Here is a 55,138-nt window from a genome sequence, read left to right as displayed (position 1 = left end):
ATTGGGGTGCAGTTCAAACTTGTTCGTTTTCATTTTTTTTATTTCGTTTCTGATCACGATTCATTAATGGGTAAAAGGCGAAACCAATTACAAATAAGCCGATTCCAAGAAGGAATGTTTTTATGTCTGAAGATCCCGTTTTAATCACCCATAGTGCATAGCTAAGGGCAATGAATGCGATAATACCATCCATAATTCGTGAACCCATTTCATTTTTATATGTTTCACCAGTTGCAACGAGTTTTAATTGGAAGATTGGTGAAACAAGGTAAGGGATTAAGTAAGCTAAGGTTGAGACAGTAATAACGAATGTATAGGCCTCAGCAATTGTCCCTGATAATGTTGAGAATAGGAAGACTTGCGACATGATATTTGTCAGTCTTAGTGAATAAATCGGACTTCCTTTTTTGTTTGTTTTTGCAAAGAAGGAAGGAAAGAAACCTTCTTTTGCTGCTTGATACGGTACTTCTGAGCTTAATAAAATCCAGCCTAAGATTGAACCGAATAGGGAAGTAAGGGCAAGCAATGCCATTAATTTTCCGCCGCCATGACCCATCGCAGCATTTAATGCATCAGCTAATGGGCGTTCAGAAGTTTGTAATTTATCAATGTGAAGAACACCCATTGTTAAAATGGTAATTCCTAAATAAATGGCAACTGTTACTAATAAGCCAGCTACAGTTGCATGTTTTACCGTTTTTGGCGATTTCGCACGGTTTGATAAAAGAACAGCTGATTCAATACCGATAAATGCCCAAAGTGTTGTAAGAGCAGCTAAATTCACTTGTGAAAGTAGACCATGTGACACGCCTTCTTTATCAACTATAGGTGTGTACCATTGTCCAAATTTTGAAGCTTCAAATGCAAATAAAGTAACAACAATGAATAGAAGGAATCCAGTCACTTTTGTTGTTGTTGCTAGGAAGTTTAATTTTCCTGCTCCGTTTACACCATTTGTTAAAATCATATGTGTTCCCCATAGTAAGCAAGAACAGATGCAAAATGTAATGAGTTTTCCAACTTCTACATCGAAAGATCCGATTGAAAATAAGATATGTGTATCTTGCATGATAGGGAAGAAGATCGATAAATAACCTGCAAAAGATGTAATAATAGCAACATTACTGGCCCAGTTTGCGACCCAGTAGCCCCAAACTATGCTGAAACCAGCCATTTTTTTTGTTTTTGGTGATGAGAATAACGCATATGCATGACTTTGTGGTCCTGTTGTTAAATCAGGACGACGAATTGCTAAATTACCGAAAACAAGAGCTAGCATTAAAACACCAAACCCTGTTGTTAACCAAGCTAAAGTAACACCGAGAGGGCTTGCTGTTTGTGCTAATGTACTTGGCACCATGAAAATCCCAGCGCCAACCATATTGCCGACAACAAATGCTGTTAGTACCCAAAAGCCCCATTTTTTTTGCTGCATAAAAAATACCTCCAAAGTTAGTATAACCAAGTCAAGCGAGGAGATATGTATGTCTTCCAAAAAGGAAGTAAGGTAAGCTTCGTACAAAACAAAAAAAGCACATGCCATTGTCGCTACGTGCTTTCTATCTTATAGGAAACCCACGACATACCTCTCGATAGCTCTCCACAAACAAATTGTTTGTGACAGTTCTGTATTTATTAAATAACAGACCCAGCAAGAATGCATGGTGGACATTTCTTACTTCGGCAACCATTCCTTTCCCATTTGTTCATCGATGCCACTACATCTCCCAAAATGATACTCTTAATGACTGCAACCTCTACCTCACCGAGATACGAATGAGGATTTATATATTAAATTAACGTCTTTAAGGGTAACAAATGTATTTTTATACGTCAATGGATATAGCAATAATCAGATTATGGTGAACAATTTGTCATTATTAAGAAGATTGTTAAAAGGTGAAAAATAGTACATGAAATTTTATCAGCGCAAATTGAAATATATCGGCGATTCGACAAAGGATATCGACCAACCGACACATAATGACAAAAAATAGGAGCCAATCGGGCTCCTGTTTCTCAAATGAAATATTACACTAAGTTCAATACAGTTACTTTTTCACGTGTCATAGACTCAAGGCTCTTACGAATACCTTGTGCGCCCATACCAGAACCTTTTACACCGATGAATGGGAAGTGGTCAGGACCACGCTCTGTGCGTCCGTTAATTTGAACAGAACCAGTATCGATTTTGTTTGCAATTGCAAATGCTTTGTTAATGTCTTTTGTGAAGACACTTGCTTGCAGACCGAAATCTGATTTGTTTGCAATTTCAATTGCTTGTTCATCAGAAGAAACACGGATGATTGGAAGGATTGGGCCGAATGGCTCTTCCCAAGCAACTTTCATATCTTCTGTTACATTGTCAATTAATGTTGGGTAAATTAGGTTGCGCTCGCGTTTGTTACCGATTACGATTGTTGCACCTTTTTCTACCGCATCGTCAACTAAACCTTGAACGAAATCAGCAGATTTATCGTCGATTAATGGCACGATTGTGCTATCTTGCTCTGGAGAACCAACAGTTAATGCAGCCACTTGTTCTTTTAATAAGCTAATAAGCTCGTCTGCTACATTTTCATGCACAAGCACACGCTTAATTGCTGTACAACGTTGACCAGAGTATGAGAATGCACCGCTTACGATATGATTTGCTGCTTCTTGTAAATCAGCATCTTCGCGAACGATACCAGGATCTTTACCGCCAAGTTCTAATACAAGCGGGATCATAGCAGCTTTTTTCGCTAAGTGAGCACCTGTGTTTGTACCACCTGTGAACGATACCATATTTACGCCAGGATGTTCTACTAAGTAGTCACCAATAACAGAACCGCGTCCAGTCGCTACGTTTACAAGTCCTTTTGGAAGACCTGCTTTATGAAGTGCTTCTATCATTTTAATACCGCTAATTGCGCCTTGTGTTGCTGGCTTAAAGATAACAGCGTTACCCATAATAAGAGCTGGTGCAAGTTTTGCAGCAGATAAGTTTACAGGGTAGTTAAATGGTGCGATTGCTAAAATTACCCCGCGTGGTGCACGTTGAACGATAGCAAGTTTAGATTTAGATCCGCCAGGGAAACTATCACCCATCATGCTTTCGCCATGCATATGTAATGCTTCATCTACAGTGTAACGAATTAAATCAGCTGTACGAACAACTTCTTTTTTCGCATCTTTATAACCTTTACCGACTTCTTTCATTACGATATCGGCAATTTCATCTTGCATATTTACGAGCTCATCAGCCCATTTATATAAATATTTTGCACGATCTTGAAGAGACGCTTCCGCCCATTCTTTTTGAGCTTCTTTTGCTGATGCAATTGCTTCGTCAACTTCTTCGCGAGTAATCGCTTGTACTTGTCCAATTACTTCGTGTAAGTATGGTGATGGAATATCAATTGTTTGCCCTGAAGAGCTTTCTCTCCATTCACCGTTTACATAAAATTTGTACGTATTGCTAGTTATCGTTGTCATGATTTGTCCTCCTAAAATAGCAACTTGTAAGAGTGAGTATATGGTGATTGTAGGGGGGATGAGAATATTTTTCAAACAAAATATTTATAGAAACGATTTCTTATGTGATTTTTATTTTGTATGCCCTTTCTTAAAGGGGTTTACCTTATTTTCAAGTGGAATATAGGATAATCGAGAATGCTATCGATAGATAATTTTTTCGAGTATTGAAAAGGGAGTGTATCTCTTTTATTTTTTTGTGATAAAAGTTTGTTTTGTAAAATAATGAAAAAAACAATTGACAGAAAAGTTAATAAAGTTATAAAATTAAAAATGGAAAATAAAAACAAGGAGGTGTGCGTAATGATTGTAAAGGGAAATATGACTGGCTTAGCTGTATTGCAAGGCATGAAACATTCATATCATTGCGCAACCTGTACGGAAAGATAGTGCTTTTTTGTCTTTGAAAAAGCGTACGTTGCGTATTTCGTAACGTACGCTTTTATGCGTTTTTGCGCATATCGTCAAGCGGCGGTATGCGCTTTTTTGTCTCTATTTTTGGTTGTTTCCATACTTTGTATGGTTTCGATAAAGAAAAATGTGGAAGGTGGAATGTAATGATGAAACAGTACAAATTACAAATTGTAAAAACGGAGCCTTTTGATAGTGGATAACTGAAATAGACTGAAACAACATCACGAAGGGAGAGATTTCATTGTTTTCAGTATTACAAAAGTTAACATGGTTTTTTAAAGAACATTGGAAGAGGTATAGTATCGCGATTGGAGCGCTTTTAATTGTAAATGTAATCGAAGTGATTCCTCCAAAAGTAATCGGTTTAACAATCGATCATATAAAAATAGGATCTTTAACAAGCGGAATCATTATGAACTATATTTGGATTTTATTTATAACGACGATAGGTGGCTATGCACTCACGTATGTATGGCAACACCAGTTGTTTGGCGGGGCATTCGTGCTGGAAAAAACGATGCGTTCAAAATTTATGGGACATTTACTTAAGATGACACCGACCTTTTATCATAAAAATCGTACAGGTGATTTAATGGCGAGAGCGACAAATGATTTAAAGGCGATTTCTATGACAGCAGGGTTTGGCATATTGACGCTCGTTGATTCTAGTTTATATATGCTCACAATTGTTTTTATGATGGGATTTTCAATTAGTTGGCAACTGACGTTTGCAGCGCTTCTGCCTTTGCCTATTATGGCGTATGCGATGAATATATACGGGAAGAAGTTACATGAACGTTTCACGATTGCGCAAGATGCGTTTGGGGATATGAACGATAAAGTACTTGAATCAATTGCGGGTGTACGTGTGATTCGTGCATACGTACAGGAAAAAGCGGATGAAGAAAGGTTCCATCAATTAGGAACAGATGTATATGAAAAAAATATGAAAGTAGCAAAAATTGATGCGCTGTTTCAGCCAACTGTGAAGATGTTAGTTGGTCTTAGCTATTTAATTGGTCTTGTGTACGGGGCATTTTTAGTTTTCCAATCAAAAGTAACGCTTGGGGAACTTGTTTCCTTTAACGTTTACCTTGGAATGATGATTTGGCCAATGTTTGCGATTGGTGAATTAATCAATGTCATGCAGCGAGGAAATGCTTCGCTCGATCGCGTTCATGAAACGTTATCGTATGAGCCAGACGTGAAGAACGTGAAAAAGCCGATGCGTATACATGAACCAGCGTATATCGACTTTGATAAAGTTTCCTTTTCGTATCCGGCTTCACCAAATATGAATTTGAAACATGTTTCTTTTTCATTGAAACAAGGAGAAACGCTTGGCGTTGTGGGGAAAACGGGTAGTGGTAAAACGACCCTTGTTCGTCAACTTCTTCGCCAGTATCCACTTGGAGAAGGAGATATTATAGTGTCGGACGTTACGCTTGGTGAAATTTCAACTGAAAGCGTGCGTGGCTGGATTGGGTATGTACCGCAGGAGCATATTCTATTTTCAAAAACAGCACGCGAAAATATTTTATTTGGTAACAGGGAAGCAAGTCAGGAAGAGCTTGAAAAGGCGATTGAAATTGCCGCATTCAAAAAAGATTTGGAGTTTCTTCCGGAAGGATTAGAGACGCTTGTTGGAGAGAAAGGTGTTTCTTTATCTGGCGGACAAAAACAACGAATTTCAATTGCTCGAGCCGTTATTCAAAATCCAGAAATTTTAATTTTAGATGATTCATTATCGGCTGTGGATGCTAGGACGGAAGCGGCGATTATTGAAAATATACGAAGAGAGAGAAGCGGAAAAACAACAATTATAACAACGCACCGTTTGTCTGCTGTGCAGCATGCTGACTGGATCCTCGTTATGGATAATGGTGAAGTCGTAGAAGAGGGTACACATGATAAGCTTGTTTCTAGTGATGGTTGGTATGCGGAACAGTTTGAAAGACAGCAGGGCGAGAAGGCCGAGGGTGAGGTGAAAATATGAACGTAGGAAAGCGACTATTTATGTACGCGATGAAAGTGAAGGGGACCATTTTTGCGGCACTTGCCATGTTATTCATTTTCGTTATGGCAGAACTTGCAGGTCCATTTGTAGCGAAGATAATGATTGATGATCATATTGTTGGAATCGAAAAACCTTGGTATGAAGCGGAGCAAGGTGAGGATGCCGTACTTTATAACGGCACTTGGTATAAGCGAAGCGACCGTTTTGAACAAGGGGAACATAAAGGAAAAGAAGTTCGTGTTATACAGGTCGGTTTCACATATTATTTTGTACCTAACAAAGTTACATTAGAGGGAACACGTTCTGTAAAGGAAGATATGATCACAATTCAAAGCGGGAAAGCAATGCAAGTGTATAAAGCGAAGAAGTTAACAGGTAAAGAAGTATATTCGTTTTATGAACCAGAGATGAAACGACTACTTTTACTTGGCGGAGGATATTTTGCATTATTGTTAGTTGTATCTTTATTTGCATACGGTAAGCAGTTTTTCTTACAGAAAGCATCGAATAAAATTATTCAAATTATGCGTGAAGATGTCTTTTCGCATATTCAAACCTTGCCGATTCGTTATTTTGACCATTTGCCAGCAGGGAAAATTGTATCGCGTGTAACGAATGATACTGAGGCAATTCGTGAGTTATATGTAACAGTGTTAGCAACATTTGTTTCTAGTTTTATTTACATTATTGGAATTTTTATTGCGTTATTTTTACTTGATATGAAATTAGCACTTCTTTGTTTACTCATCGTCCCAATTTTAATTGTTTGGGCTGTTGTATATCGAAAATATGCATCTGTGTACAATCATAAAATGCGTTCTCGGTTATCAGATATTAATGGAACAGTGAATGAATCTATTCAAGGGATGCCGATTATTCAGGCGTTTCGTCAAGAACGTACAACGAAGAAAGAATTTGAAGAGTTAAATGAAGATTACTTTAAGTATCAAAACAAAATTTTAAATTTAAATGCAGCGACATCTCATAACTTAGTAGGTGTCTTACGGAACATTGCCTTTACGGGAGTTATTTGGTATTTTGGCGGCGCTTCTTTGAGTGCGACGGGTATTGTTTCTTTAGGGGTGCTGTATGCATTTGTCGATTATTTAACAAGGCTCTTCTCGCCAATTACGAATATGGTGAATCAGCTTGCGAATTTAGAACAAGCGCGTGTGGCATCAGAACGTGTATTTGAACTGTTGGATGAAAAGGGAGAAGTAGTTGAAGAGGAACGTATCCCGCGTTTAAATGGAAATGTTCGATTTGATGATGTTTCCTTTTCTTATAACGGGAAGGATGAAGTATTAAAAAACATTTCTTTTGAGGCGAAAAAAGGAGAGACGGTTGCCCTCGTTGGTCATACGGGATCGGGGAAAAGTTCTATTATGAATGTACTTTTCCAGTTTTATGAATTTCAAAAAGGAAAACTTACAATCGATGGGCATGACTTGAAAGAGATGCCAAAGCAGGCACTCCGTGAGCATATGGGGATTGTACTGCAAGATCCATTTTTATTTAGTGGAACAGTTGCATCGAATGTAAGCTTAGAACATCCGAGGATTTCAAAGGCTAAAATTGTAAAAGCACTGCACGATGTAGGGGCAGAGCGATTTGCTAACAATATAGAAGAAGAAATTACGGAAAAAGGAAGTACGTTATCAACCGGGGAGCGCCAACTTATATCTTTCGCGCGTGCGTTAGCATTCGATCCTGCTATTTTAGTGTTAGATGAAGCGACCTCAAGTATTGATACCGAGACTGAAGCGATGATTCAAAAAGCTTTAGAAGTTGTGAAGAAGGGGCGAACAACATTTATTATTGCACATCGTCTTTCAACAATTAAGAGCGCAGATCAAATCATTGTACTTGATCGTGGGACGATTCTTGAAAAGGGATCTCACGATGAATTAATAGAGAAAAAAGGTCGTTATTATGAAATGTACAAAACACAAATGGAAGGAAGTCAAAGTGCTTAACTTTCACGAAATGTTCAGAAAACTTTAAAGCAATGTTTACAAATAGGACCTCTGCCCCCTCTATCCATGTGATATTTTGGAATAAAGGGGGAGATAGGGATGGAAGAGTTATCAGTAACATTTAATATTGCTTTCTTTTTACTATTGTGCGGAATGATGGGATATTGTGTATTAGATTCGTAAAAGAGCTTGCTACTGTAGCAAGCTCTTTTTTATATGGAGAGTTTGTTGTTATTTGTCTGTTAGTCGATATCCTTTGTCGAATCGCCGATATATGTTAAGAATCGGTCGATATATTTGAAAAATCGCTGATATAATTCTGGTTTCCAAAAAGTTACATATGAAAGGTAATTCAAAAGTTTTTTTGTTTTACCTTTTCTTCTATAAATGCTATATTTAAACACGTTACTTATTTTTTGTATGTAATAAATGGTGTTTTGTTTGATTATGAAAAAAAAGGACACACTAATGACGAACATTTTCATTGAAAAATTGTTCAAGATTGCATACAATCAATATAGTTTTTAAATTCCTATCAGAATACTTGGAGGATTACATCATGAAGAAATTATTTTCAGTGCTTGCAGTAGCTACATTAGCGGTTGGTATTGTAGCAGGTTGTGGCAAAGAAGAGAAAAAAGATACAGCTAATCAAGATGCATTACAACAAATTAAAAAAAGCGGTGAAATCGTTGTTGGTACAGAGGGTACATATCCACCGTTTACATTCCACGATGGAAGTGGAAAATTAACTGGATTTGACGTTGAGTTAACTGAAGAAGTTGCAAAACGTTTAGGTGTAAAACCAGTATTTAAAGAAACGCAATGGGACAGCTTACTTGCTGGGCTAGATGCAAAACGTTTCGATATGGTTGCAAATGAAGTTGGGATTCGTGAAGATCGTCAAAAGAAATACGATTTCTCGAAACCATATATTTCTTCTTCAGCAGCACTTGTCGTTGCAAAAGATAAAGATAAGCCAGCTTCATTTACAGATATTAAAGGTATGAAAGCAGCGCAATCTTTAACAAGTAACTATGCGGATATTGCAAAGAAAAATGGTGCGAAAATCGAGGGTGTAGAAGGATTTAGTCAAGCAGTAGAATTACTTAACTCAGGACGCGTTGATTTCACAATCAATGACAAGTTATCAGTATTAAACTATTTACAAACGAAAAAAGATGCAAACATTAAAATTGTAGATACAGAAAAAGAAGCATCACAAAGTGGGTTCTTATTCCGTAAAGGAAGCGATACATTAGTACAAGAAGTAGATAAAGCGTTAGAAGATATGAAAAAAGATGGCACGTATGACAAAATAGCGAAAAAATGGTTTGGTGAAGATGTATCTAAGTAGTGCAATCGCTACAGATCGATTATCTACATGGATAGATATCATGCAAGCATCCTTCATGCCTATGCTGGAGGGTGCTCTTTTCACGACAATTCCATTATCGATTATTACATTTGTAATCGGTATTATATTGGCGATATTTACGGCTTTAGCACGTATTTCAAATAGCCGCATACTGCAATGGATTGCTCGTATCTATGTATCTATTATTCGCGGAACACCACTTCTTGTACAATTATTCATTATTTTTTATGGACTTCCGACTCTCAACATTGAGATTGATCCATATCCAGCAGCTGTTATTGGATTTTCATTAAATGTTGGTGCGTATGCATCTGAAATTATTCGCGCGTCCATTTTATCGATTCCGAAAGGACAATGGGAAGCAGCGTATACAATTGGGATGACGTATCCACAGGCATTAAAACGCATTATTTTACCACAAGCAACGCGTGTATCGATTCCACCGCTTTCTAATACATTTATTAGCTTAGTGAAAGATACTTCATTGGCATCGTTAATTTTAGTAACGGAGATGTTTCGAAAAGCACAGGAAATTGCCGCAAGTAACTATGAATTTTTAATTGTTTATTTTGAAGCAGGTCTTATATATTGGGTGATTTGTTTCTTACTATCTATCGTGCAACAAATATTAGAAAAACGTTCAGAACGTTATACGCTTAAATAATAATCCTTTTATAAAAGGAGTTTTTGTTTTTATGATTTCAATTCAACATTTACAAAAGAGTTTCGGTAATAACACTGTACTAAAGCATATTGATTTATCAGTAGAAAAGGGTGAGGTTGTTGTCATTATTGGACCCTCTGGATCTGGTAAGACAACATTTTTACGTTGCCTGAATGTATTAGAAACACCAAATGCAGGTATTGTCCGCATTGGTGCTAAAGAGCTGGATTTCTCTAAAAAAGTAACGAAGAAAGATATTGTAAATCTTCGTACACAAACAGGTATGGTATTCCAGCATCATAATTTGTTTCCTCACTTAACAGCAATCCAAAATGTAATGGAAGGGCTTGTTACAGTGAAAAAGATAGGGAAAGACGAAGCGAAGAAAAAGGCGACATATTTCCTTGAGAAAGTTGGACTGGGTGACAAAATGGAGTTATATCCATTCCAATTATCTGGTGGCCAGCAACAACGCGTTGGAATTGCTCGTGCGCTTGCGATGGAACCAGAAGTTTTATTATTTGATGAACCAACGTCAGCATTAGACCCAGAACTTGTACAAGAAGTTCTAAAGGTAATGAAGGAACTTGCCAATGAAGGAATGACGATGGTAATTGTAACGCACGAAATGCGCTTTGCTCATCAAATTGCAAATCGCGTTATCTTTATGGATGGCGGTGTTGTTGTAGAACAAGGGGGACCAGAAGAAGTATTTACAAATCCAAAAGAAGAACGGACGAAAAAATTCTTACAAATGTTGCAGTAATAAGAAAGGTCTCAGGGTGAATACCCTGAGACCTTTTTGCCATATATATTTATTTTTGGTATCCGCCAAGGCTTTGCTCAGCCATTGCTACTAAACGTTTTGTAATTTCGCCACCAACAGATCCGTTTGCACGAGCTGTAGAATCTGCTCCTAATTGTACACCAAATTCTTGAGCGATTTCGTATTTCATTTGATCGATTGCTGCTGATGCACCTGGTACTACTAATGGATTTGAAGAATTTTGGTTTGCCATAGGAATATATCCTCCTTAGAGTATAGAAATTTTTTTGGTTGGATTAGCTGGACTTGAACCAGATGATCGCCCCTTTGGCGCCAATCCATCGGTGATGAGGAGTGTATTCATAGTATGGATGTTACGTAGAAAGATATGCGAAATAATAATTTGTAAATTTTGTAAAAACATAAACCGCTGTTATGGATCAATAAAGGTAACCTGCACTCTTTTTGTTTTAACATGGCATGGTGTGAAAAAAGGCCCTGACCGCATCTATGCATGGCTGGATGCTCTCTCCTATCTAAAAAGAAAGTTTTTTAATTTGTATTTTTCTAAAAGAAGGTCACACTAATCATAAAGTGAAACCTCTATGATTGGAGGCGTTGTAATGGCAATATGTCCACTTTGTAATGCATTAGAATCTCAATCATATTCTTGCCGGGTTTGTACGAATGTACTCCAAGATTATGGGAAAGTTGTGGATTATACAGATGCTTATAGCGCATATATGGATCAAGATGTATTAATAGCGGTAGACGGTTTAACAGAGGTGGATTCTCAGCAATGTTGTGTTCATGTTTTCTATTGCGGGACATGCGGGACACAAACTGAATTAGCAGTGAAATTGATATAATGAAAAAACTTCCACCTGTTACATGGTGGAAGTTTGATCTTTCGGTGATTGTTTTTTCGGACGAGAGAGTTGGTCTTTTGTTAAATGGATGGCATATTCGTAAAATAATTGTCTTGTTAGCTCGTTATATTCTTGGAATTGCTTGGATTGAAAGGCAGTTCTGCCAGGTTTGGAATTGGCCTCAAATAGCCAAACGTTCTCATCTTTATCTAACCCTAAATCAAAGCCGATTTCTCCAATATTTCCTTCCATGCGTTGATCTACAGCGGAACTTAGTTGCAAGGCGGCGGCTGTTAATTTATTCGTAATTCGAACACGCTCTGTCGCGTCAGGAAAAATATCTTGAAGTAATTTTACTTCTCCGCCGCTATTTATATGAGTTGTCATGCTGCCTTTTCCAGCGATTTTTGCCACGATGGCACTAACTCTCCAATTGCCGAAGCGATTTTTATTCGTATGAATTCGAAAGTCGACAGGCTGCCCGCCTATACGTAATAGTACAATCCCTTGCTGGACGATAAATGTTTTTAAATCTTGCCCTTGCATAACGTGATTGATCAATGTTTCTAAAGAATGATACTTTCGTAATTTATTTTGCTCCCCTTCACGATAGCGGCAATAATAACAGTTTTCTGCATGAGAATAAAGAAGTTGATAAATGTTTCGTCCAAAACTACCGTGCACGGGTTTCATATAAACGTGTTTGTATGATGATAAGAAATGCTCTATTTGTTCGAAGTTTCGAAATGCTTCTGTTTGAGGCAAGAGAGAAGCGACTGTTTCTTCATTTATAAGAATCTCATGTATATTCCATTTGTTGAAAAATCCTGGATTAAACCATGGAATAGCGTACTTTGTTTGTAATCGTTTTTTTGCCCGGATGATAGGACGATAAGTCTCTGCTTGTCGATTAGGTAATCGGTCGTAAATCACATTTGGGAAAGGAACTGTACATTGCACCCATTTTTCTTCTTTGAAAAAGTATCCCTCAATCGTTTCTTCATCCCAGTTTATATGCTGTGCCCCAAATAAGAAAACAATCGGATGCAAAGAGTCTGGTAGGGTGATCAAGTCCTGAAAACCGATAGAACGATTGCCAATGGGATGGGAAGCGGATTCTGTAAAACCTGTTGTGAAAATCCCGATTAGTGGTCCGAATATAAGTGTTTGGTTTTGAGTGAAAGCATGTATGGCAGTCGAAGGTGGAAGGAAAAGTTCTTGTGCAATTTGCTCGCCTATTATAATTTCTTGCGCATACGTATGCTGAATTTCAATATGTTCACATGTCACATGTCGCAAGCCAAAAGAAAGAGAGGTAAGAGGAAAAGTATTCGAAAATATATAAGGCAATGTTAGCGACCTTGGATGATCAGTAGAAATTTGTAATGTGTAAATATGATCTTTCAATATAGTCGTCACTCCTTTTTCAGTTACGGTGTAAATGGATGAAACCGTAATATACGTAAGAATCTTTTTTAATCTATTATGTAAAAAGAGAAGAGGGAGTTGCTCAATCTTTTTGTATTTCTAATGTGAAATTGCTTCAGAGCGGGTTTATTATATACGGTACAAATCTGCTTCCATATCATTATACTATTGCTTGTATAATGATATTCTATTTTTGGATGATCAATGTTTGGATCCCGCGCTAAAGGCCCGACTGCTCCCTACTGATTAAAGTTTCACTTTATGGTGCGAGTTAAAAACGAAAACTTTTTCTTTTTGGGGGGAAGAGAGAACTGCTCAAGGCTAGGAGCGGTCAGAGCCTTTTCGGTGCCCATACTATGTGAAACCAAAAGGAGAAGGTGAGTGGAGGAGACTTTTTGCTTTCATAGCCGTAACTGGATTAATGAGAAACGAAAGCACCACTAATCGGAGTTTTTAATATGGAATGCAAGATGAATGATTATGTCTTGTCCTTGTAATAAGTTGTAGTAAGATATAGATATATATTTGGAGAAATGGAAGGCTGATATTGAAATGAATATGTGGTTAAATATGTTAACAACGACAGGATTAGGGGCAGTAATTGGAGGATATACAAATCATTTAGCGATAAAAATGTTATTTCGCCCTCATCGTCCTATTTATATTGGGAAGTTTCGTGTACCATTTACACCAGGGTTAATTCCGAAGCGCCGTGATGAACTGGCTGTGCAATTAGGGAAAATGGTTGTGGATCACTTGTTAACGCCTGAAGGGATTGGAAAGAAATTAACAGATGAAACATTTCAACAAGAACTCATCCAATGGGCGCAAGTAGAGATTGATAAAGTTTTGGTTAATGAACAATCATTGCGCGATGTTTTAGAAAAATGGGGCCTGGAGCATGTAGAAGAGAAGACGGTTCAAAAAATTGAAAGCATGATTGTGGAAAAAATTGAGACGTTTTTATCACAATATGATACATATACGTGGGAACAAGCTTTGCCTAGCTCTGTTCATGAAAAAGTAGAGCAAATGATTCCGCAGATCGCAACATTTATTGTAGAAAGAGGAATTAGCTTTTTTGAAAGTGAAGAGGGAAAAGCACGACTTGCTAAAATGATCGATGACTTTTTTGCTTCGCGAGGTACGTTATTAAATATGATCGGTATGTTTTTAGGAAATGTAAGTTTAGTGGATCGCTTGCAGCCAGAAGTGATTAAGTTTTTAAAGCAAGAAGGAACGAAGCAGCTTTTAAGTGATGTGTTGAAAAAAGAGTGGGAAAAGTTAAAGGGTAGAGAAGTAAAGGAATTGGAGTCCTTTATAGAGAAAGACACAGTTGTAAAGTCCATCGTATCAACAATTAAAATAGAAGAAACTGTAAGTGGATTTTTTAATCAATCTGTTCAAAAAGTGTGTGAACCAGTTAGAGAAACGATTGTCCAAACAATGATTCCAAGCGTAGTGAAACAAGCTTTAGCATGGGGAATCAACAATACGGAACAGATTTTGAAAAATTTACGTCTTGCTGAAATTGTACAACAAGAAGTATCGACATTCTCAACAGAACGAATAGAAGACCTTGTACTGTCGATTACGAAAAGTGAACTGAAGATGATTACATATTTAGGAGCGTTATTAGGCGGGACAATTGGATTGATGCAAGGGATATTGTTACTTTTCTTCATGTAATGAACTGAATTGAGAAACCTTTCTTTTTAGAGAGCAGATAGAATCCAGCCATGAAAAGAACAGGAGACATTCACTTATGTTCTCCTGTTCTTGTTGTATAGCGTGGGATGCATGAACGTGTGCTTTTTCATCCTTTCAATTAAGGCTATGAAAGTAAAAGGAGCCCTACTCTCGCTCCTTCATTCTGGTTTCATACGGCATGGAATCCAAAAAGGCCCTGTGACCGCATCTATGTAAGGGCGGATCCTCTCTTCCACCTAAAAGAAAGGTTTTCAAATGTCTTATCCATTTAATAAATAAAGTGAAATTTCTTCACATATAGTGCATAGTTTGTTATTGTAAAAGGGTGCGTATCAAAAGGTATTCAAAGGGCAAGGGCATTAGACCAAGCCCGCTAAAGGAGGAAAAATACAATGACAAAAAACATTCATGATGTTGCATATGAATTACAAAAGGCAATCGCAGAAAATGCAGACTTCCAATCATTAAAAGCTAGTTATGCAGAAGTACAAGGGGATGCAGCGTCAAAACAACTATTTGACCAGTTCCGTACAATGCAATTAGAGTTACAACAAAAAATGATGCAAGGTCAAGAGATTACTGAAGAAGATAATCAAAAAGCACAAGAAGTTGTAGCGCTTATTCAACAAGATCAAAAAATCGTTAAGTTAATGGAAGCAGAGCAACGCTTAAATGTTGTAGTTGGCGATATTAACAAAATTATCATGAAGCCACTTGAAGAATTATATACTGCACACCAAGCTTAATGTGAAAGGCGTTTCCTGAGAGGGAAGCGTCTTTTTTTAGTGAGAACACATTTGTAGTCTATCATGAGACTAAGGTGGAAAATAGGTGATAGGAATGGAGAAATTCACCGGAAATATTATTCGAATATAATAAAATAAATGTAAAGGTTTTCAATATACATTGTCAAAATACTGTCAAATTCATATTATTGGAAAATTGATACATTCGTAATATAATAACTAACAAGAGATATTACACTATATTAATTAACTAAGTGTAATATGTTCTGTAGTTTACATAAAAAGCTTTATTTTACACGATTTTGACATAAAGGGATGATTAGTTTGAGTACAGAGGTAAAAGCGAGCAACGTGAAAACAAAAACAACAAAAGGAGCCGATCTTGTTGTCGATTGTTTGATTCAGCAAGGAGTTACACATGTTTTCGGTATTCCGGGTGCAAAAATTGATTCTGTGTTTGATGTGTTAAAGGAGCGTGGGCCTGAGTTAATCGTTTGTCGCCATGAACAAAACGCAGCCTTTATGGCAGCGGCTGTTGGGAGATTGACAGGAAAACCAGGTGTATGTCTTGTTACATCAGGACCAGGGACATCAAATTTAGCGACAGGTCTTGTGACTGCTACGGCAGAGAGTGATCCCGTTGTTGCTTTAGCGGGTGCAGTGCCGCGTACAGATCGTTTAAAACGTACGCATCAATCTATGGATAATGCTGCACTATTCGAACCAATCACAAAATATAGCGTAGAAGTAGAGCATCCTGATAATGTGCCAGAAGCACTGACAAATGCATTCCGAAGTGCAACTTCTACTCATCCGGGAGCAACGCTTGTGAGCCTTCCGCAAGATGTTATGACTGCTGAAACGTCCGTTTCATCTATTGGCACGCTTTCTCAGCCCCAACTTGGTATCGCTCCCACACATAAAATTACAGCAGTTGTAGAACAAATTAAATCCGCAAAATTACCAGTTATTTTACTTGGTATGAGAGCGAGCACAAATGAAGTAACAAAAGCAGTTCGTGAGTTAATTGCTGATACACAATTGCCTGTTGTTGAAACATATCAAGCAGCTGGAGCAATTTCACGTGAATTAGAAGATCATTTCTTTGGACGCGTTGGATTATTCCGCAATCAACCAGGCGATATTTTATTAGAAGAGGCTGATCTTGTTCTATCTATCGGTTATGACCCAATTGAGTATGATCCGAAGTTTTGGAATAAGTTAGGGGACAGAACGATTATTCATCTTGACGATCATCAAGCTGATATTGACCATGACTATCAACCAAATTGCGAATTAATTGGTGATATTGCATTAACTGTAAATAGCATTGCAGAGCAGTTACCGAAACTGATTTTAACAACGAAATCAGAAGCTATTTTAGATCAATTACGCGCGAAATTAACAGAGCAAGCCGAAGTGCCGAATCGTGATTCACAAGGGCTTACACATCCACTGCAAGTCATTCGTACACTTCGTTCTTTAATTGACGATGAAACAACAGTGGCATGTGACATCGGTTCCCATTACATTTGGATGGCAAGATGTTTCCGCTCATATGAACCACGTCGATTATTATTTAGTAACGGTATGCAGACGTTAGGGGTGGCACTTCCGTGGGCAATCGCAGCGACATTAGTGGAACCAGGTAAAAAAGTTGTTTCTGTTTCTGGAGACGGTGGTTTCTTATTCTCAGCAATGGAACTAGAAACGGCAGTACGTCTTAACGCTCCAATTGTGCATCTTGTTTGGAGAGATGGTACATATGATATGGTTGCCTTCCAACAAATGATGAAATACGGCAGAACATCAGCGACAGAATTTGGCGATGTTGATATTGTAAAATATGCAGAAAGCTTCGGTGCTACTGGACTTCGCGTAAACTCTCCAGAAGAGTTAGAAGATGTTCTGAAAGAAGCAATGAGAGCAGAAGGCCCTGTTATTGTTGATATTCCAATTGATTATCGCGATAACATTAAATTAAGTGAAAAATTACTACCAAACCAATTGAACTAGTGGTAAAGGAGTAGAATAGATATGAGTATTGCACAATTATTAGATATTGATGCGAAAAAGATGAAAACGAATAACGAAGTATATCAAACATCAACAATGCTAGCTTTATTAGATGGTATATATGATGGAATCATCAACTTTGAGAAATTAAAAGAACACGGCGATTTTGGCATCGGTACGTTTGATCAATTAGATGGTGAAATGATCGCTTTTGATGGGGAATTTTATCATTTGCGTTCCGACGGTTCTGCAGAAATGGTAGCACCGGAAGAAACAACACCGTTTGCCACTGTAACATTTTTTGAGAAAGAAATGAGTTATACAATTGATCGTCCAATGAATCGTGAAGAAGTAGAATCTTTATTACATGAATTAATGCCAAGTAAAAACTTGTTTTATGCGATTCGTATGGATGGTACATTCTGTGAAGTAAGAACGAGAACCGTTCCGCGTCAAGCAAGACCATATACACCGCTTGTAGAAGTAACAAAATCACAACCGATTTTTTCTTTCTCTCATACGAAAGGAACGATGACAGGATTTTGGACACCAGATTATGCGCAAGGGATTGGGGTGGCCGGTTTCCATTTACATTATATTGATGATGAACGAAGTGGAGGCGGACATGTTTTTGACTTTGTCGTAGAAAACTGTACGATTCAAATTTGTCAAAAAGCACATTTGCATTTAGCACTTCCAGAAACAGCTGATTTTATGACAGCTGATTTGTCGAGAGAAAACCTTGAAAATGATATTGCGACTGCGGAAGGTGCGGAGTAAAAAAGAAGCCAATTTGGTTTCTTTTTTATTTAGTTTTATTAAACTTTAATATTGATATATGAGATAAAAATTTGATAATCTCCGTCTTTGGAGGTATTTTTAGTTTATACTGTTATTGTTTTAATGTTCTGATGATTGGAAACCTGTTTTAAAGAGCATGATATACAGCTATACTTTCGTAGAATTATATAACAAATCTAATGGGAGGCAATGATTTTTGGACAGGATACCTTTAAAGTTATTTTTTAAATCAATCCTATTTTTTTTCTTATGCGGTATTATTGTTTATTCTATATTTCAGATTATTTTTGTTTGGAGTGTTTCGACAGGATTAGGAAGGGATGATATAGTCGGATTTTCTGATAATAAGTATGTAATCGGTCGTCCACCTGTTAGCTATAATTTATATAAAAAAGATAGTGGGGAAACTATATTAGATAATGTTATTGGTTATAAAAAGGGAAAAACTAAAAGCTATGTTCGGAATGAAATTGAATTTGTAGTGATAAATGAGATAAAGGGTAGCTATGAACTGTATAAAATAGAAAAGGCTTCAGAAAAGGATATAGAACGGTTAAAAGAAATGAAGAAATTAGAATAAAAGAGACTATCTGAAAGGTAAAAATACACACTTGTTATTGTTAGATTTAAAAAATGGTTTAGACTGATAATTGAGTTTTATTTCATGAAAAGAGTCATTATTAAAATAAAGTACTAGGGGTTCAGTCGCATGCTCATCAAACTAATATTTTGAAGTGTCCCCAAAACGGAAATTTTCTTCGTTTTGGGGAACTACCAATTTCTTAACTTGATGGGCATGCGTTTCCGCCCCTAATTTTCTTTTTTAGAGTGATAAAACTCTTTCATTAACACACATCTTTTTGTATTTGTGGGAATATCTGTAGGTGCTTCCCAGAAAAAGCGCAACGCAGGTGACCCCTACGATTTCAGGTGATTTTCACAGAGTTAACTTTTGAATATATAAGCTACGAAAGTAATTCATTCATCATCTTTTTGAGTACGGTATAATACTGTATTAGTTGTATCAGTAAAAGTTTTACTAAGAGCCTTTTACTTAGAAACAAATGGATGCCCCTTAAAATAAAACCGCCAAGGATAATGAACCGCTTCTTCCGCATAGTCAATATTAATGCGGGGGCCAGCAACAATCTCATATTGGGAAGATAAATGTTCTTCTTCAGGAACGAATTCAATATATAATTCATTTCCTTGCAGTGATAAGCCGCGTTCTTCTAAAGTAATGCCAAGTGCGCGACATAGCTTACCAGGGCCGTTCGTTACATTTTTGTATTGTGCTTTTGTAAGTTCCGTTTTCCCAAAGCGTGCTATTTTCATTTCTTCTATTCCATCGACTGGTTCCAGCGCCCGGATGAGAACGCCTTGCGGGGTACCAACTGGAGCAGTAATGACATTGAAGCAATGGTACATACCATAAATAAGATACACATAAGCGTGCCCTGGTGCACCAAACATAACTTCCGTCCGCTCCGTTCGTCTGCCTCCATAGCTATGTGCCGCTTTATCATCTGGTCCTTTATATGCTTCTACTTCAACAATGAATCCACTTCGTTTTACACCATCTACAATATGTACAAGTTTATGACCGAGTAAACGTTTTGCAACGTCTAATGTATCACCTTCATAAAAAGAAGGAAGTGCTTTCATATTGATAGCTCCTTTACTGCTGATATACATATATATTAAACCAAATTTGTAGGAAGGATTCGAACTCGTTCTAATTAAAACATTTATTTCATAAATTATGGATAGGGTGAAAGCAGCTAAGAGGAGGGAAAACGACATGATTTATCGCTTGTTGGCTCTTAATATAGATGGAACACTCCTACAGAAAAATGGAAAGATACCAAAAGGAACAAGGGAAGCGATTGAATTTGTAAAACGAAAAGGTGTATATGTTACGCTCTTTACAAGTCGGCATTATCAATCGGCTCATAAAGTAGCGAAGTCATTAAAACTTGATTCCCTTTTAATTACACATAGTGGAGCATTTATTTCTGCTTCATTAGATAAACCACTCATTCAAAAACGATTGTCAGAGGAAAAAACATTCAATATGGTGCAAGTGCTAGAACATTTTGAATGTAATATACGTATTTCACATGAGCGCTTTTCAATCGGTAACCGTGAGCGAAATACACCAAACTTAATTGCGCGCACTGTATTATCAAGTACAGATCCGCTATTTTATCCTGTTCAATTTGTAGATTCACTCGGAGACGCTCTGCGCGATCAACCTGTTGCTGCTCCGAAGATTGATGTTGTTTTTTCGAATAGGGGAGAAAAAGAGCGTGCGCTGAAAACACTAAAAAAAGCATTTGAAGATGTTGAGTATACAGAATGTGATACATTGAGAGTGGAAATTCTTCCGCTACACGTATCAAAATTACGCGGGCTACAATTGTTAGGAGAGCACCTTGGTATAAGTTTAAATGAAATGGTAGCGATTGGAGATAGTTTGGAAGATTTAGAGGTAATTGCGAGTGTCGGATTAGGAGTTGCAATGGGAGATGCACCTATTCCTGTAAAACAAGCAGCGGACTGGATTACGCGTTCTAATAGTGAAAACGGAGTGGAATATATGATTAAGGAACATTTTCGAAAACAATTTCCACTTCCATTTTTGAAAAATCACTCGCAAGTTCATAAATGGAGGTAGATTGTCGAAAAAAAACGTGGCCTAAAAGCTACGTTTTTTTTCGTGTTGTTATTTTAAAATTACGGGAAAATGAGGTAAAAGCTTCTGTATTGACCTGTACACGCCCTTCAAGTAAACTAAAGAGAGTTTACAAATGAAAAGGTGATAAGGGTTGTTAATTTCAATTAAAACGTTACAAGATGATCGTTTTTTACGTCCGCTGCAAAATATTAGCGGCTTATTTTTTGAAGAAAGTACGATAGGATTTGAGAAAGAAGATGCGAATCTTATTGTTGAAATACAGATAGAAGGAAACGTGACAGCTTCAGCGCGTTTAACAGACGTGCAAACGGGCAATGTGTATGAAGAAACGTTTTCTAAAGATTTATCTTCTTTTACAGAAGAAAAAGAACGTATGAAACAAGTAAAACACGTTGTTTCATATGTATACCTTTCTGTCTTACAGCAGTTAACAGGATTGGAGCAGAGTTGGGGCATTTTAACAGGCGTACGTCCAACAAAGCTTCTTCATAAAATGCTGCAAAACGGTATGTCAAAAGAAGAAGCACATAAAGAACTTCGTGAAAGTTATTTAATTCATGAAGAGAAAATTGAACTTCTGCAGCGCATTGTTGATTGCCAATTAGCAGTTGTGCCAGATTTATATCGTTTAAAAGAAGAAGTTAGTATTTATATCGGTATTCCGTTCTGTCCGACAAAATGTGCGTACTGCACATTCCCGGCTTATGCGATTAATGGACGCCAAGGATCGGTTGATTCTTTCTTAGGAGGCTTACACTACGAGGTTCGTGAAATTGGTAAGTTCCTAAAAGAAAAAGGTGTTAAAGTTACAACGATTTATTACGGTGGTGGTACACCGACAAGTATTACGGCAGAAGAGATGGATATGCTATATGAAGAAATGTACCAATCGTTCCCAGATGTGAAAGAAGTACGTGAAGTAACAGTTGAGGCCGGTCGCCCTGATACGATTACGCCAGAAAAACTAGAAGTGTTAAATAAATGGAACATTGACCGCATTAGTATTAATCCGCAGTCGTACCATCAAGAAACGTTAAAAGCAATTGGACGTCATCATACGGTGGAAGAAACGATTGAGAAGTATCATTTGGCACGTCAAATGGGAATGAACAATATTAATATGGACTTAATCATTGGGCTTCCAGGTGAAGGGTTAGAGATCTTTAAACATACGTTAGATGAAACAGAAAAGTTAATGCCTGAATCATTAACAGTTCACACATTATCATTTAAGCGTGCTTCTGAAATGACGCAAAACAAGCGTAAATATAAAGTGGCAGGCCGCGAAGAAATTACAGCGATGATGCATGAAGCAGAAGAGTGGACGAAGAACCATAATTATGTACCTTATTATTTATACCGCCAAAAGAACATTTTAGGTAACTTAGAAAATGTTGGCTACGCAATGCCGACGCAAGAAAGCATTTATAATATCGTGATTATGGAAGAAGTACAATCGATTATCGGTCTTGGCTGCGGTGCATCAAGTAAATTTGTGCATCCAAAAACAGGGGCAATTACGCACTTCGCAAACCCGAAAGATCCAAAGTCATATAATGATGGCTATATTAAATATACAGAAGATAAGCTTGAGATTTTAAAAGAGCTATTTTCTTAAGAGAAGAGGCTGGCCTAAAGGTTCGCATGTTGCGAGGCTTTAGGTTTCAGTCTTTTTTTATTTTTGGATGGGAGAGAGGATTCACCAATGGATAGAAACGATCAGTGCCTTTTTGCGCCCCATACTATGTAGTGGAAATCCGCTTTTGTTTTCATAGGCACGATTTGCATGTTAGAACATCAAAATGAATATATATTTGTAAAACAGTGTCGAGAATGATCAGAAAAAGGGGGTAAAAATGTAGAGGAAATGTCTACTTATAGGCGAAATGATAGATTTATGAAAGTTAAAAGGGGGCATAGTTTGACATGTATATGACGATTGGGAGGATTTTTGAATTAGCGGTTAGTAAGTATGCGAATAAAGAAGCGCTAGTGGAACCAGAGAAGAACATTCGCTGGACATACAAAGAGTGGGATGAACAGATTAATAAAACGGCGCACGCATTATTAGCAGAAGGTGTGAAAAAAGGAGATACTGTATCTGTATATTTATATAACTGCCGTGAATTTGTAAACGTTTACCTTGCTTGTGCCAAAATTGGTGCGGTTTTCAATCCGATTAACTTCCGTTTAAAAGCGAAAGAAGTAGCTTACATTCTTCACGATGCCGCCTCAAAAGTGGTTGTCTTTGAAAAAGCCGTTGAACAAACAGTTGCGATGGTTGAAAGAGATTTCCCAAGCAGTTCTTTTTGGTACATAGAAGATGATACGCCTTCGTATGCTGCTTCGTATCACGAAAAAGTAGGGGCAGCGCCATCAGAGCCGGTGGATATTGTTGTTGAGGAAACCGATTATTGTTCGATGCTTTATACAAGTGGTACAACAGGGCATCCAAAAGGGGTGCTGCATCGTCACCGTGATATGGCAGAACATAGTATGATTTGTACCTATTTCTTAAAATATAACCGTGACAGTATCGGGCTTGTTGTAGCACCACTATACCATTGCGGGGAATTAAACGCTGGTATTATACCAAGAATTCAAGTCGGCGGGAAAAATATTATTTTACATCAATTTGATACGAAGACGGTACTACATACAATTGAAAAAGAAAAAATCACGACGTTTTTTGCGGCGCCAACGATGTGGAATATGTTGTTACAAGAAGATTTATCACAATATGAGCTTCACTCGATGAAAATTGGGGTATACGGCGGAGCTGCGATGGCACCTGCACTCGTAAAAGAATGTAAAGAGCGTCTACATATTGATCTTGTACAAATTTATGGAATGACAGAGATGGGTCCGGTTATTGCATTCTTAGTAGAAGAAGATCAAATTACGAAAGCTGGTTCAGCAGGAACACCTTGTTTTAGTCACGAAATTCGAATTGTAAAGCCGAACGAAGAGGGACCGGCAGAACCAGATGATGTACTGCCACCGTATGAAGTAGGAGAAATTATTTCACGTGGACCAACTATGATGGCAGGATATCATAATCGCGAAGAAGCGAACGCAAAGTCTATGTATAAAGGCTGGTACCATTCAGGGGATCTTGGTTATTTTGATAAAGATGGTTATTTATATGTAGCAGATCGTGTTGACGATATGGTTATAAGTGGCGGAGTAAATATTTATCCGCGTGAGATTGAAGATTTCCTGCATAGTCATCCTGGTATACTAGATGTTGCTGTACTTGGTGAACCAGATGAATTGTGGGGGGAACGTGTTGTTGCGGTAGTGGTCAAAAAGGATGAACATATTACAGCAGCGGATTTAGAAGTATACTGTAAAGAAAGTGATGAATTAGCTGACTATAAACGTCCGCGTCATTATATATTTGCAGATGAGCTTCCTCGTAATGCGAGTGGAAAACTACAGAAATTTGTGCTGAGAGAATCATTAAAGGGTGCTAACAAATAAAATAATTGCTTTCCGATTTGTTTGATTACCATATTAGAAATTTTTTAAGAACGTGCAGTGTTTTCTGCATGTTCTTTTTATTTTCATATTTCATTCACGAGCAATTATATAAAAATATTAATATAGATTAGTTTTGTGTAATTGTTAGACTTTTATGATATTTTACTTGTTTTTTGTTCTCACCTTGTTACAATAGTAGTTTGGCTCATATGAAACTAAAAACTACTAAAAGGGGAAGTATTAAGAAATGTTTAAAAAATCTGCATCAATTGTCTTAGCATCTAGTATACTTTTTATTCCTGTAAAAGGACTAGCTGAAACCGTACCAACGTACAAGACAGCAACTACAACAAATAAAACTGTAACCGCCTCTAAACAATCTGGATGGATTCAACAAAATGGTACATGGTATTACTTTAATCAAGATGGAACTGTAGCAAAAGGTTGGTTACAATACAATGGTACTTGGTATTACTTAAATTCAAGTGGAGCCATGCAAACAGGCTGGGTTTTGAATAATGGAGCTTGGTATTATTTAGATTCAAGTGGAGCGATGAAAACAGGGTGGCTTCTTGAAGGTAACAAGTGGTATTACTTAAAATCAAGTGGAGCGATGAAAACAGGATGGCTTCTTGAAGGTAACAAGTGGTATTACTTAAATTCAAGTGGAGCCATGCAAACGGGCTGGATTGATTATAATGGGGCTTGGTACTATCTAAACTCTAATGGAGCGATGAAAACAGGGTGGCTTCTCGAAGGTAACCAGTGGTACTACTTAAATTCAAATGGAACGATGAAAACGGGTTGGTTACAAGAGGGGAGTACATGGTACTATTTACAGCCAAATGGTGTGATGCAAACTGGATTTGCTTCTATTAATGGGGTAACATACTATTTCAATAACAGCGGTACTTGGATTCCTGAAAATAAAATTACCGCTACTTCATACATAAATCTTGATTTAACGTATGCTTCAAATGTTACTGGTAAAGAAATTGATGCTGACATTCAAAAGTATCAACCAGATAGTCCATTAATTGGACATGGAGATGACTTTGTTGCGGCTCAGGCTAAGTATGGCGTTAATGCACTTTATTTAGCGGCGCATGCTATTTTGGAATCTGGATATGGTAAATCTGAAATCGCATATCGCAAACATAATTTATTTGGTTTGCGCGCTTATGATTGGGATCCGTTTAAACATGCAAAATATTTACCGACTTTCGGTGATAGCATTGCCTATAATGCCGATTATGTAAGAGATAAATATTTAGAGGAAAACGGAGAATATTACTATGGGCCGACATTGCAAGGGATGAATGTGATGTATTCAACAGATCAAGAATGGTCTGACAAAATTGCAAAAATTATGGAGCGTATTAAACCCTTCAAAAAGCAAGATTATTTATATGCAAAAAAATTACCTGAAAATCCTAATACTTTAAATGTTGACGGACTTTCAAGTAATATTCCATATAAAACATATCCACAGGGAGCGACAGCAAAAGCGAAACAAGCTACTACGTATTACGTGGTGCCATATCCATTTGATGGAGAAATTAAAAGTCAGTCTGTTTCGGCAAACGTCCAAGGTACATTAACAGTAGGTAAATTGGTGTATGTTCATCGCGAGGATCCAAACGGATGGATTGAATTTTCATTTACACAAAATGGAGATAAATATTGGGTATTAAAAACAGCATTAAACATGTAAACGATATACCCCTAAGGTGAAAGCTATAAAAGAGTGCTCCCGAGGGAAGTGTGATTTATTTTAAAAAGCCAAGTTCTTTTTTAAGGACTTGGCTTTTTCGAGTTCGGGTTTCTTCAATTTTCTTAATGTCGGCGTATCGTGGATAAAATTTCAGACAACGCGACGTATTACTTACGTGAAAAACCTTCTTCATCAAGGTATTCTGCAGCTTCTGGATACGAGTTAAATGTTCCGTCTAAGTTACTACCTGCGTACACGTTCCACATATCATCTTCGTGGATAAGAGTAAGGATATGTCCTTCTGCACTTTGCCATTCTTCTTCTTTAGCAGGTTCAGCTTGTACTACGATTTCTTCCGGCTCTTGAGATAGAAGTTCAATTGATTTTTGAATTAATGAGCGTAGTTCGTCTGCTGAAAATTCACGGATGTTAATCATGCCTTTATCGTCTGTTTTATAACCTTTAATGCCATTAGCATATACAAAGCCGTTACCATTTGGGTGTAAATGATACACAACGTTCTTTTTATCTAAACGGCTTTCTTCAAAGTGGAAGTTCACACGTTTTAATGATACGTTCTTTCTTTCTAATTGTGGGAAAGATTCGATAATCGATAATTTTTCTTCAAAAGTTAGCATAGTGCCTCCAAATATATAGTAAAAGATTTAATCTGTTCATTATAGCATAGTCGCTTATCTTTCCAAAGATAGAATACATGAATACGGTTACTTCACGAGACTGTAAAGAGTTTCTTTTAAAAACCACTGACGAATACGTATTTCTCGCGTTACAATAAAACGTGGACTTTTAATAGAGGTGGTTTTTTTATGATTCAAAGAATAGCAAAAGAGTGTTTAGCGGGTTTTACCGTAGCGATTGTTGCATTGCCACTTGCGATTGCATTCGGGATTGCGGCGACAGGGACGTCGGAAGGTGCGTTAGTTGGGTTGTACGGTGCGATTTTTGCAGGATTATTTGCAGCTTTGTTTGGTGGTACAGCAGGGCAAGTAACAGGTCCTACAGGTCCCATTACCGTAATTGCGACAGGCGTTATTGCAAGTCATGGACTTGAGGCGAGTTTTATTGCATTTATGATGGCTGGGCTATTCCAAATTTTATTTGGGGTATGTAGACTTGGTTCGTATATACGTTATATTCCGTATTCAGTTGTTTCAGGATTTATGAACGGAATTGCACTTATCATTATTTTAGGTGAGATGAAGCATGTGAAAAATAGCTTCTTACTTGTTTTGTTAACGATACTTGTTATGCTTGTCGCAGGGAAGTGGATTAAAGCGATTCCGGCAAGTTTAATTGCGTTAGTTGGTGTGACGCTGGCGTTGCCGTTATTTTCTCAATTTTTACAAGGACTGACGATTCAATTACCTTTTGTGGGAACGATACCGTTAAACAAGATGGTTGAAAAAATCGGTGCAATTCCAGAAGCGATGCCGTCTCTTCATTTACCTGTCTTTAGTGGATCGACAGTATTAGAACTTATTTTGCCAGCACTTAGTATTGCGTTATTAGGATCAATTGACTCGTTATTAACATCTGTTGTCATGGATAATGTAACAGGTACAAGGCATAAAAGTAATAAAGAATTGATTGGTCAAGGACTAGGGAATATTATGAGCGGATTGTTTGGCGGATTAGCAGGAGCAGGCGCAACTGTAAGGTCGATTGTGAATATAAGAAGCGGCGGGAAAACAGCACTATCAGCTTGTATGCATAGTGTTATCTTATTTATTTTCATTATGGGGCTTGGTGCGGTTGTCCAATATATTCCACTTGCAGTACTATCAGGTATTTTAATTTTAACCGGTATTGGAATGTTCGATTGGGATAGTATGAAGAAGATGCATGTAGCACCAAAAGGTGACGTTGTTGTCATGCTGTTAACGATGGTGATTACAGTGAAATTTGATTTAATGATTGCCGTTGCATTTGGTATTATTCTTTCCTTCCTTTTATATATGGTGCAATGTAAGAAACGAAAAGCTTCTATTGTAAAAGGAGAAGATGATACGTATATGATTCAAGGGCCGCTTTCCTTCTTATCTGTTGATCGTATTTTTTCTTCTTTACAAGAAGTAAAATCTCATTTGACGTTACGTCTAAAAGATGTACATTATATGGATACTTCAGGTGCGATGGCATTATTAAACTTTATGGATCATACGGAGAAAATGGGTGCGAGTGTAACACTTGAACATGTACAACCACATATTGAAAAGACATTGCTTAGCTTGGCAAATGATCAACAAAGAGAAAAGTTGATTATAGTGAAAGAGCGATAGAAGTGTAAGAGCGAAAAAGCGTCCTTCTGAAAGAGAAGGACGCTTTTTTCTTTGAAGAATGATATATGATTCCATAAAAGTCCGATTGGTGAAGGTCAATAATTAGTGGGGGATAAAGAACCCCCACTGATTCAAGTTTTACTTTATACGTTTTGTGGAACGGTTAAGGACTGTGCAATGTATAAACACATTTCTTTTTCAAAATTGCTATATGTACGTAAGAAGATTTCTAGACCTTCTTTTTGATATATACGTATAGAATCTTCCTGTTGATATTGCTGTAATCCAATTGCTTCTTTTAAATTATGCATCGCATCTAAATGATTTGCCCAGTTTTGATCGAGAGCGTGTAAGCCTACTTGTTGTAATGTTTGTTCTCGTTTTGTATGAGCATATAGCGCACGCACCTGATCGAAATAGTTTGCAATTGTATTTGCAAATCGCTTATTGAATGATTCAATCGAGTTCACCGTACTTGCTGATAATGTTGGTAATTCTTCTATTGGCATAATAGCGTGTAATTCTTCTAGTAATGCAGTGAAATTCCATTCCTCTGGGATTATTTCTTCCAGAAGGTATTTCTTTGCGATAGAATGGATCGTATGCTCTATCATTGGAAGTATTGTTTCGATTATAATTGTTTCTTCATGTAAGAAACAATTGCGAAGTTTATAGATTATATTTCGGTGTTCAGCGATTACATCATCTAATTTCACATGATATTGATGAATGGAAAAATGATTCCTCTCACAAATGAGTTGTGTACGATTTACAAGATCATGTATTTTTGGAGTAAGAATGAGTCCATTATCATCCGTTTTTAATGATGGACTTAATTTTGCTATTTCTTCCTGGGCAAAGCGCTGGAACATGTCATCCTCTAATGAAAGGAAAAATTGTGAGCTGCCAGGATTATCTTGTTTGCCAGCGATACCTTTTAATTGGTTATTCATGCGGCGAGATTCGTGACGTGTTATCCCGATTACATGTAAACCGCCAAGTTCTTTTACGTTGTCTCCTAATACGATAGGAGTACTGCATCCATTCATATTTGTTGCAATTGTAATGCTTCCTTTTTGTCCAGCAGTTGCAAGGAGAGCCGCTTCTTGCTCTTTGTTTTTTGTATGTAGTAATTGATAAGATAAGTGTGCTTCATCTAAATAATGAGATACCATTTTTGACTGTAAGGTGGATCTTGTGTTGATTAAAATAGGCTGTCCCTTAGTATGTCGTTTGATCACCTCTTCACGTACGGCATGATATGTATGATGAGCCGTCATATAAACGAAGTCTTTTAAATCTTCACGAATGATAGGGCGATTCGCTGGGATTGGTGTAACATTTATATCATATATAGGATACAACTCTTTTTCAGTTGTACTTGTTATACCAGATAACATCTGATACATACGGAAGAAGTTTTGAAGTGTAATAGACGCTTCTGTTTGCTTTTTAACTGTAATTTTCAAACCTTCTTTTACTTCAATTGCTTCATGTAAACTATTACTTAATGAATGTCCATCCATTGCACGTCTTGTAACGGTGTCAATCAGCATAATTTTGTTATTATGCACGATATAATCAACATCTCGTTGGAATGTAACGTGTGCATGCAAGGCTAGTGTCATATAATGATAAAAATTTTGATGTTTCATATCGTATACGTTATCAATATGAAATAAATTTTGTATTTTCGTCATTCCCTTATCTGTAAAGTTAGATGACTTTGTCTCTGCATCATATGTATAGTGAATGGTGTCTTGAAATGATTGAATTGCTTTCGCACATAAGTAATGTAATTTAGAACTGTCAGTTTTTTGTTTGGCTATAACGAATGGAGCTTTCACTTCATCCATTAAAACGCTATCGATTTCATCAATCATTGCAAAATGATAAGGGCGTTGCACTTGTAAAGATGATGAGGTTTGCATGTTATCTCGAAGGTAATCAAGAGCAAATTCAGTTCCGGTTCCATATGTAATATCGGCCCCATATGCACGTTTCTTTTCAAGCGGTTCCATTTCTGAAACGTTTAATCCGACTTGTAACCCAAGAAACTCGTGAATTTGACCGATTATATTCTTATCACGTTTTGCTAAATAATCATTTGTTGTAATAACATGTACACCTTTTCCTTCTAAAGCGCGTACATAGGTTGGTAGGGAAGAAGTGAGTGTTTTTCCCTCTCCGGTTGGCATTTCTACAATATTTCTTTCTAATAATATAAGTCCTCCAATTAGCTGTGTATCATAGTGGCGTAATCCGAGTACACGCCTTGCTGCTTCGCGAACGACAGCAAATGCTTCCACTTTTATATCATGAATTGTTTTTCCTTTTTGAAGAAGTTCTTTGAAAATCGTAGTTTTTTGGCGTAATGCCACATCAGATAGCGCTTCTATTTCTGGTTCAAGTGCATTTATTTCACCAATAAGTAATTCATACTTCTTGAGCCTACGCTTTGGTGAATCCCCTAATATTTTTTTGAACGAATTCAGCATGCTAATTACACCTCTCTTACGGACAATAGCCTCATTATAGCACATGTTATTAGGAACAAGTAGAAGTTGTAAGTATAAGAAAAAGTTGGATGATGATATAGGGAAATGTACATATAAACCATTTTGTACGATTTATAGCGAGTAATACGCCCACCTCAAGATTCGATAGGTGGGGGATTAAAGTAAGTGTTGCCCTTGCAGGTTTCTTAGTCTGCTTTTAAATCAACAATGACATAGGCTAATATGACGACAAAGAAAATACTAACGGCCGGTGCAGTTAATACATGGCCAGCCGTAAAGGCAATACCTAGAGCTAGCATGATCACGCTAGCAAGTAGCATATATCTTACAGTCATAATCGATTTGAAATTCGTAATGACGCGAATGAATAATCGAACTCCAAAATAAACAAATGGTAACAGATAAAGCAAGAAACCAATGATTCCAAATGCAAAGAATAAATCGTGAAAGTCCATTTCAATTAGTTTAATGGTATCTGCATTGTTATAGTTTCCTGCATACCCCATGCCAAGTAACTTTTGTGATGTAGGGGCTTCTTTATAGTATCGTTTATATACTTGTAAGAATGTGTCCCGGTCACTATAAATTAAGCTATTCATTTCTCCACTTGTTAATTTTCCTTCTGCACGTCTTTTTGCTTCTTCAGGATCCTCTGTAATTACTTTGCCGTTTTTTCTTGCTTCTTCTTCACGTGCCAACTTTTTATCTTTATATATTTGTAAATGAATGCCCATATTTTTGGCGATAGGAGTAAGCGGGGTGACCGCCAATAAACCGCCTAGTACAAAGAGAACAACGAATGTATTAACAAGATGTGTAATCCCTTTACCTACTTTTCTACGATGCATCATATATTCAATAAAAGAAAAGAGAAGTGTAATGCCGAGTGTAAGGATAATTGCTCCATAGCCTACTTTTGTTCCAACCATAATACCGGCATACATCGCGAAAATCGTTGGAATCCAGTAGTATATTTTAGAAAAAGAAGTTGTTTTTTGTACAGAATAGAGTACAACCATTGGGAACGTGATTGCTAAAATAGAACTTAATTCATTTCCCGCAAAGAACCACCCTCTAGAGCCGATTTTGTCGTACGAATAACTTGAGAAATCTGTTCCAGATGCAATAGAGACAATCATAACTATACTGACAATTAACGATGCATATAAGAAATATGTAATGAGTTTATCCGAAGTATATTGTTTATCCTTTAATTCTCTAAACACAAGAATATATCCAAACAGTAAAACGATTGGATACGTACTTTTCAAAATAAATTTTATTTCTTCGCCAAAAGAAATTGGGTGCTTGATGATCATATTGTTGACGAATCCAGCAGTAAGTATGATGCCAAGTAAGACGAGATAGAGGATATATTTCTTATTATTTGACTGCTCCCAATTGAAAAATAGATATCCTAAAGTGAGAATCATAAAGGAAAATCTTACGACAATTCCGACTGTCGCGCTCATGTGTAATGTGTAGATAGAAAAAGACGTTAATAAATCTAAAATGGGTTGTAAAACGATGAATAGTAGTAGGAAATGTGGGAAGTAGTTATTCGTTTGATTGAACTTGTTAACCATGTTTTCCTCCATTTTTTCATTTTTACATGATAAGGTAAAAAAATATCAAGATAAGAATATCCCGTTAATTCAAGTTTCACTTTATTATAAGGATAAATAGAAGTGACTATGCGGCAAATCTGTTGGAATGTAGTGAATTTTGTATGATACGGATAAGATTTCTAAATTTGCGAGTTTATTAGACAGAAAATTACGAAAAAAGAAGGGTTTTTGACCTCCGTTCTTTAATTATATAAGTATAATCTTTAGGGAAGAAAGAGGGATATATAATGGAAGTAACAAGTAAAGCAGAGTCGGTAGTTGTGAAATATGAAGGGCGAGTAGCAACGATCATGATGAATCGTCCAGAAGTATTAAATGCCTTAGATGAATCTACGCTGAAAGAGTTATTAGTGAAACTGAAAGAAGTAGCTGAGAGTTCCGTTCATATTGTCGTACTATGCGGGAATGGACGCGGTTTTTCTGCGGGTGGAGATATTAAATCTATGCTTTCTAGTAATGATGAGAGTAAATTTGAAGGTATCATGAATACGATTTCTGAAATTGTTGTTACATTATATACAATGCCAAAGCTTGTTATTAGTGCTATTCATGGCCCAACTGCAGGTCTTGGCTTAAGTATTGCTTTAACTGCTGATTATGTACTAGCGGACATTTCATCGATCATTGCGATGAACTTTATTGGAATCGCTTTAATACCAGATGGTGGAGGGCATTTCTTCTTACAAAAACGCCTTGGTGAAAATATAGCAAAACAAATCATCTGGGAAGGGAAAAAGTTGTCAGCAACAGAAGCGCTAGAAATTGGATTAATTGATGAAGTAATCGGAGAAAACTTCCAAGGTGCTGTTAAACAAAAGATTGATGAATGGCTTCAAAAACCAATTAAAGCGATGATTCAAACGAAACAAATTTTGTGCGAAGTAAATCGTTCAAATTTAGAACAAACACTGCAACTAGAAAAACGCGGGCAATACGCAATGAGAAAAACAGCTGATCATAGAGAAGGAATTGCGGCATTTTTAGAAAAGCGTCCGCCAGCGTTTAAAGGCGAATAAAAAGGAAAAAGTGTTAACACAGCTTTAAGTGTTAGCACTTTTTTAAGTAAAAGAGGGAACAGATGAAAAGAAAAGTTATATTCATTACTGGGTTGTTTACGATTATGTATTTTGTCTTGCATAGTACACCAAAGCTTGCTGTTCGCACGGCGCTATTTTTTGAGGGACATCCTATAGTTGCTATAGGGGAAGAAATTACGAAGGAAATCAATGTAGAAAAGGAAGCACTCCCAGCTGATTATCAAACATTGTATGGAACAGAAAATAACGAACCAGATCATTATTTCTTTCCTCATGTACAAGCCTATGGAACAGGAATTGATATGATGAGTGCATGTGTGAGAAAGAATTTATTTTTCTATAAAGCAGAGCTCGGATGCTACTAAATATGGAAAGAAGATATGCTATAGTATAAGTATGATATCTTGGTGGAGGTAGAATCATGTCAACTTATAACAAGTTAGTTAGAGATCTTGTTCCAGAAAAGATTTTAATGTCTGGAAAAACATATACTTCAAAAAAATTAACAGGTCAAGCATACATAGAAGCATTAGCGAAAATCGGAACAGAAGAAATCCGTGAATTCGCCTCAATGAAAGAACGAGAACACGCACTAGATTCACTGGCGGACGCACTTGAAGTGATCATTTCACTTGCGCGTGCAGAAGGTGCAACAATTGAAGATATTGAACGAATTCGTAAGCAGCAAGAAGAAGAGCGTGGTGGATTCCAAAGAGGAATTTATTTGTTGGATGTTTCGGAGGAGTAGTTTGATAGAGTATTTATTTTAGGTAGGGAGAGAATGACATGGAAAACAGCAAACACTTGTATCAGGTTGGGGACTATCGTCTATGGCTAAACACTGAAACAGGAGCCCTGCAAATGAAACTTGACGGGAATAGAGAATTGTACAACATACCGAAGAACACGAAATTGTACGAACGGCTATTAAATGACTTTTTCAGCAAGCCAGTAGAGCAGGAAAATAAGTAGTTAAGATAGTAGAAAAGCTAGAGTATATCGAAAAAAAACTTGTAGAAATTGTTGAGAAATTCAAGAATACAGATGAAAATTATGTATTTGAAGAGAGCTCTAATCTATTAAAAACTAGTAAAGATTATATAAAAAGTGGACTGTATGGATATATCCTAACATATGAAGTAACTAGAGAAATCCCCCTAAATTTTGATTCAATACCATCTAAACTCCTAGAAGGCGAACAAATTGGTGGTGAAGCTAAAGGATCTATTGTAGAGTCTGGATATAAATTTTCGGATGAAAGTACACTTTACGAAAAATTGGTAAGTGGAGAAGCACACGGAAGCCTCGGGGTAGGTCCTTTTGGATTAGGATTTAAGTTAGGCGTAAATAAACATAATTAATGTAAAAAAGGGGCACACTCCATGATGTCATTTGAGACTATAAAAAAAATATTTATCGGTTTTGGAACATTAATTTGTATAATCAATATCATTTCTATTTCATTTTTATCAAATTTAGATATTGCTTCGAAAATTAAAAGTATAGCTTTTGTATTAATTTTGTTCCTTCTCATTTGGTTTATCCTTTATAAAGTAATAGCATTTATTTATAGAAAATATGAAATTCGCAAAAAATACTAAGGGAGATATATCATAGAGAATACAAAAGAATTTCTTTCAATTGGAACTGTTATTACGATTTATGGCAGAAAACAACAACACTCTAATGGAAAAAATTGAGATTTTACACACTCTTTGTTATTTTACTTTTGTTAGTTTTAATTTCGTTACAAAAAGGCTAATGATAAAAAGTATTCCCGTTAGCACCCATCCAATCGTAATCGCAGTAGAGGTATGCAGAGCATAAGAGATCTGTAAACAAAGTAAAGATGATAAAAACCAAATTAGTGCAATTTCTACATGTTTTTTTGTTAATTTCATTACAATAATCCCCTTTGTTATTCAAATGTACTATAAAATATTTTACCATAATTATGTAATTGTAAAAATGAAATATACAAAAATCTCTATCGTTATTAGTAGAGGTTTTGTGATAATTTCTGTATACTGAATATTAGAAAAATAAAGTAGGGGGAACTACATTGGCACATCATGCAAAAGAAACAATGGAATTAATTAAACAGCTTGTTTCTATTCCAAGTCCATCTGGAAATACAGGAAAAATCATTCATTTTATTGAAAACTACGTAAAAGAATGGAATGTAGAAACGAAGCGTAATCATAAAGGTGCACTTATTTTGACGGTAAAAGGAAACAACGATGAACAACACCGTTTACTAACTGCTCACGTTGATACATTGGGTGCAATGGTAAAAGGAATTAAATCTGATGGTCGTCTTAGCTTATCGATGATCGGAGGGTTTCGCTGGAACTCTGTTGAAGGGGAATATTGCGAAATTGAGACAGCGAGTGGAAAAACGTATACAGGGACAATTTTAATGCATCAAACATCTGTCCATGTATATAAAGATGCGGGCGAGGCAAAACGTGATGAAAAAAATATTGAAGTTCGCATTGATGAGCGTGTAACTTCAGCGGATGAAGTTCGTGAACTAGGAATCGAAGTAGGGGACTTCGTCTCATTTGATCCGCGCGTCCAAGTTACAGAGAGCGGCTACATAAAATCACGCCATTTAGATGATAAAGTAAGTGTGGCAATTCTATTGAAATTAATTAAAAGATTACAAGACGAAAACATTACATTGCCATATACAACTCATTTCTTAATCTCTAATAATGAAGAAATTGGTTATGGCGGTAATTCTAACATTCCAGAAGAAACGGTAGAATATTTAGCTGTTGATATGGGAGCACTTGGAGACGGACAAACGTCGGATGAATATACAGTATCTATTTGTGCGAAAGACTCTAGCGGTCCTTACCATTACGGTTTACGTAAACATTTAGTAGAACTTGCGAAAGAAAACAACATCGAATATAAAGTAGACATTTATCCATTTTACGGATCAGATGCATCCGCAGCAATTCGTGCTGGTTTTGACGTGAAACACGCACTGATTGGAGCGGGGATTGATTCTTCCCATGCATTTGAGCGTACGCATGAGAGTTCGATTGCGCATACAGAGGCGCTTGTGTTTGCTTATGTGATGTCTGAGTTAATTGGAGAATAGCGAAAAGAGGTTACCTGGCATTGGGTAACCTCTTTTTATATGGCCAATGTTGCCGGTGTAAGCGGAAAATATTCCTCACCTGCAATTTTAGTATGAATCTCAGTTGAACCCATGCTACTTAATTGTTCCCATCCCACCAATTTCTACACTTACCTTGACGTTTACATCGCCCTTTGCCAATGCTTTATTCCATTCGTTTTGGACTTTTTTCCATTCTGGATATGTGTAAGTTCTTGCATATACCCCAAGCCCAATAGGATCGATTTTGGCAGTTTGTATTTTCTTTATTAATTGCTTGAAATCAGCTTCCAGCTTAGTTTCAATCGCCTTTTGTAATTTTTCTGCGTACTTTCTTGTATTGAACGAAAAAAGCCGTTCTGTAATAGCGATTCTCATCTTTACATCTATATTAAATATAAAATGATTATCATACCTTACCTTTGTCTTTACTTTAATATTTTGGGCACTAAAGCTTATCCAATCTTTATCTTGGCTATCTGACTTTAGTTTAATTGGAATTGTAAATGGAAACTCACCTTTAGCTTCTTGTTGCAAAATACGTAATAGTCTGTTCTCATCGGATTTTAGCGTTAATTTATACCTTCCTTTTTCATCCAACAAAGCTGTACCTGTCACCCATATTCTATTCTTTTTTTTCATCTCAGTAATACTTGCTGTTATCCCTTTGTCTGCTATTTGTTCATGTAGTTTTTGAAGCGTTGTTTTTACTGTGATATTTCTTGAAGAGGCGGTATCAACTAGTTTTGTTAAATACACTGGAAGCCGCGGCTTGTCTTTTGGGGTATAAAAGATGACGTCCGAAACAGGTCCATCTACAGCAACAACCCTTTCGGTAACTGTATTTTTGGGATCTCGGTAAAATGGATCGAGGTACTTTTCCCAGTTTTTTTGTTTCAGTAGCCGTTTTCCAATTAAAATAACCTGTGTTTTACTTCCCGAGGTAAGCGCCATAACCGTAGAGTCAAATTGGTCTCTAGATTTTCGAACCGTAACAGATTTCACACCAGCAGTTTCTTCTTTTACCTTTGCTTCTTTATTAAAAACAGGACTTGACATGTACACCAATAAATTATTATTATGATCTAAATCGATACCAAGGATAAGAGTAAGGGAAACATCTTCAACATTTGTTTGATCAAAGCATCCAGTCATCATGAACACCGATAACAAAATACAACATAGGACTTTTCTTTTCAATGTATCCCCCCCTGTCGAGACTTCCCATATACCCAGCTATACATCCATAAAATGATAGGTGATATATACGTCAATCCAAATCCAGCATTCGATACTACCTGTTGCCAAGTTTCGGCTTGATTCCAACTAGGACGAGTCCAAAATACGAAGCCGATAATGAGCAATAATAGAACAATGACATGAGAGCTGTGATCTTGTTTCCTAAGTAATTGGCTCGAACAAAATACAGCGCAGTATATGCAAGGAATCCAGGCTGTAGAAACAACGGTTAAGTAAACAGCCAATAAAATCATGTCAAAACGTTCTAAAAAACGAAATTCAATTACTTTAAGTAAATTTAGTACCGGCTGGTTAAATTTTGTAATGCTATCAGGGCTAAAATAGGCAAAACAAACAATAGTAGCAAATAAATAAAATAACATCGTTAAAGTGTTTGCAATAACCATTCCATGGACTGCATACTGTTTTTTTTGTAAAAAGGGATATAAAAAGAACGCAATATCAAACCCTAAATAAGCAAAAATAGTGGTCGGCACAGCCGTTAATACCGGTTTCCATCCTTCTTTTAAGAGCGGAAAGAAGGGCAGCAGGCTTCCGCCATCTTTTAGCGGTATCAAAAAAAACAGCGGAATCCAAAGCACCATATAAAAAGTAAGTTCAGAGTACCGCCCTATAATACGAAGGCCGTTACGTGCAATAAGAAAGGTAGGAATCGAAAACAAAAAGATAATGATATAGTCAGGTGTTTTCGGAAGAAGCCATCCCTTAAGATAAAGCATAGCGTTTATAAGAACGATACAAGAATAAAAAGCGAAGTATATCATGTAAATAACAACGAGTGCTTTCCCTACTATTTTTCCAAAGAATCGTATAAGAATGTCATAAATTGTGTCCTCGGGATATTTTGCAGCTGTTTTTACTATAAAAACACCTGCTATTGTGGAGAGTACCCAGCCGATAAGTATAGCCATCCATCCATCTGTCCCAGCTTTTTCCGCAAGTACTCGTGGGAGAGATAAAACTCCAGTGGCCACCTGCATTCCATTGATTAAAAAAATATACTGCATAAGCGTGATATCATTATAGGCATACTTTTTCATAGTTTCACCTTTTATTATGATTCTTTCCTTGTCGAATAGATTGAATGGCTCTTGTACCCTTAGGGCGCTTTCTTATTGCCCATAAAGGAAAGCGTACAAAAGTATCCTTCATATCTGTAAAGCGAAACGGTGCCAATGGCGTTCCGTAAGGAGTACCTAGCGATTCAAGACTGATGAGATGCCCAACTAATGTCATCCACCCGATAACAAGTCCTACAATTCCAAATAAGGCAGCTGATAGCATCATTGGAAAGCGTAAAAGTCTAACTGCCGCCCCCATATCATAATTAGGGATAATAAAAGAAGCGATGGCGGTAACAGCAACAACAATAATCATAATGTTGCTTACAATTCCCGCCTGAACAGCCGCTTGCCCAATAATAATCCCGCCTACAATTCCAACTGTCTGACCGATCGGAGTAGGAAGCCGCAAAGCCCCTTCCCTCATCATTTCCAATGTCATTTCCATAAGCAGTGCTTCCATAACTGGAGAAAATGGTACGCGCGTTCTTGATTCCGCAATAGACAAAAAAAGTTCTACAGGAATGACTTCAAAATTAAAAGAAATAAACGCAACATAACTCGCAGGTAAAAATAGAGCAATCATAAAGGCGATAAAACGAAGCATTCGAATAGAAGAAGCAACTAACCACCTTGTACCGTAATCATCCACTCCTTGAAAAAAGGAGATAAAATTTGTTGGGGCAATTAATACATTAGGCGAATGATCCATTACAGTTACAAATCTGCCCTGTAGAATATGAGATACTGCCAAGTCAGGTCTTTCAGTTAATATAAATTGCGGAAATGGTGAGTACGGGTTATCTTCAATAAATTCGATCAGTTCACCATTACTAGCAACAGAGTCGACCGTAATACTTTGAATCCGTGTTTCTAATTCCTTCAGCACATCGTCAGAAGCTACATCTTTCAAATATAAAATAGAAATCTTCGTTTTGCTTCGTACACCAATTATTATTTCTTTTATCATTAATTCGGGATGGGGAATATATCTTCGAATCATTGCGATATTTTGACTTCCAGTTTCTATAAATCCTTGATGCGCACCTTTTAGAGCTATTTCATTATGGGCATCTTCAACATTTCTTTGCGGCCATCCTTTCGTATCGAATTGATGCGCTGTCGTTCGGCCTTGGATTAATAAAACACTATCTCCTCCAAAAATAGCATTTTCAATCTGACTCCGCGTATTAATAATTTTAATTTGTCCTAATGTAATTGGAAGTTCCTTATTGGTATCAAAAACATTATTTATTAAAGGATTTAGAACGTGATTTTGAATCAATTGTTTATCTGTTAATCCAGACAAATATATTAAAGCTGCTTCTAATCCATCCCCTTTCATTTGAAAACGACGAATCACTAAATCGGGTGCTTGACGAAATACATTTTGAATATCAGCTATGTTTTTCGAAAAATCAGTGTCTAAGAGGGAGTCCTCTATATTTTTTTCCTGAAAATGAGCATTGTCTTGTAGTGAAGATGACTTAGAATCGCCTCTATATTTTAATCGTTGCAGAAATTTAGCCATGGCTCCCTCACTTTCTATGTGCTTTCTATCGTATGTTTAGTATGCATATACGAAGAAAAAATATCCTAATAACTAGAGGGATAACGCCAAAATTGTTACTGTGCCGGTTAAGCAAATCTCCAAAATAAAAAGTATTTCTTTCTGCATGACTAGTAGAAAGAAATACTTTTTTATTTTTATATATTTACCAAAGGCAGTAATGTCCGAATTTGATCAATATCAGAGTTCCAAATAACGTGATTCAGTTGATTTGTCGTTTCGATCATGTTGTCAGAAGATCGGCATGAGATATCGTTCACATATCATGAGAATGCTACAGTCACTCTCTCTTTTACAACATACATCCCATATTTGCTGGCAATAGGTATAAATTTTTCAATATCATCTCCGTAATGCATAAGATGCACTTTTGAATGATATTCTTTAGGGTAGTACGCGCAAATCTCATCAAATGAAGCGTGAACAGGGTTTGGAACAAATGAAACATCTTGAAAAATAGCAGTGGTTTGCTCATTGATTCGTTCTTTTAATCCGCTGTTTATTAAATCTTGAATGTCGGAAGAGAAGATGATATTTGTTCCTGTATTCATATCGGTAATATGGAGTGCATAGCTTTGCATTCCAGCACAATGCATGTTTGATGTATCGATGAATGTAAACTGGCAAGAGTCTATTTGGATACTGTTTTCATGAGTTAATATGATTGGCTGCATGTAATCAACATAAGTCATACCTTGATTTTTCAATCCTGAATGCAGCAAGCTCTCATAATGTGGCAACTGAGATTCTAGCATAATGAATTTCGTAAGTTTAGGAACGTGTTGTCCATTTTCAAAGTTCCAATAGTTGTGAGTTAGTAATTCCTCAATGCCACCCGCGTGATCGAAGTGGAAGTGCGTAATAATAGCGTAATCAATGTCTGAATGCTTCATACTTGCAGCTTGTAAACTATATTTTAAAGAAGTGCCTCCATCAATTAAGAGACGTTTGCCTTCAAATTCAAAAATGTAGTTATTATTGAAAAAGCGTTTTGATAGTGCAGAACCGGTACCAAGTGCTGTAATTTTCATGTATTCACCTCTATATGAATTTTTAACCAAAAATATAGTGATTATATAATAAGTATTTTGTAAGATTATACTATACTCCAATTGTTAATGGAGTGAATATGGGGAGGGTATGTTATTGAAACTGCCAAATGTGTATATAGTGTACATTGATTTAAAAGGGTATTCAAAGCTGAAAGAAGATCAAAAACACACATTACTTTGTGAATTTATTCCAAATCAGTTTGAAGAACGTTTTCAAAAGCACATTGAAAAGGCTGAGGTGTCTAATACATGGGGTGATGCTGTTTTGGCGGTTTTTTCCAATGGAGCCGAAGCTGCTGACTTTATGTTGACATACAGAGATGCTTTTAGTCAACTTTCATATGACAAGTTGCCCGTTATCCCTCGCATTGCTGGACACTATGGGGAAGTGTACAAATTCTTTGATAAAATATTGAAAAAGGATAACGTGATGGGGAAAAATGTTGATACAACAGCGCGCATTGAACCAATTACCCGTCCTGGAGAAGTATTTGTAACAAAAGAGTTTAAAGAAGCTCTAGAGGATACATTGGAATTAAAAGGGACATACGATTTTTCAGATTTGGGAATTTTGGATTTAGCAAAGGATTTCGGCAAAATGGAACTCTTTCGTTTAAGAGGGTACGGCGAAGAAGAGCAGATAGTTGATAGTCTGTTTGAACAAAAGATTAACGACTCCCTTCCGGAACTTGATGAGAGCAGTGATGAAGAAAAGAAAACTATAAAAAGAATCGAAGACATGAAGAAGAAAAGTGAAATTGAAAGAGAAATAGATAAGCAGTTTATTAATATAGAGAAGAAGTCTGGTGCTTTTTTAGAAAAGCTAGCAGAGATTTGTAAAAGCAGCGGTTTATATGAGCAAAGCCTTGAGATTATTTTTGAACTGCAAAACCGAACAGTTACGATAGACCGAGGTGTACATCTGCGGCCGTATGCATCAAAAAAGAAAATTATTACGATAAAGGCTGACTGTTTGAGCCGTTTAGGTAAATATGAAGAAGCTGCTACTTTACTGTACAGCTTATGGCAGAGTATAGATGATAAAAATTCAAAAGATGCATATGACATTCTATCTACGCTAGCTGCGCAATTTAAAAGGAGAGCGCTTGCTTCTAGACCAGGGGATGTGAAAATAGATTTGTTGAATCGAGCGAAAGGTCTTTATCTTACGGCCTTTAAAATTAACCCGCAAGAGTACTATCCTGCTATTAATGCTGCCTATTTGTATAGAATGACAGAGGAATTAGGACATGAACAATCTAAAGAGATTGGTAAGAAATTAGCAGCGTACATTATAAAAACATGGGGGAAAACGGGGATTGAAAGAAACTGGTGGCTCGATGCTTCGCTTGCTGAAGCAAAAATACTGCAAGGTCGATTTTCTGAAGCGGCGGCAGATTTCCGTGACGCGATGGGTGAATATGTGAATAAGACAAAAATGTTTGAACTAGAATCGACGAAAGCACAAATCGAGCAGTACTTAAAGGTAGTCGGTTTAGAAGAAGACGGAGCAGAGATTCTAGATGTGCTTGATGAATGGATTCATCAATATGAAGAAAAGGAATATGTAAAATGAAACTACAAAAAAAGGCACCAAACAAAATTTTAAAGAAGTTGCTTTTGGATACAGTGCATGGGGATCGCTCTTTTCTCTTGCTGCAAGGAGACTTACTGCAGGATGAGGGAGATGTTATCGTCATTACGATACACGATCAAGGGGGTAGCCCGCAAGGCGATTTATACGACTTAGTAAAAGAAAAATTTGATATTGATCATTGGCATGAGAAAGAAATTTATTTTCTTGGTGATCATGGCTGGATTGGAGAAGTACACTATGAACATAGGGAAGGAAGACATAATCCGGTCATTTTAACATTGCATACTGGGCTTCCTGAAGGAACTACTTTTGAAATTGCAGCGTATGAAAAGTATGTAAAAGGAACATTTGCTGCGCTGGCTGCACTAGAATTCGAAGGAAGAAGTTTTCGAGAACTTGCGCTTCCAGTTCTGATTCGCAAAGGGCTTGAGGAGAATTATGAAGAAGCAATACAATGCTTGATTAAGCATGCTACATCTTGGTTAAAGAGCTCCAAATGCTCAGAAACGATAAAATACTATATTCATAAGCCAGAAGATGCTGTCAAATGGGAAGAATCAATGGAATCAGTACTGAGTAGAACATATATTAGCTATTCCAAAGCAGGCATCGTGGATCAGCTGCGTAAAGAGGTACTTACAGTTATTGATACATATAAAAAAGAAGAATATCTATGGCGGGAAGTACTGTCACCTTTAAGGGATTCCCTGTCTATGCAAAAAGATAGAATTCCTCCTGAAACAAAAAAAGTCGCACGGCTTTTGGCAGAGGCAACCGTGAAGCTCATATGCGAAAAGCAGGGTATTCCGTTCCATCTTCAAGCGAGCAATCTGACAAGTATGATTGGAATATTGAAGAGTAGAGGCATAATCCCTGAACTGGCTGCTCAATACCTGTATATGCTTCGTACTTTCGGTAACAAAAAATCACATATTGACAATAGCGATCAATTCAAATACCCAATTCGTACACTCGGAGAGGACGATGAAATTATACTTCTATCAACAATACTGCGTTCGTTGCGCTATTATGCCAATATATTAGGGAAGTAAGGGGGTTACTAGTTAGTGAAGGAAATAAAAGAAAAAGCAAGTTATGAAGAAATGCTACAAAATGTGATAGATGACGGGAAAGTGAAAATAGAGCTGCATCAAAGAGAGAAATCCGCAAAAACTACCTTTGTTATCAATTTAAACAATCACTTGAACAATTCTCTTAGATTCGCAGATACAAAGGCAGCAGCTTTAGTTGCCGCTAACGGATTAATTACAAAGTTTGTAATGGAACTTGGAGTGAAAGGATATACCGTTAGTGCTATTTTGCTTAAAATTGGTTTGTTTTCTATATTGGTAGGAATTTTGTTATCGCTTGTAGTAGTTATACCGCGAAGTAAGCAAAGTAAGGAAAAAGGCATTATGTATTGGGATAATATCGCGAATATGGAAAAGCAAGAATACACAGAAACTGTGACGAGTATACCGAATGATGAATTGTTCGAGAAACAAATTGAAAACAATTACCATCAAGCAGAAATACTGAAAGTGAAATTCAAAAGGTTAAGGACTGCTTTTCTTATCAGTATCGCAGGCTATTGTAGTCTCGTTCCCGCGCTTGTTATCATACTACTTTAAGTAAAAACAAGGGCATGATTATAACTGTACATTAAGAAAAAACATAGTATAATCTAAAGAACTGGAAAAATTTATTATTTTTTTGAAAAGGAGTTTCTTATGACATACATCCCAAAACCTATTGATATTGCACACATCCAACTTTCTGAGGATATTTCTGAGCTGACAGAATTACTAGCAAAAAATACTCATGACGTATGGGCAGCACAAAGGATGAAAGAAGGCTGGACATACGGACCAAAGCGAGATGACAGCAAAAAAGAGCATCCATGCTTAGTCGAATATGAAGAATTGCCAGAGCAAGAGAAAGAGTATGATAGACTGACAGCGATAAATGCAATTAAGACAATTGCCGCGCTTGGTTTTCATATTGAAAGAACAGATAAATAGCTAAGATGAACAAGACAAATTTGTATAGGGATGAATTTGTCTTGTTCTATTTATGTAAGTATAAAACCGCGAGAAAACCTGTCCTTTTTAGGGTGGGAGAGAGGATCCGGCCAAGCATAGAAGCGGACAGAGCCTTTTTGAGCCCCATGCGGTGTTTAAAACAGAAGGAGAAAAAGAGAGTAGGACTTTTTTTGTTTTGATAGCAGTGATTGAGATGTGGATGATGAAAAACCGCGAGAAAACCTGTCTTTTTTAGGGTGGGAGAGAGGATCCGGCCAAGCATAGAAGCGGACAGAGCCTTTTTAAGCCCCATGCGGTGTTTAAAACAGAAGGAGAAAAAGAGAGTAGGGCAACTTTTGTTTTGATAGCAGTGATTGAGATGTGGATGATGAAAAACCGTGAGAAAACCTGTATTTTTAGGATGGGAGAGAGGGTCCGTCCAAGCATAGAAGCGGACAGAGCCTCTTTGAGTCCCATGCGGTGTTTAAAACAGAAGGAGAAAAAGAGAGTAGGGCAACTTTTGTTTTGATAGCAGTGTCGTATATATCTAGATTTATAATGATGGAAAGGTTGGGATAGTGATATGTGGGAAACGATTCGGATATTTGTTTCATCTACTTTTATAGATATGAGCGAAGAGCGGGACTGGCTAGTACAACATGTATTTCCTAAGCTTCGAAAAAAATGTGAGGAGCGTAAGTTACGGCTTGTTGATGTTGACTTACGCTGGGGTATACCGGAAGGAAAGATAACGGATGAAAATCTTGCGGATATTTGCTTAGAGGAGATAGAGAACTGTAATCCGTTTTTTGTATGCTTACTGGGGAGTAGATATGGTACGCTTGCGAAAGTCAATGAGAAGAGAAAAGCGGAATTAATGCTGCAGGATGAACAGCATTCTATTACAGCTTTAGAGATTTATCATCGCTTGCGAAAGATGCAGGAGAAAAAGGGTGGCGTTTTATTTTATTTCCGTGATGTTTCTCCGATTAAAGGAGTTCCAAAAGATGTGAATTCGGAAGGGGACTTCAAAAAAAAGTTAGCGGAATTAAAAGATGATATTTATAAAGAGGTAGATCATGACCTTATTAAGGACTATTCACACTTGTATTCAAAAGACGAACAGTCGGAGTTTATGAAATTAAATAAGGTCGCGTTTGGGAACCTGGTATTTGAAGATTTGTGGAAACAAATTGATGAAATGTATCCGGTAAAGCATGAAGAACAAATGGATGAATTGCAGCAGGAAATGAATCAACATACGAGTTATGAGGACTATAAATCAAGTCAGTTTTTAGCTAGAAAACAAGTGCTGCAAGATATAATGCAGCATATTCGCTCCCATAGCGGCCAGCCAGTATTTGTAACAGGGAAAGCGGGATCCGGAAAATCTTCCTTGATGGCACAAATCATTAAAAAGTACAAAGAAAAAGAAACAGATACTTTTGTTCTTCCTGTCTTTGTTGGACTAACCGCTCGGACCGGAAATGTCAAAAACATCGTGCGGTACATCTTTGAAGCTTGTAAGTCTCGATATAACGACATTGATATTCCGAATGATCATGAGGATTTGCATCTGTTATTTGAGCAATTGAAAGACAGAAAAATAGCTATTTTTATAGATGGTTTAGATCAGATTTCTGATGAAACTTGTAAAGATTTGCATGCATTGCTGCCGATATCAATCCCAGATCATGTTCAGTTGATTATAAGTGCAATCTCAGAATCTAGCCATATGAAAGCGATCAAAAATGCATTTTCGCCTACGCAAATATTTGCTGTGGATAAATTAGAAGAGAGCGATATTAAGGAAATTGCTCAAAATGTTTTACAGCTTTATGGAAAAAAAATAGTGCCTGTGCAAATTAACTCGCTCTTGCAAAATAAAGGGACTGCTAACCCTTTATATTTAAAACTTGTAATTGAGGAATTGAGATATTTTGTTCCAAAAAAAGTCGGTAACATTGATAAGCAAATTGCGGAATATATAAAGAGTTTACCGTCTGATCTAAAAGGAATGATACAGGTGATTTTGGATCGGTTAGAGCGAGATAATGACAAAAATATTGTGGCGCATACCTTGGCTTTCATTAGTAATTCTCGCATAAGCTTGTCTGAAGATGAACTGAGCGAAATCCTTTCAACAATGTATGGAAAACAAGTACCCGAATTCCAGTGGATTATTTCTAGTTTGAAAAATCATTTGTTGTCATGTACAGAAAAGAAATTTCAAACAATCCACGTGTATCACCAAACGATTCGAAATGTAATTCAAGAAAGATATTGTGGCTCAAAAAAGGAAATGAAGAAACTGCATCGACATTTAGCAGGGTACCATTTCGAGAAATTTGAAAGCAGAGGGAATCATACGCTAGAGGTGTATGATGAAAATAATCGTTCTACGAATGAATTGTTGTACCATTTCATGATGGCGGAGCAATGGGATAAAGTTCTCTATATCATAAGCGATATGAATTATTTGGAAGCGCAGTTTAGAAGCCAGTATATATATAGATTCCTAGAAGATGTCTATGCTTTACATAGTTATGAATCTATACCAAATGAACTGAAGGAAAAAGTAGAACAGTTGCTTCTATTTATTAGTAGGGAAAAAGATTTACTGGTTCAATACCCAGAGCTTGTCTTGCAGCAAGCTTTGAATCAATGTGATGTACCGTATTTGAGTGAAGAAGCTGCGAATCAAGCTGAGAAGCAAACTGAAGACAAGTTTATTTTCCAATTGGAGAATAAACAGCATGTTAATGATCAAATATGCCGAAAACTCAGTGAAAGTAGCGAAGTTTGTGATGTAGTCATATCACAGGACGGCAAGAGAGTTTCCGCTTTACTTGTGGATGGAACGTGGAAGATGTGGAAAGTCCAAACGGCTCAAGAGGAAATTCATCGAAAACTTCCTTCTTATATGCAAGTAAACGCGCATAGCGTACTGTTCAATAGTGGAAAAGCTATATTTGGAACAGATAAAGGGAAATTATACGCTATTCATATTGAGTCTGGAATTCTTATGGAACAGGATGATTTTACGTATGATTCACAAGCGATTCAAAAAATTGCTGTGTCTGAAAACGAAAAATATGCGGTTGTTGTTTATGATAATCATGTTGTTAAAGTTTGGAGTCTGGAAGAACGGAAAGAATTACAGCATTATCAACTTAGCTCAAAAGTAGAGTCTATTAAATTTGCAGCATCAGATGCGTCAGCGATGCTTTTATGTGAACAAGGGACAGTTATGAAAATAGGGATTGTAACGAGAGAAGAGGTCTTTGTTAGCCTTGGAAAAGAAATTGACAGATTCGATTATGTACCGCATGAAGAAAGAGGGATTTATGCGAATCAGCATACGGTTCATCTTATAACAGGGTCGGCTACTTCAGAAGAATTGTATTGTGACCGAGAAAAGCGTCCGATTGTGGCCTGTACAATGGATCAAAACGCTGAAACAGCAGCATTCGTTGCGCATAATAACGTTCATATATGGAAAAATGGGTATGAGAAATTGAAATCTATATTCAATGTAGCTTCCAATATTAATCATATTTCATTTATTCCAAATACAAATCAGCTGCTTTGTATTCAAGAAAATCGAATCATTCAATTGCTAGATTTCGAACAGAATAATGATAATAGTGACGCTGTGTATCAGAAAGAAACAATTTTCTTATGTGATTTTTGGAACGAAGGGAAAAAATTCAATACAGTATGCCGGGATGGTTCTTTTAAAATATGGGATTTAGAGATAAAGACAACATTAAAGTTATTTAAAGAACATGAGAAAAAGCAGATCCAGCATACAATCATCTCCAAAGATGAAAAAATGTTTGTTACTGCCGCATACAAAGATGAAGAACATACGGTTACTTTATTTGATTTAGATAACTTGTACGAAGACGGGCGTGAGAAGCACATCATTAAACCGAAAATGGAAGAGGTCAAAGTCATTGCACGAATAAAGGAGAAACATCTCAAACATCTTTCTGTATCACCTGACGGAAGATTTTTAATCATGCAGGACCAATTCGGCATTGTTAGCTTCACAGACTTATATCAAGTGAAGGACGAAAAATGCTTTTCCCCTAACAAGTTTCTATTAAAGGTTGATTCAATTATAAGTACTAGTTTCAGTAAAGATGGATCTCTTGTAGCAGTTGCATTTTCGGACAGTACGTTACGTATATATAACTTGCACACGAAGGCTGAGCTATTCCAAGGAAAAAGCATGCAACCTGTTAAAGGGATAAAGCTTCTTCCTAACAATAAACAAATTATCTGTCGATATGAAAAAGACGTGACAGTAATGGATCTTTCTGGAGAAGAGCAAACCCTTCTTAAGCACGAGGCGCCAACTTTGGACGTTTCTACAGACGAAAACCAATCTGTAGCTTCTGTATCAGGTGACGGCCTTCTTAAAATCTATAAAGAAGGTCATATTATGGAGCAGCAAGTCTGGACAGAGAATGAATCATCACAAGATGACTATAGCCCAAGATGTGCATTTTTGACGGAAGGTTTAATGTTAACAACATCTAATGATCAAATGGTCCGCTTCTGGAAAGTAGGCAAGCAAAGCATTGAACTGGCAGGAGAATATCATGTGCCAGGAAACTGCCACAGCTTCGCTTGGGACGAAAACGGCAATATCGCTTTTGCCGATAAACAAGGGAAAATTCATTTTGTAAGACGTTTGCATGAGGTTCCGGTAGTGGTTGGGTAGAAATAAAGGCAGTATAGCCGGAGTGTAGAAACAATACGCAACAAAAAGGTAGCATCATCATAGTAAAAGGATTAACCGGCATAAAATGAAATTCAATCAGAGAAGAAGTTGATTCTAGGTGCACGCATGAAGAGGCGTTTGTGTTATCTGAGTTAATAGAAGAATAGGAGAGGAGTGATTGGTATTTGTATACCAATCACTTTTTTTATCCCGCTTCAAAATGCACCAAAATCAAAGCGGATAGGTGAGTGTGGATAAAAGTTTCACTTTATTTGAATCATATGATATCATTTAACTTTATTAAAAGAGTATGTGAGCGATTGTAAGGAGTTAGGAATACGAGCTAATTCCTAGAATTAAAGTGTTCTTTAATAAGTAAAGAATCCGATGAAAAGGACTAATAAAAAGAGACAAACTTGCCTCGGCTTATTCGTCCCTTTTTTCATATATTTCATGTGATATGGTATGACTGAGAATGATAGGGAAGAACAATTTAAAATGATAAAGGATGCGAACAGATTGAATAATCACAGCACAACACCGGCATTTATATATACGTATGCATTCCGCGAGGATGAACGATCTTTATGTTATATGGAGATGCGCTCTCTTTTTGGAGTGGAGTCTCATGTTAACATTTTGAAAAGTAAGGTTAAAATTGAGCCGAGCCGAAGTCCGTTTATTAAAGAACGAATCGAAGTGATGTATGAAGGAGATGACCTGGCAAATATTTTAGAACAAGTAGAACAAATTGATTTGGCAGGAGCTACATTCAAAGTTATTTTTGTTAAAATTAATGATCTCAATGAATCAAACAAGATAGAATACGGACAGCGCCGTGTAATTGAGAGAGAAATCGGTATGGTGATTGAAGGGGAAGCGGACGTGCATCATCCAGAGCGTGTATTTGGAATTGTTCCTCTTGGTGGACGTTGGTATTTTGGAGAATATATTGAAAGTGAAGCTGTTTGGTATAAGCACGTGAAAAAACCACGCAGTTATTCTACGTCACTTAGTACACGTGTTGCGAGATCTGTTGCGAATATCGCTGTGCCAAATCCTGATGGAGTTAAAGCAATTGACCCGTGCTGTGGCATTGGAACAGTATTGGTAGAGGCACTGTCCATGGGAATTGATATCGTGGGTCGGGATATAAATCCTCTTGTTGTAATTGGATCTAGAGAGAATATTGCGCATTTTGGATTTGAAGGAGACGTAACGGTAGGGCCGATTGCGGATGTCACAACAAATTACGATGTAGCCATTATCGATATGCCGTACAATTTATTTACACATGCGACACCAGAAGATCAATTCTCAATTCTTAAAAATGCACGTCGTTTTGCGAAAAAAGTAATTGTTGTAACCATTGAGACGATGGATCACATGATTAAAGAGGCTGGATTTGAAATTACAGACCGTTGTATAGCTAAAAAAGGGACATTCTCTAGGGAAATTCTTGTTTGTGAATAAAGGAAAGTGATTGGTATATGCCAATCACTTTTTTTCGCGTTATGCGGGGCGAATTTTGTCGAGCGGTCGATATCCTATGTCGAATCGCCGATATATTCGAAAGAACGATCGATATCGTTTTATCGATGAATGCTAATAGACTATTTTTCTTTAAGTTCTTCTTGCTTAGCTGCTAGTAAGTTACGTAAAACATGGGCACGGTAGCTTTCTAATTTTCTTCCTTCAAAATAACGGACGCCTATTTTTTTTAGCTCCGCTACGTACCATCCTTTTGTTCCGAAATACATAAAAATCACTTCCTTTTTGCTTTTAAACAGTATATGCTTTACAATTTATAAATTTCGTTTTCTGAAACATAATTAAAAGAATTTAAAATAATTGTTGAATATTCAGTCTATTTGTATTATTATTATCTTATTATCCGATGACAGTGATTAGCCTCCCTGCATGCCCGGATACGATTTCGTTTAATTCAATAAAGGATGATTGGCTTCTTTCCACTTGAACTTCCTTAGCAGGAAGACGAGCCATAGGGATAGAGACAGTAAAACCCAATGTAACTTTTTACATTGTTTTTCTGGCTCTTTTTATTATTCCTATATATAGGAATAGGTGAGTGTGGCGTGTGCGGAGTAGGGGATTCATTTGTAAAAGAATGTAAAGAAAGCGTTATCAATCATAGTGATATTTCAACCTTATATATGCTCACTCGAAGGGTTTAGGCAAATAAATACTTATAGGTTGGTGATCTTTTTGGCGAAAGAAAAACAGGAACTGCAAAAAGACTTAAGAACCAGACATATCACGATGATTTCAATTGGTGGGGTAATCGGGGGCGGATTGTTTGTAGGAAGTGGGGCAATTATTCAATCGACAGGTCCAGCTGCTATTTTGTCCTATATTATCGGGGCTTTAATGGTTGTGCTTGTGATGCGGATGCTTGGGGAGATGGCGGCGGTAAATCCTGATAGTGGTTCCTTTTCGACATATGCAAATAAGGCGATTGGACCTTGGGCAGGGTATACAATTGGTTGGTTATATTGGTTCAACTGGGTCATCATCATCGCAATTGAAGCGGTATTGTTAGGAGTGATGATCAACAATTGGTTTCCATCCATACCGACATGGATTGCGAGTTTGTTCATGATCATTCTTATGACAATGACGAATGTTTATTCGGTGAAGTTATACGGAGAGTTTGAATATTGGTTAGCGCTTATTAAAGTTGTAGCAATTCTAGCGTTTTTAGGGTTAGGAGTTTCTATGATTTTTGGACTTGTGCCTCATGTAGATAGACCGGATTTTTCAATGATCATTGAAAATGGGGGCTTTTTTCCAAAAGGAATTATGCCAGTACTACTTAGCGTTGTGTTTATTTCTTTCTCCTTATCAGGAAGTGAAGTCGCAGCGATTGCGGCTGGGGAATCTGATAATCCAGAAAAGAATGTAATAAGGGCGATTAATAGTGTTGTATGGCGTCTTATGATTTTCTTTGTAGGGTCTGTATCGATTTTGGTCATTTTTATGCCGTGGAACGATGCAGAATTATTGAAATTGCCTTATGCAAGTTTATTCCAGATGGCAGGAATCCCTGCAGCTGCGGAAATTATGAATGGGGTTGTATTTCTGTCACTCCTTTCGGTTATGAATTCCGGAATATATACGAGTTCTCGTATGTTGTTTTCACTTGCGAAAAAGGGAGACGCACCAAGTATCTTCTCTAAGTTAAATAGTAGAGGGACACCTGTCTGGGCGATCTATGCAAGTATTATATTTGGATTTATTTGCGCAATGTTAAAGTTCATATCACCTGATAAACTATTTGCTTTTTTAGCGAATAGCTCAGGCGGAGTTACGATGTTGATGTATATGTTTGTTGCTATTTCACATATTCTGTTAAGAAGAAAAGCTGAAAGAGAAGACCCAGGGCAACTAAAGGTGAAAATGTGGTTGTTCCCATATCTCACATACGCAACGCTTGGGATGATTATTACGATCTTCGTTGCACAAGCATTTATCGCGGATATGCGTATGCAATTTTATATGACGATGTTAGCGACTGGGTTTGTAATCGTAACCTATTTCTTAAAAAATAGAACTAAGCAAGCACCGATAAGCGATGATTTTACAATGATAAAAGATTCAAAGATTAGTATCGAGAAGGAGTAAGAAAGGGGTATATTCCATGTTAAAAGAAAAGCAAAATATTGTAACGACAAAATCTGATCAATTACACGAAAGAAGAAATGATGCGGTTCCTCAAGGTCCGTACAATATTACACCGTTATATGTACAATCGGCAAAAGGGGCAATTATTACAGATGTAGATGGTAACGAATTAATTGATTTTGCAGGCGGAATCGGTATGCAAAATGTCGGGCATTGTCACCCGAAAGTTGTACAAGCTATTCAAAGCCAAGTGGAATCTTCTATTCATAGTTGTTTTCATGTAGCGCCGTATGAGAGTTATATTGAACTCGCTGAGAGATTGAATGAATTAACGCCAGGAGATTTTAAGAAAAAAACGATGTTTGCTAATAGCGGGGCGGAAGCGGTCGAGAATGCTGTGAAAATCGCGAGAAAAGCGACTGGGCGCAGTGCGATTGTTTCATTTGAGCGTGCTTATCATGGGCGTACACTTTTGACGATGTCACTTACGAGTAAAGTAAAACCTTATAAACACGGGTTTGGTCCGTTTGCGACAGATGTGTACAAGCTTCCGTATCCATATTATTACCGTGCGGAAAATGATTTGACGCAAGAGGAAGTAGATGAGCAAATTTTAGCGTATTTCGAACGCTTTATGTTAGAAGAAGTAGCAAGTGATAATATTGCTGCCATTATTTTAGAACCACTTCAAGGTGAAGGTGGATTTATTGTTCCGAGCACTACGTTTATGCGAGGCGTTCGAAACCTTTGTGATAAATACGGAATTCTTATGATTGCCGATGAAATTCAAACTGGATTTGCTCGTACAGGAAGCTTGTTTGCAATGGACCATTTTGGCGTGGCGCCTGATTTAATGACATTTTCAAAATCGATTGCTGCTGGAATGCCGCTTAGCGCAGTAACGGGAAGAGCGGAATTGATGGATGCACCTGGTCCTGGACAACTTGGTGGTACGTTCTCGGGAAGTCCAGTTGCTTGCGCAGCTGCACTCGCTGTTTTAGATGTCATTGAAGAAGAACAATTAGTGGAGCGTGCTAGAGTAATCGGTGGTCGTATGATGGAAGTGTTCAATAGTTGGAAGGAAAAATATGAGTGTATTGGGGATGTCAGAGGCCTTGGAGCGATGACGGCGATTGAACTTGTCAAAGATCGCAATACGAAAGAACCGGCAACAGAAGCAGTAAAAGCGGTTATGCAAGAAACACATAGCAAAGGTGTCATCACAATAAGCGCTGGTATTTATGGCAATGTCCTACGCTTCTTACCGCCGCTTGTTATAACAGATGAACAGCTTGAAGAAGGACTTGCGATTCTGGAAAGTGCGATTGCAAATCTATCAAAATAAGAAATAATGATGGAGGCAGAGGAATGAAGTTTTTAAATTATATAAATG

The 55,138-nt window shown here is 37.1% G+C and carries 43 protein-coding genes, 1 pseudogene and 1 riboswitch (1 of these 45 only partly in view); of the genes and pseudogenes, 29 read left to right on the top strand and 15 right to left on the bottom strand.

Translation table 11 applies throughout. From position 1 onward, the window contains the following. Window positions 1–13: 13 nt before the first annotated feature. Window positions 14–1,435: an amino acid permease gene (locus CN373_RS11175; RefSeq protein ID WP_098359347.1), complete on the bottom strand. Its 1,422-nt coding sequence runs from the start codon at window positions 1,433–1,435 to the stop codon at window positions 14–16. Window positions 1,436–1,585: 150 nt separating this feature from the next. Then, a riboswitch (Lysine riboswitch) is annotated at window positions 1,586–1,768 on the bottom strand. A gap of 263 nt (window positions 1,769–2,031) precedes the next feature. After that, window positions 2,032–3,477, bottom strand: a complete 1,446-nt coding sequence (locus tag CN373_RS11170; RefSeq protein WP_098359346.1) for an NADP-dependent glyceraldehyde-3-phosphate dehydrogenase — start codon at window positions 3,475–3,477, stop codon at window positions 2,032–2,034. Between the two features lie 694 nt (window positions 3,478–4,171). Between CN373_RS11170 and CN373_RS11155 the strand changes: the two genes are divergently transcribed. The 5 genes from CN373_RS11155 (at window position 4,172) to CN373_RS11135 (ending at window position 10,731) form a co-directional block, all read left to right on the top strand. Further along, window positions 4,172–5,926 (top strand): ABC transporter ATP-binding protein, encoded by a 1,755-nt coding sequence (locus tag CN373_RS11155; protein ID WP_000493219.1) that lies wholly within the window; start codon window positions 4,172–4,174, stop codon window positions 5,924–5,926. Next, complete coding sequence (locus CN373_RS11150) at window positions 5,923–7,923, top strand: ABC transporter ATP-binding protein (RefSeq protein WP_098359345.1); 2,001 nt, start codon at window positions 5,923–5,925, stop codon at window positions 7,921–7,923. Before CN373_RS11155 ends, CN373_RS11150 begins: the two co-directional genes overlap by 4 nt. 559 nt (window positions 7,924–8,482) lie before the next feature. After that, window positions 8,483–9,280: an amino acid ABC transporter substrate-binding protein gene (locus tag CN373_RS11145; RefSeq protein WP_000732833.1), complete on the top strand. Its 798-nt coding sequence runs from the start codon at window positions 8,483–8,485 to the stop codon at window positions 9,278–9,280. Beyond that, a complete protein-coding gene (locus CN373_RS11140) occupies window positions 9,267–9,965 on the top strand; it encodes an amino acid ABC transporter permease (protein ID WP_000281490.1) in 699 nt (232 codons plus the stop codon). The genes CN373_RS11145 and CN373_RS11140 overlap by 14 nt, the downstream gene beginning before the upstream one ends. Window positions 9,966–9,996: 31 nt before the next feature. After that, a complete protein-coding gene (locus tag CN373_RS11135; RefSeq protein ID WP_098359344.1) occupies window positions 9,997–10,731 on the top strand; it encodes an amino acid ABC transporter ATP-binding protein in 735 nt (244 codons plus the stop codon). Between the two features lie 49 nt (window positions 10,732–10,780). Here the strand turns inward: CN373_RS11135 and sasP are convergent, their stop codons facing one another. Beyond that, entirely contained in the window at window positions 10,781–10,984 is a 204-nt protein-coding gene (gene sasP / locus CN373_RS11130) for a small acid-soluble spore protein, SasP family (RefSeq protein ID WP_000013336.1), read from the bottom strand. 370 nt (window positions 10,985–11,354) lie between these two features. Between sasP and CN373_RS11125 the strand changes: the two genes are divergently transcribed. Beyond that, a complete protein-coding gene (locus tag CN373_RS11125) occupies window positions 11,355–11,600 on the top strand; it encodes a hypothetical protein (protein ID WP_000952066.1) in 246 nt (81 codons plus the stop codon). 18 nt (window positions 11,601–11,618) lie between these two features. On the opposite strand, the gene CN373_RS11120 is transcribed toward CN373_RS11125, so the two are convergent. After that, entirely contained in the window at window positions 11,619–13,007 is a 1,389-nt protein-coding gene (locus CN373_RS11120; RefSeq protein WP_000651499.1) for a YheC/YheD family protein, read from the bottom strand. Between the two features lie 573 nt (window positions 13,008–13,580). Between CN373_RS11120 and CN373_RS11115 the strand changes: the two genes are divergently transcribed. The 5 genes from CN373_RS11115 (at window position 13,581) to CN373_RS11095 (ending at window position 18,881) form a co-directional block, all read left to right on the top strand. Then, entirely contained in the window at window positions 13,581–14,717 is a 1,137-nt protein-coding gene (locus tag CN373_RS11115) for a DUF445 domain-containing protein (protein WP_001057592.1), read from the top strand. 413 nt (window positions 14,718–15,130) lie between these two features. Continuing rightward, a complete protein-coding gene (locus CN373_RS11110) occupies window positions 15,131–15,484 on the top strand; it encodes a YlbF/YmcA family competence regulator (protein ID WP_000164604.1) in 354 nt (117 codons plus the stop codon). A gap of 324 nt (window positions 15,485–15,808) precedes the next feature. Then, window positions 15,809–17,500 carry an acetolactate synthase AlsS gene (alsS, locus tag CN373_RS11105; protein ID WP_098359343.1) on the top strand — a complete coding sequence of 564 codons (1,692 nt, stop codon included), beginning with the start codon at window positions 15,809–15,811 and terminating at the stop codon, window positions 17,498–17,500. Between the two features lie 21 nt (window positions 17,501–17,521). Then, the gene (gene budA / locus CN373_RS11100) at window positions 17,522–18,280 is read left to right on the top strand and encodes an acetolactate decarboxylase (RefSeq protein ID WP_098359342.1); all 759 of its coding nucleotides are present in this window, start codon (window positions 17,522–17,524) and stop codon (window positions 18,278–18,280) included. Between the two features lie 217 nt (window positions 18,281–18,497). Then, complete coding sequence (locus CN373_RS11095; protein WP_000374071.1) at window positions 18,498–18,881, top strand: hypothetical protein; 384 nt, start codon at window positions 18,498–18,500, stop codon at window positions 18,879–18,881. A gap of 360 nt (window positions 18,882–19,241) precedes the next feature. Here the strand turns inward: CN373_RS11095 and CN373_RS26175 are convergent. Continuing rightward, window positions 19,242–19,351: pseudogene (locus CN373_RS26175) on the bottom strand (IS1595 family transposase); the annotation flags it as partial. After that, window positions 19,352–19,966, bottom strand: a complete 615-nt coding sequence (locus CN373_RS11090; protein ID WP_000645926.1) for a DNA-3-methyladenine glycosylase — start codon at window positions 19,964–19,966, stop codon at window positions 19,352–19,354. It lies immediately after the preceding pseudogene. Window positions 19,967–20,102: 136 nt separating this feature from the next. Between CN373_RS11090 and CN373_RS11085 the strand changes: the two genes are divergently transcribed. From CN373_RS11085 to CN373_RS11070, 4 genes are all read left to right on the top strand, one after another. Next, entirely contained in the window at window positions 20,103–20,978 is an 876-nt protein-coding gene (locus CN373_RS11085; protein WP_098359341.1) for a Cof-type HAD-IIB family hydrolase, read from the top strand. A 151-nt stretch (window positions 20,979–21,129) separates the two neighbouring features. After that, complete coding sequence (locus CN373_RS11080) at window positions 21,130–22,617, top strand: coproporphyrinogen III oxidase (RefSeq protein ID WP_000908796.1); 1,488 nt, start codon at window positions 21,130–21,132, stop codon at window positions 22,615–22,617. Between the two features lie 308 nt (window positions 22,618–22,925). Then, the gene (locus CN373_RS11075; RefSeq protein WP_098359340.1) at window positions 22,926–24,482 is read left to right on the top strand and encodes a fatty acid--CoA ligase; all 1,557 of its coding nucleotides are present in this window, start codon (window positions 22,926–22,928) and stop codon (window positions 24,480–24,482) included. A 247-nt stretch (window positions 24,483–24,729) separates the two neighbouring features. After that, on the top strand, window positions 24,730–26,196 hold the full coding sequence (locus tag CN373_RS11070; RefSeq protein ID WP_098359339.1) for a glucosaminidase domain-containing protein: 1,467 nt from the start codon (window positions 24,730–24,732) through the stop codon (window positions 26,194–26,196). 167 nt (window positions 26,197–26,363) lie between these two features. On the opposite strand, the gene CN373_RS11065 is transcribed toward CN373_RS11070, so the two are convergent. Then, entirely contained in the window at window positions 26,364–26,834 is a 471-nt protein-coding gene (locus CN373_RS11065; protein ID WP_000955018.1) for a hypothetical protein, read from the bottom strand. 189 nt (window positions 26,835–27,023) lie between these two features. Between CN373_RS11065 and CN373_RS11060 the strand changes: the two genes are divergently transcribed. Continuing rightward, window positions 27,024–28,496, top strand: coding sequence for a SulP family inorganic anion transporter (locus CN373_RS11060; RefSeq protein WP_098359338.1), 1,473 nt, complete (start codon window positions 27,024–27,026; stop codon window positions 28,494–28,496). Window positions 28,497–28,639: 143 nt separating this feature from the next. On the opposite strand, the gene secA is transcribed toward CN373_RS11060, so the two are convergent. Both secA and CN373_RS11050 read right to left on the bottom strand, forming a co-directional pair. After that, on the bottom strand, window positions 28,640–30,994 hold the full coding sequence (gene secA, locus CN373_RS11055) for a preprotein translocase subunit SecA (protein ID WP_098359337.1): 2,355 nt from the start codon (window positions 30,992–30,994) through the stop codon (window positions 28,640–28,642). Between the two features lie 206 nt (window positions 30,995–31,200). Then, a complete protein-coding gene (locus tag CN373_RS11050) occupies window positions 31,201–32,601 on the bottom strand; it encodes an O-antigen ligase family protein (RefSeq protein WP_098359336.1) in 1,401 nt (466 codons plus the stop codon). A 269-nt stretch (window positions 32,602–32,870) separates the two neighbouring features. Here CN373_RS11050 and CN373_RS11045 point away from each other — a divergent pair, with 269 nt between their 5' ends. From CN373_RS11045 to CN373_RS11035, 3 genes are all read left to right on the top strand, one after another. After that, a complete protein-coding gene (locus CN373_RS11045) occupies window positions 32,871–33,659 on the top strand; it encodes an enoyl-CoA hydratase (protein WP_098359335.1) in 789 nt (262 codons plus the stop codon). A 62-nt stretch (window positions 33,660–33,721) separates the two neighbouring features. Next, complete coding sequence (locus tag CN373_RS11040; RefSeq protein ID WP_098359334.1) at window positions 33,722–34,045, top strand: hypothetical protein; 324 nt, start codon at window positions 33,722–33,724, stop codon at window positions 34,043–34,045. Window positions 34,046–34,101: 56 nt separating this feature from the next. Then, a complete protein-coding gene (locus tag CN373_RS11035; RefSeq protein WP_098359333.1) occupies window positions 34,102–34,428 on the top strand; it encodes a nucleoside triphosphate pyrophosphohydrolase in 327 nt (108 codons plus the stop codon). Between the two features lie 970 nt (window positions 34,429–35,398). Here CN373_RS11035 and CN373_RS11015 read toward each other — a convergent pair. After that, entirely contained in the window at window positions 35,399–35,581 is a 183-nt protein-coding gene (locus tag CN373_RS11015) for a hypothetical protein (protein ID WP_098359330.1), read from the bottom strand. Window positions 35,582–35,742: 161 nt separating this feature from the next. Here CN373_RS11015 and CN373_RS11010 point away from each other — a divergent pair, with 161 nt between their 5' ends. Beyond that, window positions 35,743–36,792 (top strand): M42 family metallopeptidase, encoded by a 1,050-nt coding sequence (locus CN373_RS11010; RefSeq protein WP_098359329.1) that lies wholly within the window; start codon window positions 35,743–35,745, stop codon window positions 36,790–36,792. Between the two features lie 114 nt (window positions 36,793–36,906). Here CN373_RS11010 and CN373_RS11005 read toward each other — a convergent pair whose 3' ends face one another. From CN373_RS11005 to CN373_RS10990, 4 genes are all read right to left on the bottom strand, one after another. After that, a complete protein-coding gene (locus CN373_RS11005; protein ID WP_098359328.1) occupies window positions 36,907–38,010 on the bottom strand; it encodes a Ger(x)C family spore germination protein in 1,104 nt (367 codons plus the stop codon). Next, entirely contained in the window at window positions 38,007–39,110 is a 1,104-nt protein-coding gene (locus CN373_RS11000) for a GerAB/ArcD/ProY family transporter (RefSeq protein ID WP_098359327.1), read from the bottom strand. Before CN373_RS11000 ends, CN373_RS11005 begins: the two co-directional genes overlap by 4 nt. A 4-nt stretch (window positions 39,111–39,114) precedes the next feature. Continuing rightward, on the bottom strand, window positions 39,115–40,662 hold the full coding sequence (locus tag CN373_RS10995; RefSeq protein ID WP_098359326.1) for a spore germination protein: 1,548 nt from the start codon (window positions 40,660–40,662) through the stop codon (window positions 39,115–39,117). 302 nt (window positions 40,663–40,964) lie between these two features. Continuing rightward, window positions 40,965–41,732, bottom strand: coding sequence for an MBL fold metallo-hydrolase (locus CN373_RS10990; protein WP_098359325.1), 768 nt, complete (start codon window positions 41,730–41,732; stop codon window positions 40,965–40,967). Window positions 41,733–41,847: 115 nt separating this feature from the next. Between CN373_RS10990 and CN373_RS10985 the strand changes: the two genes are divergently transcribed. The 6 genes from CN373_RS10985 (at window position 41,848) to CN373_RS10955 (ending at window position 51,576) form a co-directional block, all read left to right on the top strand. After that, on the top strand, window positions 41,848–43,329 hold the full coding sequence (locus CN373_RS10985; protein WP_165771895.1) for an adenylate/guanylate cyclase domain-containing protein: 1,482 nt from the start codon (window positions 41,848–41,850) through the stop codon (window positions 43,327–43,329). Next, window positions 43,326–44,402 (top strand): hypothetical protein, encoded by a 1,077-nt coding sequence (locus CN373_RS10980; RefSeq protein WP_098359323.1) that lies wholly within the window; start codon window positions 43,326–43,328, stop codon window positions 44,400–44,402. The genes CN373_RS10985 and CN373_RS10980 overlap by 4 nt, the downstream gene beginning before the upstream one ends. A gap of 15 nt (window positions 44,403–44,417) precedes the next feature. Then, on the top strand, window positions 44,418–44,981 hold the full coding sequence (locus tag CN373_RS10975) for a Pycsar system effector family protein (RefSeq protein ID WP_000658750.1): 564 nt from the start codon (window positions 44,418–44,420) through the stop codon (window positions 44,979–44,981). Between the two features lie 99 nt (window positions 44,982–45,080). After that, the gene (locus tag CN373_RS10970) at window positions 45,081–45,371 is read left to right on the top strand and encodes a RyR domain-containing protein (protein WP_000221110.1); all 291 of its coding nucleotides are present in this window, start codon (window positions 45,081–45,083) and stop codon (window positions 45,369–45,371) included. Between the two features lie 583 nt (window positions 45,372–45,954). Beyond that, on the top strand, window positions 45,955–50,103 hold the full coding sequence (locus tag CN373_RS10960) for a DUF4062 domain-containing protein (RefSeq protein WP_098359322.1): 4,149 nt from the start codon (window positions 45,955–45,957) through the stop codon (window positions 50,101–50,103). A 519-nt stretch (window positions 50,104–50,622) separates the two neighbouring features. Next, window positions 50,623–51,576, top strand: coding sequence for a TRM11 family SAM-dependent methyltransferase (locus tag CN373_RS10955; RefSeq protein ID WP_098359349.1), 954 nt, complete (start codon window positions 50,623–50,625; stop codon window positions 51,574–51,576). Window positions 51,577–51,716: 140 nt separating this feature from the next. Here the strand turns inward: CN373_RS10955 and CN373_RS10950 are convergent, their stop codons facing one another. Then, on the bottom strand, window positions 51,717–51,863 hold the full coding sequence (locus CN373_RS10950) for a YflJ family protein (protein ID WP_002055893.1): 147 nt from the start codon (window positions 51,861–51,863) through the stop codon (window positions 51,717–51,719). 520 nt (window positions 51,864–52,383) lie between these two features. Here CN373_RS10950 and CN373_RS10945 point away from each other — a divergent pair. The 3 genes in view from CN373_RS10945 to CN373_RS10935 are tightly spaced (at most 23 nt apart) and all read left to right on the top strand, a layout consistent with a single transcriptional unit that may run on beyond the window. Then, window positions 52,384–53,745 (top strand): amino acid permease, encoded by a 1,362-nt coding sequence (locus CN373_RS10945; RefSeq protein WP_430794178.1) that lies wholly within the window; start codon window positions 52,384–52,386, stop codon window positions 53,743–53,745. 16 nt (window positions 53,746–53,761) lie between these two features. Further along, the gene (gene gabT, locus CN373_RS10940; protein WP_098359320.1) at window positions 53,762–55,090 is read left to right on the top strand and encodes a 4-aminobutyrate--2-oxoglutarate transaminase; all 1,329 of its coding nucleotides are present in this window, start codon (window positions 53,762–53,764) and stop codon (window positions 55,088–55,090) included. Between the two features lie 23 nt (window positions 55,091–55,113). After that, window positions 55,114–55,138, top strand: the 5' portion of a protein-coding gene (locus tag CN373_RS10935; RefSeq protein WP_098359319.1) for an aldehyde dehydrogenase family protein. 1,418 nt of this gene lie beyond the right edge of the window; only the first 25 of its 1,443 coding nucleotides appear in the window; it begins with the start codon at window positions 55,114–55,116; its stop codon lies off the right edge, out of view.

The organism is Bacillus cereus (genome assembly GCF_002561295.1).
Classification (GTDB): domain Bacteria; phylum Bacillota; class Bacilli; order Bacillales; family Bacillaceae_G; genus Bacillus_A; species Bacillus_A cereus_S.
Note: the sequence above shows the minus strand (reverse complement) of the source record. Positions and strands in the feature narration are given on the sequence as shown.

Excerpts from the sequence above, each read along its gene's own strand:
- CN373_RS11175 (WP_098359347.1), bottom strand. The coding sequence starts at position 1,435 with ATGCAGCAAAAAAAATGGGGCTTTTGGGTACTAACAGCATTTGTTGTC.
- CN373_RS11170 (WP_098359346.1), bottom strand. The coding sequence starts at position 3,477 with ATGACAACGATAACTAGCAATACGTACAAATTTTATGTAAACGGTGAA.
- CN373_RS11150 (WP_098359345.1), top strand. The coding sequence starts at position 5,923 with ATGAACGTAGGAAAGCGACTATTTATGTACGCGATGAAAGTGAAGGGG.
- CN373_RS11145 (WP_000732833.1), top strand. The coding sequence starts at position 8,483 with ATGAAGAAATTATTTTCAGTGCTTGCAGTAGCTACATTAGCGGTTGGT.
- CN373_RS11140 (WP_000281490.1), top strand. The coding sequence starts at position 9,267 with ATGTATCTAAGTAGTGCAATCGCTACAGATCGATTATCTACATGGATA.
- CN373_RS11135 (WP_098359344.1), top strand. The coding sequence starts at position 9,997 with ATGATTTCAATTCAACATTTACAAAAGAGTTTCGGTAATAACACTGTA.
- sasP (WP_000013336.1), bottom strand. The coding sequence starts at position 10,984 with ATGGCAAACCAAAATTCTTCAAATCCATTAGTAGTACCAGGTGCATCA.
- CN373_RS11125 (WP_000952066.1), top strand. The coding sequence starts at position 11,355 with ATGGCAATATGTCCACTTTGTAATGCATTAGAATCTCAATCATATTCT.
- CN373_RS11115 (WP_001057592.1), top strand. The coding sequence starts at position 13,581 with ATGAATATGTGGTTAAATATGTTAACAACGACAGGATTAGGGGCAGTA.
- CN373_RS11110 (WP_000164604.1), top strand. The coding sequence starts at position 15,131 with ATGACAAAAAACATTCATGATGTTGCATATGAATTACAAAAGGCAATC.
- budA (WP_098359342.1), top strand. The coding sequence starts at position 17,522 with ATGAGTATTGCACAATTATTAGATATTGATGCGAAAAAGATGAAAACG.
- CN373_RS11090 (WP_000645926.1), bottom strand. The coding sequence starts at position 19,966 with ATGAAAGCACTTCCTTCTTTTTATGAAGGTGATACATTAGACGTTGCA.
- CN373_RS11085 (WP_098359341.1), top strand. The coding sequence starts at position 20,103 with ATGATTTATCGCTTGTTGGCTCTTAATATAGATGGAACACTCCTACAG.
- CN373_RS11075 (WP_098359340.1), top strand. The coding sequence starts at position 22,926 with ATGTATATGACGATTGGGAGGATTTTTGAATTAGCGGTTAGTAAGTAT.
- CN373_RS11070 (WP_098359339.1), top strand. The coding sequence starts at position 24,730 with ATGTTTAAAAAATCTGCATCAATTGTCTTAGCATCTAGTATACTTTTT.
- CN373_RS11065 (WP_000955018.1), bottom strand. The coding sequence starts at position 26,834 with ATGCTAACTTTTGAAGAAAAATTATCGATTATCGAATCTTTCCCACAA.
- CN373_RS11060 (WP_098359338.1), top strand. The coding sequence starts at position 27,024 with ATGATTCAAAGAATAGCAAAAGAGTGTTTAGCGGGTTTTACCGTAGCG.
- secA (WP_098359337.1), bottom strand. The coding sequence starts at position 30,994 with ATGCTGAATTCGTTCAAAAAAATATTAGGGGATTCACCAAAGCGTAGG.
- CN373_RS11050 (WP_098359336.1), bottom strand. The coding sequence starts at position 32,601 with ATGGTTAACAAGTTCAATCAAACGAATAACTACTTCCCACATTTCCTA.
- CN373_RS11045 (WP_098359335.1), top strand. The coding sequence starts at position 32,871 with ATGGAAGTAACAAGTAAAGCAGAGTCGGTAGTTGTGAAATATGAAGGG.
- CN373_RS11040 (WP_098359334.1), top strand. The coding sequence starts at position 33,722 with ATGAAAAGAAAAGTTATATTCATTACTGGGTTGTTTACGATTATGTAT.
- CN373_RS11035 (WP_098359333.1), top strand. The coding sequence starts at position 34,102 with ATGTCAACTTATAACAAGTTAGTTAGAGATCTTGTTCCAGAAAAGATT.
- CN373_RS11015 (WP_098359330.1), bottom strand. The coding sequence starts at position 35,581 with ATGAAATTAACAAAAAAACATGTAGAAATTGCACTAATTTGGTTTTTA.
- CN373_RS11000 (WP_098359327.1), bottom strand. The coding sequence starts at position 39,110 with ATGAAAAAGTATGCCTATAATGATATCACGCTTATGCAGTATATTTTT.
- CN373_RS10995 (WP_098359326.1), bottom strand. The coding sequence starts at position 40,662 with ATGGCTAAATTTCTGCAACGATTAAAATATAGAGGCGATTCTAAGTCA.
- CN373_RS10990 (WP_098359325.1), bottom strand. The coding sequence starts at position 41,732 with ATGAAAATTACAGCACTTGGTACCGGTTCTGCACTATCAAAACGCTTT.
- CN373_RS10980 (WP_098359323.1), top strand. The coding sequence starts at position 43,326 with ATGAAACTACAAAAAAAGGCACCAAACAAAATTTTAAAGAAGTTGCTT.
- CN373_RS10970 (WP_000221110.1), top strand. The coding sequence starts at position 45,081 with ATGACATACATCCCAAAACCTATTGATATTGCACACATCCAACTTTCT.
- CN373_RS10960 (WP_098359322.1), top strand. The coding sequence starts at position 45,955 with ATGTGGGAAACGATTCGGATATTTGTTTCATCTACTTTTATAGATATG.
- CN373_RS10950 (WP_002055893.1), bottom strand. The coding sequence starts at position 51,863 with ATGTATTTCGGAACAAAAGGATGGTACGTAGCGGAGCTAAAAAAAATA.
- CN373_RS10945 (WP_430794178.1), top strand. The coding sequence starts at position 52,384 with ATGATTTCAATTGGTGGGGTAATCGGGGGCGGATTGTTTGTAGGAAGT.
- gabT (WP_098359320.1), top strand. The coding sequence starts at position 53,762 with ATGTTAAAAGAAAAGCAAAATATTGTAACGACAAAATCTGATCAATTA.